The sequence below is a fragment of the Campylobacter concisus genome (assembly GCF_902460415.1).
Taxonomy (GTDB): domain Bacteria; phylum Campylobacterota; class Campylobacteria; order Campylobacterales; family Campylobacteraceae; genus Campylobacter_A; species Campylobacter_A concisus_Y.
On sequence record NZ_CABPTY010000002.1, the window covers coordinates 121,600 to 179,270 of the forward strand.

At 37.8% G+C, this 57,671-nt stretch carries 55 protein-coding genes, 12 tRNA genes and 1 pseudogene (1 of these 68 running past the window's edge); 37 read left to right on the plus strand and 31 right to left on the minus strand.

All coding sequences use genetic code 11. The features are described from left to right. Positions 1-189 precede the first annotated feature (189 nt). Together thrS and infC are read left to right on the plus strand one after the other, a co-directional pair. Entirely contained in the window at positions 190-2,010 is a 1,821-nt protein-coding gene (gene thrS / locus FZ940_RS04770; protein ID WP_148821698.1) for a threonine--tRNA ligase, read from the plus strand. Beyond that, a complete protein-coding gene (gene infC, locus FZ940_RS04775; protein WP_054195973.1) occupies positions 2,007-2,525 on the plus strand; it encodes a translation initiation factor IF-3 in 519 nt (172 codons plus the stop codon). Before thrS ends, infC begins: the two co-directional genes overlap by 4 nt. 1,290 nt (positions 2,526-3,815) lie before the next feature. Here the strand turns inward: infC and gdhA are convergent. Beyond that, positions 3,816-5,174, minus strand: coding sequence for an NADP-specific glutamate dehydrogenase (gene gdhA / locus FZ940_RS04780; protein ID WP_148821699.1), 1,359 nt, complete (start codon positions 5,172-5,174; stop codon positions 3,816-3,818). Between the two features lie 194 nt (positions 5,175-5,368). Continuing rightward, complete coding sequence (locus tag FZ940_RS04785) at positions 5,369-5,956, minus strand: SMI1/KNR4 family protein (protein ID WP_148821701.1); 588 nt, start codon at positions 5,954-5,956, stop codon at positions 5,369-5,371. Positions 5,957-6,284: 328 nt separating this feature from the next. Between FZ940_RS04785 and FZ940_RS09595 the strand changes: the two genes are divergently transcribed. Next, complete coding sequence (locus tag FZ940_RS09595; RefSeq protein WP_262367599.1) at positions 6,285-6,437, plus strand: hypothetical protein; 153 nt, start codon at positions 6,285-6,287, stop codon at positions 6,435-6,437. Between the two features lie 40 nt (positions 6,438-6,477). Here FZ940_RS09595 and FZ940_RS04795 read toward each other — a convergent pair whose 3' ends face one another. The 6 genes from FZ940_RS04795 to glmM all read right to left on the minus strand — a co-directional run bounded on the left by FZ940_RS04795 (position 6,478) and on the right by glmM (position 11,170). After that, positions 6,478-7,917 carry an acetyl-CoA carboxylase subunit A gene (locus tag FZ940_RS04795; RefSeq protein ID WP_054195976.1) on the minus strand — a complete coding sequence of 480 codons (1,440 nt, stop codon included), beginning with the start codon at positions 7,915-7,917 and terminating at the stop codon, positions 6,478-6,480. A 116-nt stretch (positions 7,918-8,033) separates the two neighbouring features. Then, a complete protein-coding gene (locus tag FZ940_RS04800) occupies positions 8,034-8,579 on the minus strand; it encodes an HI_0983 family protein (RefSeq protein ID WP_148821702.1) in 546 nt (181 codons plus the stop codon). Between the two features lie 9 nt (positions 8,580-8,588). Continuing rightward, positions 8,589-9,023, minus strand: coding sequence for a HemJ family protein (locus FZ940_RS04805; protein ID WP_004317437.1), 435 nt, complete (start codon positions 9,021-9,023; stop codon positions 8,589-8,591). 9 nt (positions 9,024-9,032) lie between these two features. Then, entirely contained in the window at positions 9,033-9,395 is a 363-nt protein-coding gene (locus tag FZ940_RS04810; RefSeq protein WP_012000991.1) for an NINE protein, read from the minus strand. After that, complete coding sequence (gene lspA, locus FZ940_RS04815; protein ID WP_148821704.1) at positions 9,385-9,837, minus strand: signal peptidase II; 453 nt, start codon at positions 9,835-9,837, stop codon at positions 9,385-9,387. The genes FZ940_RS04810 and lspA overlap by 11 nt, the downstream gene beginning before the upstream one ends. Beyond that, positions 9,830-11,170, minus strand: a complete 1,341-nt coding sequence (glmM, locus tag FZ940_RS04820) for a phosphoglucosamine mutase (RefSeq protein ID WP_148821706.1) — start codon at positions 11,168-11,170, stop codon at positions 9,830-9,832. Before glmM ends, lspA begins: the two co-directional genes overlap by 8 nt. A gap of 157 nt (positions 11,171-11,327) precedes the next feature. Between glmM and rpsT the strand changes: the two genes are divergently transcribed. The 4 genes and pseudogenes from rpsT to FZ940_RS04840 all read left to right on the plus strand — a co-directional run. Beyond that, a complete protein-coding gene (rpsT, locus tag FZ940_RS04825) occupies positions 11,328-11,597 on the plus strand; it encodes a 30S ribosomal protein S20 (protein WP_004317319.1) in 270 nt (89 codons plus the stop codon). 13 nt (positions 11,598-11,610) lie between these two features. Beyond that, positions 11,611-12,678 (plus strand): peptide chain release factor 1, encoded by a 1,068-nt coding sequence (gene prfA / locus FZ940_RS04830; RefSeq protein ID WP_103560224.1) that lies wholly within the window; start codon positions 11,611-11,613, stop codon positions 12,676-12,678. Positions 12,679-13,004: 326 nt separating this feature from the next. Beyond that, a complete protein-coding gene (locus tag FZ940_RS04835; protein WP_148821708.1) occupies positions 13,005-13,424 on the plus strand; it encodes a TOBE domain-containing protein in 420 nt (139 codons plus the stop codon). Between the two features lie 182 nt (positions 13,425-13,606). After that, positions 13,607-13,821: pseudogene (locus tag FZ940_RS04840) on the plus strand (FAD-binding protein); the annotation flags it as partial. 27 nt (positions 13,822-13,848) lie between these two features. Here the strand turns inward: FZ940_RS04840 and FZ940_RS04845 are convergent. Both FZ940_RS04845 and FZ940_RS04850 read right to left on the minus strand, forming a co-directional pair. Then, entirely contained in the window at positions 13,849-14,076 is a 228-nt protein-coding gene (locus FZ940_RS04845) for a replication/maintenance protein RepL (RefSeq protein ID WP_054195984.1), read from the minus strand. 1 nt (position 14,077) lies between these two features. Beyond that, positions 14,078-14,443, minus strand: a complete 366-nt coding sequence (locus FZ940_RS04850; protein WP_054195985.1) for a diacylglycerol kinase — start codon at positions 14,441-14,443, stop codon at positions 14,078-14,080. A gap of 53 nt (positions 14,444-14,496) precedes the next feature. Here FZ940_RS04850 and FZ940_RS04855 point away from each other — a divergent pair, with 53 nt between their 5' ends. Then, positions 14,497-15,255: an exodeoxyribonuclease III gene (locus FZ940_RS04855; RefSeq protein WP_148821709.1), complete on the plus strand. Its 759-nt coding sequence runs from the start codon at positions 14,497-14,499 to the stop codon at positions 15,253-15,255. 3 nt (positions 15,256-15,258) lie between these two features. Here the strand turns inward: FZ940_RS04855 and FZ940_RS04860 are convergent, their stop codons facing one another. Together FZ940_RS04860 and FZ940_RS04865 are read right to left on the minus strand one after the other, a co-directional pair. Next, positions 15,259-17,679 (minus strand): bifunctional diguanylate cyclase/phosphodiesterase, encoded by a 2,421-nt coding sequence (locus FZ940_RS04860; protein WP_148821711.1) that lies wholly within the window; start codon positions 17,677-17,679, stop codon positions 15,259-15,261. After that, a complete protein-coding gene (locus FZ940_RS04865) occupies positions 17,669-18,541 on the minus strand; it encodes a cytochrome-c peroxidase (RefSeq protein ID WP_148821713.1) in 873 nt (290 codons plus the stop codon). The genes FZ940_RS04860 and FZ940_RS04865 overlap by 11 nt, the downstream gene beginning before the upstream one ends. A 141-nt stretch (positions 18,542-18,682) precedes the next feature. On the opposite strand from FZ940_RS04865, the gene FZ940_RS04870 reads away from it, so the two are divergent. Then, positions 18,683-19,129: a type II secretion system protein gene (locus FZ940_RS04870; RefSeq protein ID WP_148821715.1), complete on the plus strand. Its 447-nt coding sequence runs from the start codon at positions 18,683-18,685 to the stop codon at positions 19,127-19,129. A gap of 253 nt (positions 19,130-19,382) precedes the next feature. After that, positions 19,383-20,714, plus strand: coding sequence for an MATE family efflux transporter (locus tag FZ940_RS04875; RefSeq protein WP_148821717.1), 1,332 nt, complete (start codon positions 19,383-19,385; stop codon positions 20,712-20,714). Here FZ940_RS04875 and FZ940_RS04880 read toward each other — a convergent pair. From FZ940_RS04880 to FZ940_RS04895, 4 genes are read right to left on the minus strand one after another with little or no spacing between them, the layout of a single operon-like run. Beyond that, positions 20,695-21,501, minus strand: coding sequence for a metal ABC transporter permease (locus tag FZ940_RS04880; RefSeq protein WP_054195991.1), 807 nt, complete (start codon positions 21,499-21,501; stop codon positions 20,695-20,697). The genes FZ940_RS04875 and FZ940_RS04880 overlap by 20 nt on opposite strands. Before the next feature lies 1 nt (position 21,502). Continuing rightward, a complete protein-coding gene (locus FZ940_RS04885; protein ID WP_103641368.1) occupies positions 21,503-22,288 on the minus strand; it encodes a metal ABC transporter ATP-binding protein in 786 nt (261 codons plus the stop codon). Continuing rightward, entirely contained in the window at positions 22,285-23,790 is a 1,506-nt protein-coding gene (locus FZ940_RS04890) for a nickel/cobalt transporter (protein ID WP_148821719.1), read from the minus strand. The genes FZ940_RS04885 and FZ940_RS04890 overlap by 4 nt, the downstream gene beginning before the upstream one ends. A gap of 3 nt (positions 23,791-23,793) precedes the next feature. Beyond that, positions 23,794-24,729, minus strand: coding sequence for a metal ABC transporter solute-binding protein, Zn/Mn family (locus FZ940_RS04895; protein WP_148821720.1), 936 nt, complete (start codon positions 24,727-24,729; stop codon positions 23,794-23,796). A gap of 147 nt (positions 24,730-24,876) precedes the next feature. Here FZ940_RS04895 and FZ940_RS04900 point away from each other — a divergent pair, with 147 nt between their 5' ends. Further along, a complete protein-coding gene (locus FZ940_RS04900; RefSeq protein WP_148821722.1) occupies positions 24,877-25,236 on the plus strand; it encodes a Fur family transcriptional regulator in 360 nt (119 codons plus the stop codon). Here the strand turns inward: FZ940_RS04900 and FZ940_RS04905 are convergent. Beyond that, positions 25,227-25,619, minus strand: coding sequence for an acyl-CoA thioesterase (locus tag FZ940_RS04905; RefSeq protein WP_148821724.1), 393 nt, complete (start codon positions 25,617-25,619; stop codon positions 25,227-25,229). The two genes, FZ940_RS04900 and FZ940_RS04905, sit on opposite strands and share 10 nt — an antisense overlap. Before the next feature lie 46 nt (positions 25,620-25,665). Between FZ940_RS04905 and FZ940_RS04910 the strand changes: the two genes are divergently transcribed. Continuing rightward, on the plus strand, positions 25,666-26,391 hold the full coding sequence (locus FZ940_RS04910; protein WP_148821726.1) for a class I SAM-dependent methyltransferase: 726 nt from the start codon (positions 25,666-25,668) through the stop codon (positions 26,389-26,391). On the opposite strand, the gene FZ940_RS04915 is transcribed toward FZ940_RS04910, so the two are convergent. After that, positions 26,388-27,266: a DMT family transporter gene (locus tag FZ940_RS04915; RefSeq protein ID WP_148821728.1), complete on the minus strand. Its 879-nt coding sequence runs from the start codon at positions 27,264-27,266 to the stop codon at positions 26,388-26,390. The genes FZ940_RS04910 and FZ940_RS04915 overlap by 4 nt on opposite strands. Then, a complete protein-coding gene (locus tag FZ940_RS04920; protein WP_148821730.1) occupies positions 27,263-28,012 on the minus strand; it encodes a DUF4197 domain-containing protein in 750 nt (249 codons plus the stop codon). Before FZ940_RS04920 ends, FZ940_RS04915 begins: the two co-directional genes overlap by 4 nt. Before the next feature lie 109 nt (positions 28,013-28,121). Here FZ940_RS04920 and FZ940_RS04925 point away from each other — a divergent pair, with 109 nt between their 5' ends. After that, a complete protein-coding gene (locus FZ940_RS04925; RefSeq protein WP_148821731.1) occupies positions 28,122-28,682 on the plus strand; it encodes a manganese efflux pump MntP in 561 nt (186 codons plus the stop codon). Positions 28,683-28,765: 83 nt separating this feature from the next. Here FZ940_RS04925 and FZ940_RS04930 read toward each other — a convergent pair. After that, positions 28,766-28,840: transfer RNA gene (locus FZ940_RS04930), tRNA-Glu, on the minus strand. A gap of 68 nt (positions 28,841-28,908) precedes the next feature. Between FZ940_RS04930 and FZ940_RS04935 the strand changes: the two genes are divergently transcribed. Genes FZ940_RS04935 through FZ940_RS04955 form a run of 5 tightly spaced genes read left to right on the plus strand, consistent with a single transcriptional unit; the run spans position 28,909 to position 34,875 of the window. After that, a complete protein-coding gene (locus FZ940_RS04935; protein WP_148821733.1) occupies positions 28,909-29,379 on the plus strand; it encodes a hypothetical protein in 471 nt (156 codons plus the stop codon). After that, entirely contained in the window at positions 29,376-30,227 is an 852-nt protein-coding gene (gene nfo / locus FZ940_RS04940) for a deoxyribonuclease IV (RefSeq protein WP_148821735.1), read from the plus strand. Before FZ940_RS04935 ends, nfo begins: the two co-directional genes overlap by 4 nt. Further along, positions 30,224-31,453, plus strand: coding sequence for an OmpP1/FadL family transporter (locus tag FZ940_RS04945; protein WP_148821737.1), 1,230 nt, complete (start codon positions 30,224-30,226; stop codon positions 31,451-31,453). Before nfo ends, FZ940_RS04945 begins: the two co-directional genes overlap by 4 nt. A gap of 12 nt (positions 31,454-31,465) precedes the next feature. Next, the gene (locus tag FZ940_RS04950; RefSeq protein WP_148821739.1) at positions 31,466-33,142 is read left to right on the plus strand and encodes a fatty acid--CoA ligase; all 1,677 of its coding nucleotides are present in this window, start codon (positions 31,466-31,468) and stop codon (positions 33,140-33,142) included. Then, positions 33,142-34,875 (plus strand): ATP-binding protein, encoded by a 1,734-nt coding sequence (locus FZ940_RS04955; RefSeq protein ID WP_148821741.1) that lies wholly within the window; start codon positions 33,142-33,144, stop codon positions 34,873-34,875. The genes FZ940_RS04950 and FZ940_RS04955 overlap by 1 nt, the downstream gene beginning before the upstream one ends. A gap of 773 nt (positions 34,876-35,648) precedes the next feature. Here FZ940_RS04955 and fliI read toward each other — a convergent pair. Further along, positions 35,649-36,941 (minus strand): flagellar protein export ATPase FliI, encoded by a 1,293-nt coding sequence (fliI, locus tag FZ940_RS04960; protein ID WP_410368986.1) that lies wholly within the window; start codon positions 36,939-36,941, stop codon positions 35,649-35,651. A gap of 11 nt (positions 36,942-36,952) precedes the next feature. Then, on the minus strand, positions 36,953-37,525 hold the full coding sequence (gene folE / locus FZ940_RS04965; protein WP_148821745.1) for a GTP cyclohydrolase I FolE: 573 nt from the start codon (positions 37,523-37,525) through the stop codon (positions 36,953-36,955). A gap of 138 nt (positions 37,526-37,663) precedes the next feature. Here folE and tig point away from each other — a divergent pair, with 138 nt between their 5' ends. From tig to FZ940_RS05060, 19 genes are all read left to right on the plus strand, one after another. Further along, positions 37,664-38,995 (plus strand): trigger factor, encoded by a 1,332-nt coding sequence (gene tig / locus FZ940_RS04970; protein ID WP_148821747.1) that lies wholly within the window; start codon positions 37,664-37,666, stop codon positions 38,993-38,995. Beyond that, a complete protein-coding gene (gene clpP / locus FZ940_RS04975) occupies positions 38,995-39,585 on the plus strand; it encodes an ATP-dependent Clp endopeptidase proteolytic subunit ClpP (protein WP_085657936.1) in 591 nt (196 codons plus the stop codon). The genes tig and clpP overlap by 1 nt, the downstream gene beginning before the upstream one ends. 8 nt (positions 39,586-39,593) lie before the next feature. Then, positions 39,594-40,616 carry a GGDEF domain-containing protein gene (locus FZ940_RS04980; protein WP_087577215.1) on the plus strand — a complete coding sequence of 341 codons (1,023 nt, stop codon included), beginning with the start codon at positions 39,594-39,596 and terminating at the stop codon, positions 40,614-40,616. A 14-nt stretch (positions 40,617-40,630) separates the two neighbouring features. After that, positions 40,631-41,149, plus strand: coding sequence for a peptide deformylase (gene def / locus FZ940_RS04985; protein ID WP_103600693.1), 519 nt, complete (start codon positions 40,631-40,633; stop codon positions 41,147-41,149). Next, positions 41,146-42,651 carry a YifB family Mg chelatase-like AAA ATPase gene (locus tag FZ940_RS04990; RefSeq protein WP_148821749.1) on the plus strand — a complete coding sequence of 502 codons (1,506 nt, stop codon included), beginning with the start codon at positions 41,146-41,148 and terminating at the stop codon, positions 42,649-42,651. The genes def and FZ940_RS04990 overlap by 4 nt, the downstream gene beginning before the upstream one ends. 1 nt (position 42,652) lies before the next feature. Next, positions 42,653-44,056, plus strand: coding sequence for an NAD(P)H-hydrate dehydratase (locus tag FZ940_RS04995; RefSeq protein WP_148821751.1), 1,404 nt, complete (start codon positions 42,653-42,655; stop codon positions 44,054-44,056). After that, the gene (purN, locus tag FZ940_RS05000) at positions 44,038-44,625 is read left to right on the plus strand and encodes a phosphoribosylglycinamide formyltransferase (protein WP_148821753.1); all 588 of its coding nucleotides are present in this window, start codon (positions 44,038-44,040) and stop codon (positions 44,623-44,625) included. The genes FZ940_RS04995 and purN overlap by 19 nt, the downstream gene beginning before the upstream one ends. Next, positions 44,618-45,340, plus strand: coding sequence for a TerC family protein (locus FZ940_RS05005; protein ID WP_148821754.1), 723 nt, complete (start codon positions 44,618-44,620; stop codon positions 45,338-45,340). The genes purN and FZ940_RS05005 overlap by 8 nt, the downstream gene beginning before the upstream one ends. Positions 45,341-45,765: 425 nt before the next feature. Continuing rightward, a tRNA-Pro gene (locus tag FZ940_RS05010) sits at positions 45,766-45,843 on the plus strand. Between the two features lie 9 nt (positions 45,844-45,852). Beyond that, positions 45,853-45,929 (plus strand) — tRNA-His (locus FZ940_RS05015). A 6-nt stretch (positions 45,930-45,935) separates the two neighbouring features. Continuing rightward, a tRNA-Arg gene (locus tag FZ940_RS05020) sits at positions 45,936-46,012 on the plus strand. A gap of 15 nt (positions 46,013-46,027) precedes the next feature. Next, a tRNA-Arg gene (locus tag FZ940_RS05025) sits at positions 46,028-46,104 on the plus strand. 15 nt (positions 46,105-46,119) lie between these two features. Continuing rightward, a tRNA-Leu gene (locus FZ940_RS05030) sits at positions 46,120-46,204 on the plus strand. A gap of 138 nt (positions 46,205-46,342) precedes the next feature. Continuing rightward, a tRNA-Lys gene (locus FZ940_RS05035) sits at positions 46,343-46,418 on the plus strand. A 13-nt stretch (positions 46,419-46,431) separates the two neighbouring features. Then, a tRNA-Glu gene (locus tag FZ940_RS05040) sits at positions 46,432-46,507 on the plus strand. An 18-nt stretch (positions 46,508-46,525) separates the two neighbouring features. Continuing rightward, positions 46,526-46,601: transfer RNA gene (locus FZ940_RS05045), tRNA-Val, on the plus strand. An 8-nt stretch (positions 46,602-46,609) separates the two neighbouring features. Next, positions 46,610-46,686, plus strand: a tRNA-Asp gene (locus FZ940_RS05050). A gap of 121 nt (positions 46,687-46,807) precedes the next feature. Further along, positions 46,808-46,883, plus strand: a tRNA-Lys gene (locus tag FZ940_RS05055). A gap of 8 nt (positions 46,884-46,891) precedes the next feature. Continuing rightward, positions 46,892-46,966: transfer RNA gene (locus tag FZ940_RS05060), tRNA-Glu, on the plus strand. Between the two features lie 562 nt (positions 46,967-47,528). Here the strand turns inward: FZ940_RS05060 and FZ940_RS05065 are convergent. The 9 genes in view from FZ940_RS05065 to FZ940_RS05105 are tightly spaced (at most 23 nt apart) and all read right to left on the minus strand, a layout consistent with a single transcriptional unit that may run on beyond the window. Next, the gene (locus FZ940_RS05065) at positions 47,529-49,904 is read right to left on the minus strand and encodes a tetratricopeptide repeat protein (RefSeq protein WP_148821756.1); all 2,376 of its coding nucleotides are present in this window, start codon (positions 49,902-49,904) and stop codon (positions 47,529-47,531) included. 22 nt (positions 49,905-49,926) lie between these two features. Continuing rightward, positions 49,927-51,417: an NADH-quinone oxidoreductase subunit NuoN gene (nuoN, locus tag FZ940_RS05070; RefSeq protein ID WP_148821758.1), complete on the minus strand. Its 1,491-nt coding sequence runs from the start codon at positions 51,415-51,417 to the stop codon at positions 49,927-49,929. Beyond that, the gene (locus tag FZ940_RS05075) at positions 51,414-52,925 is read right to left on the minus strand and encodes an NADH-quinone oxidoreductase subunit M (protein ID WP_148821760.1); all 1,512 of its coding nucleotides are present in this window, start codon (positions 52,923-52,925) and stop codon (positions 51,414-51,416) included. Before FZ940_RS05075 ends, nuoN begins: the two co-directional genes overlap by 4 nt. Next, entirely contained in the window at positions 52,925-54,763 is a 1,839-nt protein-coding gene (gene nuoL / locus FZ940_RS05080; protein WP_148821762.1) for an NADH-quinone oxidoreductase subunit L, read from the minus strand. Before nuoL ends, FZ940_RS05075 begins: the two co-directional genes overlap by 1 nt. Before the next feature lie 3 nt (positions 54,764-54,766). Next, positions 54,767-55,069 carry an NADH-quinone oxidoreductase subunit NuoK gene (gene nuoK, locus FZ940_RS05085; protein ID WP_148821764.1) on the minus strand — a complete coding sequence of 101 codons (303 nt, stop codon included), beginning with the start codon at positions 55,067-55,069 and terminating at the stop codon, positions 54,767-54,769. Continuing rightward, positions 55,066-55,602, minus strand: a complete 537-nt coding sequence (locus FZ940_RS05090) for an NADH-quinone oxidoreductase subunit J (protein WP_148821765.1) — start codon at positions 55,600-55,602, stop codon at positions 55,066-55,068. The genes nuoK and FZ940_RS05090 overlap by 4 nt, the downstream gene beginning before the upstream one ends. 23 nt (positions 55,603-55,625) lie before the next feature. After that, positions 55,626-56,243: an NADH-quinone oxidoreductase subunit NuoI gene (gene nuoI, locus FZ940_RS05095; RefSeq protein ID WP_148821766.1), complete on the minus strand. Its 618-nt coding sequence runs from the start codon at positions 56,241-56,243 to the stop codon at positions 55,626-55,628. Positions 56,244-56,251: 8 nt separating this feature from the next. After that, positions 56,252-57,247 (minus strand): NADH-quinone oxidoreductase subunit NuoH, encoded by a 996-nt coding sequence (nuoH, locus tag FZ940_RS05100; RefSeq protein ID WP_084041825.1) that lies wholly within the window; start codon positions 57,245-57,247, stop codon positions 56,252-56,254. Continuing rightward, on the minus strand, positions 57,240-57,671 hold the 3' end of the coding sequence (locus FZ940_RS05105; RefSeq protein WP_148821768.1) for an NADH-quinone oxidoreductase subunit G. Its footprint extends 1,869 nt past the window's final position; only the last 432 of its 2,301 coding nucleotides appear in the window; its start codon lies beyond the right edge, outside the window; the stop codon is at positions 57,240-57,242. Before FZ940_RS05105 ends, nuoH begins: the two co-directional genes overlap by 8 nt.

The window sequence follows — 57,671 nt, forward strand, 5'->3', positions numbered from 1 at the left end:
TAGGGATTTACATATTTAAATATAAATATATATATTTTATAAATAAATTTATAGATCAAAGCTTGTAGATTTAAAAAGAATTTATAAAAATTTGCTTAGTAAATATTAAGTTTAGCTTAAAGCCCATTTAGATAAAATCCTTAATCGTTCTTTTATCGTAAAAAAGACAATTTGATATAAGGAAAAACAATGAGCGATATCATCGCATACAAACTAAATGGCGAAATAGTCGATACTCAAAGTATCGCAGGGCGAGAAAGTAGTGCTGAGCCTATCTATTTTGACAACTCAAAAGAAGCACTACACGTTATCAGACACTCCTGTGCACACCTCATGGCACAAGCTATCAAATCACTCTATCCAAAGGCGAAATTCTTTGTCGGACCAAATGTAGAAGATGGATTTTATTATGATTTTAGAGTTGATGATGAGGGTACGAAACTAGGCGAGAGCGATCTAGCTGCGATTGAAGAAAAAATGAAAGAGCTTGCTGAGAAGAAATTTGACATCGTCAAAACCTGCTCAACTAAAGCTAATATGAGCGATAAATTTAAAGATGACGACCTAAAGCAAGAGGTCTTAAAAAGAATTCCAGATGGTGAAGTGAGCAGCTACTCGCAAGGTGATTTTGAAGATCTTTGCCGTGGACCACATGTGCCAAATACTAAATTTTTAAAATTTTTCAAGCTTACACGCGTGGCCGGAGCTTATCTTGGAGGCGATGAGAGCCGTGAGATGCTAACTAGAATTTACGGCACAGCTTATGCAGATAAAGAGAGTTTAAAAGAGCACATCCGAATCATCGAAGAGGCCAAAAAGCGTGACCACAGAAAGCTTGGCGTTGAGATGAAGTTATTTACTTTTGATGAAGAAGTGGGTGGCGGCTTGCCGATATGGTTACCAAATGGTGGACGCTTGCGCTCTAAGTTAGAGCAAATTTTATACAAAGCTCACCGCGAACGTGGCTACGAGCCAGTGCGAGGACCTGAGCTTTTAAAGGCTGACGTGTGGAGAAGAAGCGGCCACTACGCAAACTATAAAGAAAATATGTACTTTACGACGATTGACGACGCGGAGTATGGCATAAAGCCGATGAACTGCGTTGGTCACATCAAAGTTTATCAAAGCGACATCCGCTCATACCGCGATTTGCCACTTAAATTTTTCGAATACGGCGTAGTGCATCGCCATGAAAAAAGCGGCGTTTTACATGGACTTTTTAGAGTTCGCGAATTTGCCCAGGACGACTCGCACATCTTTTGTATGCCAAGTCAAATCAAAGAAAATATCCTAGAAATTTTGAAATTTGCTGGCAAAATAATGGAAAATTTTGGTTTCCACTACGAGATGGAAATTTCAACCAAGCCTGCAAAAGCGATCGGCGGAGATGAAATTTGGGAAACGGCGACCAAAGCGCTAAAAGAAGCTCTTGATGAAAATGGCTTTAAATACGGTATCGATGAGGGCGGCGGCGCATTCTACGGTCCAAAAATCGACATTAAGATCACTGATGCGCTTAAGAGAAAGTGGCAGTGCGGCACGATACAAGTTGATTTTAACTTGCCAGAGCGCTTTGATCTAGGATACATCGATGCAAACAACGAAAGACAACGCCCCGTAATGCTTCACAGAGCACTGCTTGGCAGTTTTGAGAGATTCATAGGAATTTTACTTGAGCATACTGCTGGTGAGCTACCATTTTTTATCGCTCCTACGCAAGTCGTCATTGTACCTATTAGCGACGCACATTTAGACTATGCAAAAGAAATTTCACGCGAGCTAAGAAAGATCAACGTCGATAGCGAGATCGCAAGTAAAAATGAGAGTTTAAATAAGAGAATAAGAACGGCAGAAAAACAAAGGGTGCCTATGATAGTCGTGCTAGGAGACAACGAAGTAGCGAACAAGAGCGTTGCGCTACGCGACAGACAGGCTAGGACGCAGAGCGATATGAGCTTGGCGGAATTTATAAATTTAACGAAGGAGAAACTTAGTGAGGTACATTTTTGAGTAAGGAAAATGAAGTATTGCTCAATGAGGACATAAGGGCGAGAGAGGTAAGATGTGTAGGGGATGATGGCACAGCATACGGTGTCATCTCAAGAGAAGAGGCTTTAGAGATCTCAAATAAGCTTGGTCTTGATCTAGTTCTTATAGCGCCAGATGCGAAGCCACCAGTTTGCAAGATAATGGACTATGGTAAATTCCGTTATCAGCAAGAGAAAAAGCAAAAAGAAGCTAAAAAAAAGCAAAAAACCATCGAGATAAAAGAGATAAAACTCTCTGTCAAGATCGCCCAAAACGATATAAACTACAAGGTTAAACACGCAAGCGAGTTTTTGCAAGATGGCAAACACGTTAAATTTCGTGTCTTTTTAAAGGGTCGCGAGATGAGCACGCCAGAAGCTGGCGTAGCTATGCTTGAGAAGGTCTGGGAAATGATAAAAAATGAAGCTGATCGCGATAAAGAACCTATGATAGAAGGTCGTTATGTAAATATGCTTGTAACTCCAAAAAAGGGTTAAATTTTCACAAAGAGCAGGCTAGGGTTTGCTCTTTGTTACATTAAATTTTTAATACAAAAACTCACAAATAACTATTTTCCAAAATCCTATCATTTTTGTATGTGTTAAATTTACGCAAAGGCGTTTGCAGGGTTGATATACCTTATGGTTAAATTTGATAGGCAAAATTTGGATGTGGTTTAAATTTAGTAAATTTTGGTCTTTACTTGCTGGAATTTACCCGCTTTGTTATCGCTCGTATGGATGTTGTGTTGAAAATATTTCTTGTGAGCTTACAAAATTTTAGTGCTTGCGTGAGTATTTTTAAGCTAAATTTTGCCTAATATCTAGCTAAATTTGGCAATGGGATATCGCTTTAATAATACTTTTTTACAAAAAGCTTTGACTACTCTTGGTTTTATGTGGCGACCAAATTTGACGATAAATTTGCTTGTTCGTGGATTAAATGGAGCAAATTTTAATTTTTGCTTACTAGAATTTGCTTCATCCTTTTTCTGCAAACCATTACATGGACCGCTTTGCTGAAATTTGGCTAGGTAAGGGTAATCTGTTAGAGTAAATTTGATAACTTCTTGTGAATTTGTAAGTTTATGGTACTTATGCTTAGCATTTTAAGCTAAATTTCGCCTAGTAGCTGTATAAATTTGCTAAAAAATTCGCTTGTTTGTAGTTTAAATTTATAAAAGAGAATTTAGGCTGGGTGAGCATCAATTTACTAAATTTTATAAGCCATTTCTTGGCAAAAATCAAATGCCCTATAATCTGCTTGGATAAAATTTAGTGTTTGCTCATTCTCTGTCAGGACTTCTTCATTTTGCCTTGCTATATCGATGCAAGCTAACACTATAAAAATTTCTCGCTCGCAACGCGCCTACTAAAAATTTCAGCCACACATAAACATACCGCTCGTGCAATCAAGCAAAAGCATCAATGGCAAAAACTTTCAAATTTATTGCACAAACCTCGCCACTCCACCATTTGCCACCACGCCAGCTTTTTTGACAATTTTCTATTAAATGCTCTAAAAATAGTGATCTGCTCGCCAACTTAGTGTAAATACTTTAAATTTAGGCGAGCTTCAAATCCACATATATCACACCACCGCGAATTTGTCAAAACGAACGCTGCATAAAATACTTCAAATTAGCGTAAATTTTAATAGTTTGTCAGTAAAATTTGCCATACGAAAGGCAAATTCTTTTTTAACTAAAAGCCTAAAACTATTCCATATTGATTTACGTCCAAATTTAACTTGGACGTAAATTTATAGAGCTAAGAGCAAAATCAGCCCTACACATATCCCTGATCTATCATAGCATCGGCCACTTTTCTAAAGCCAGCGATATTTGAGCCAAGCACCAAGTTGCCCTCATTGCCAAACTCTTTACTCGTTTCGTAGCTTAGCTCAAAGATGTGGTTCATGATGCCATGAAGTCTGCGATCGACCTCCTCGAAGCTCCACGAAGTCATGCCGGCGTTTTGCATCATCTCAAGGCCACTTGTGCCCACGCCGCCTGCGTTTGCCGCCTTTGCCGGAGCGAAGTAAAAATCCTTTTGTGCTAGCATGAAATTTATCGCATCAAGCGTGCTTGGCATATTTGCGCCCTCAGCCACGAAGCGGCAGCCGTTAGCGTAGAGTGTCTTTATGTCAGCTAGATGTAGCTCGTTTTGCGTCGCGCACGGAAATGCCCCGTCGCACGGCACGTCCCACACGCCGTTTCTGCCCTCTTTGTACTCGCTCACGCTTACGTATTTTGCGTTCGGTCTAAATTTGATGTATTCGCTAAGGCGCGCGCGTTTTACTTCTTTTATCTCTTTAAGGACGGCTAGATCGATGCCCTCGGCGTCGTAAACGTATCCGTTTGAATCAGAAACCGTGATAGGCAGCGCGCCTACTTGATAGAGCTTTTCTACCGTGTAGATGGCGACGTTTCCGCTACCGCTTATGCTGCATTTTTTGCCCTCTAGCCCAAGGCCCGCTTTTTGCAGCATGTTTTGCGTGAAGTATACCAGCCCGTATCCGGTCGCCTCCGTGCGCGCTAAGCTACCGCCCCAGTTTAGGCCCTTGCCCGTTAGTATGCCGTCAAATCTGCCCGTGAGTTTTTTATATTGCCCAAACATATAGCCGATCTCGCGCGCGCCCACGCCGATATCGCCTGCGGGCACGTCCACGGTGTTGCCGATGTGGCGGTATAGCTCGCTCATAAACGCTTGGCAAAAGCGCATTATCTCGCCCTCGCTCTTGCCTTTTGGGTCAAAGGTACTGCCGCCTTTTGCGCCGCCGATATTTACGCCCGTGAGCGAGTTTTTAAAAATTTGCTCAAATCCTAGAAATTTTAGCACGCCAAGATCCACGCTAGGGTGGAGCCTTAGACCGCCCTTGTATGGGCCCACGGCTGAGTTAAACTGCACGCGGTAGCCGTTATTTACCTGCGGTCTGCCGTCATCGCCCGTGTACGTGACGCGAAAGATCACCGTGCGCTCAGGGATGACGATACGCTCTAGGATCGCGTGTTTTTGGTACTTGCTCTCTTTTTTTATAAGCGGCTCTAGGCTGTTTAAAACCTCAGTCGCAGCTTGGACAAAGACGCCTTGACCTGGGTTGGTCTTCTTTATCCACTCCATCGTTTGTTCGATGTACTCGCTCATTTTTGCTCCTTTTTCCTTTTTTTGTAGTTAAATATTAGCTCGGCTAGAAAAAATTTTTATTTAAATTTATTTTTATATTTTTATTTTAGGCGATGAGCGTTACATATCGAAACTAAATTTATAAAAAGTGGTTTTTGTTTCGATCACTAGGATAAATTTATAAAAGAGATTTTAGGCTAAGAAGCCTAATTTTGCTAAATTTCATATGCTATCTCTTGCCAGAAAAGAAGGGCTCTACCATCTGCTTGGACAAATTTTAGGATTTGCTCGGTTGATGGTAGGGTTTCTTCATTTAGCCTTGCTATATCGATGCTAGCAAGTGCTATGAAAAATTTCTCAAAGTCGCTTGCGATGCATCTACCGCAAAGCTCCTCATCTCCAAAGAGCCATGCATAGACCGCGCCACTCGTGCAATCAAGCAAAAATATCCACGGATCACCCATGGCAAAGACTATCAAATTTAAAGGGCGAGCCTCGCCACTCCACCATTTGCCACCAAACTCATCTACGCTATTTAGTCGTACTATATCGCTTGCATAGTCACCTCTGGAGCCAAATTTGACATTGCAAATTTCAAAATTTCCAAGGTCAAATTTGCTTAAAAGCTTTGTAAATTTAGCTGGGAAATTTACGCCAAGAGCCTTTTGTGCATTTTTAAGTGCTTGTGTGGTAGCTTTAACATCATTTTGAAGCAAGAGTCTCATGCCAGTCATACCCTCTTGCTCTAGCGGTAAGAAAATTTGATCTAACTTTTGAGCTATCTGGTTTAACTTTAAAAACATATCAGTCCTTTAATCTGCTAAATTTTGGCAAATTTTATCAAATTTAACTCGGTGCGCTTTTAATTTTGACCCATTTGCCGCCAAACTTAGACTACGATCTTCATAAATTTAAAAAGCTAGCATAGATAACTAAAAAAACTAGCAATCACTAAATGCGAGATGTTAAGGAGGGCGAATGCTTTACTTTGGCACCGCTAGCAATGGCGGACATCTCTATGCCGTGGATGCAAAAATAGCGAGGTGATATTTAAATTTAAACAAGTGGCGCGGAGTACTTTGCTTGGGTTAATGGTCAAATTTTGCTTGCAAACCGCAAAATAAGCCAGCTTTGATAAGCGCTAAAAATGGCTTGCTACTAAAAGAGATAGAGTTTGAGAAATTTAGACTTAGCACAGATCAGATCATACTAGTAAGCGGTGGCAAGCTCTACGCTATGGCAAATGATAAAGCCAAGACGCATACAGTTTGCGTGGAAATTTAGCTTTGGCGAAATTTGTCGCCAAAGCCATAATGAGATAAATTTATCTCTTCTTTTTATATCTTTTTATCGCCTCTACGATGACTTCTTCTAGGTCGTCGTTTGGCTCTTTGTTCATGTCATCATAGGTGTTTTCAAGGATAGTTTTTAAGTTTTTCTCAACGTAGCTAGTATCGAAAAATCCTCGTCTAAACTCCTTGCTTTTGCTAATCGTTAGCAAAAATGGGATGATCGTTCGCACGCCTTCGATGGTAAATTCTTCAAGTGCTCTTTCAAGCTTATTTACCGCTAGGTCGTAATCGGTTGCCTTTACGATCAGCTTTGCGATCAAAGAGTCATAAAATGGTGGTATGGTGTAGTCTTTATAGACGTGGCTATCGACACGTACAGATGGGCCAAGAGCTGGGTAGTAGCCCTCGATCGTGCCTGGTGCTGGGATGAAATTCTCCCAGACATTTTCAGCCGTGATCCTCGCCTCTATCGCGTAGCCGCGTGGCTTTATATCACTTTGCTCGATTTCTAAAATCTCGCCAGCTGCGATCCTTATCTGTCTAACAACTAGGTCGTGGCCGGTGATCTCTTCGGTGATGCCATGCTCCACTTGGATACGAGTGTTCATCTCCATGAAGTAAAAGTTGTTGTAGTCATCTAGTAAAAACTCGATCGTTCCTACATTTGAGTAGCCCACAGCCTTTGCAGCGGCCACTGCGGTCACGCCCATTATCTTTCTTAAATTTTCGCTAATTGATGGGCAAGGTGCGATCTCAATGATCTTTTGGTGGCGCCTTTGGATAGAGCAGTCACGCTCGCAAAGGTGGATGATATTGCCGTAGTTGTCACCTAAAATTTGAAACTCGATGTGACGAGGATTAACGACAAGCTTCTCCATGAAAACCTCATCGTTGTTAAAGTAGGTCTTTGCTTCTCTGGTGCACGACTCAAAGGCATCTTGCATATCTTCTTCTTGCCAAACTTCTCTGATGCCACGTCCGCCTCCGCCTCCACTTGCTTTTAAGATGACTGGGTAGCCGATGCGTCTAGCGTGCTCTTTTATGGCGTCCATGCTCTCGTCATTTAGCTTTTCTGTGCCTGGAACGATTGGTATGCCGTTTCTCTTCATCAGGTATCTTGCGATATTTTTATCACCCATTTTTCTGATCACTTCAGCCTTTGGACCGATAAAGATAAGTCCAGCGTCCTCGACCGCCTTTGCAAATTCGTAGTTTTCGCTTAAAAAGCCGTATCCTGGGTGTATCGCGTCAGCTCCGCACTCTTTAGCAAGCTTTACGATAGCTTTGGCGTCAAGATAACCTTTGATCGGATCTTCGCCCACTTGATAGGCCTCATCAGCGATCCTTACATGCAAGCACTCGCTATCTGGCGCTGTGTAAATTCCTACGCTTTGGATGTGTAAATCCCTACAAGCTCTGACTATCCTAACTGCGATCTCACCACGATTTGCAATAAGAATTTTATGTATCATAGGCTATCCTTTTTGAGTTTTTCCTATCATATAACTATTCGTTTTATTTTTAGATAAATTTATTAAGTCTGGTTTTAAAATTTGAGTGCAAAGGCTAAATTTACACTCAAGTTTTTCTATCTATTGATGATTTGTGGAAAAGGTGTGGCTAGGGCTTTTTTGCTAAAATCTTGCGACTCGATCGTGAAATTTGCAGCAAATCTTTGAATGCCCTCTTTTTTATAAGCGCGCCTTTGGATGGTGAAAAGGACTAAATTTCCGCCTTGTTTGGTGTAGCGATATATCGAGTGCTCGGCTGTTGGCACGCCATTTAGGTTTGAAAATATCGTGATATCAAGATAAATTTCATTTGCTAGTGAGCCCTTTTTATAAGCCACTTTTAGCCCTTTTGCTTTTAGCTCTTTTAGATCATTTATCTTTTGCTCGACTGCTTGCTCGACTGTAGCGTCAAATTTAAGCGTATTTAGCGAGAGCATGTAGCTAAAACTATCTAGCTTCTCACCAGGGAGCAAGTACTCCTGTGTGAATAAATTTGGCACAGGCTTGGCTGAATATGCCAATGAGTAGAGTCTGTTGTCAAATTTTATCTGCACCGGCTCAAAGTACTGAGTAGCTGCGAGCAAGAGTGCCGGCAAAGCAATAAATGCTAAAAATTTCTTCATCAAATTCCCTTAAAATGGATTTACTATCATGACCCATATGATGATAAGCATCGCGATAGTTGGCACTTCGTTGTAAGCTCTAAAGAAGATGCCACTTTTGTTACAGCGCTTTTCTTTGAGCTGCTTCATGTAACGTCCAAGGTCTAGGTGATAGATAGCCATCAAGATGACAACTAAAATTTTGACATGGATGTGACCAGTTTTTATAAGATCAGGCATCGCGATAAGTATCAATATACCAGTGACAAATGAGCCAATCAGCGCGACCCAACCAATGTAGTGATACATCTTGTACTCCATCACTTCGACCACTTTGACAAAGTCTGGCTTGTCCATATTTTCTACGTGATAAACGTAGAGTCTTGGCTGATAAAACAGCACTGCCATCCACGAGATGAAGAACAAATAGTGGAGGTATTTTAAGTAAAGATAATATTCTGCCATAACGTCTCCTTATCTAAAAAGTATCTCTTTTCTAGCTTCAAATTCAGCCTTGCTGATCGCACCACTCTCAAAAAGCTCGTAAAGCCTTTTTAAGTCATCTTCTTTGTCTTTTAGTTTTAGTCTCTCTTTTAGTTCGACTTTTTGTAAATTTTTCTCGACATAAGCACCAACTAAAAATGCATCGATAAGCCACCAAATGCCCCAGATAGCTAAGAATGGTATGCCTATAATGAAATAAAACGTAGAGTAGCCAACAAAAAATAGTCCCATCATCAAAAAGCCAGTGATAAATTTACCAAGGTAAATTCTATGCGCTCCAAGCCAGCCAGTAAGTAGCCAAAGCGCGTATGCGACGTAGATATTATTTCCCACTCTCTCTCCTTTTTCTAAAACTTTGCCAAAGTATCATCACAACGCAAAGATCGATCATCACATCAGCGAAGTTAAAGACCGCAAAGTTAAACCATTTGTGCCAAAAGACATAATCCACAACGCCGCCATGGATAAATCTATCTGTGATATTTGAGCTGCCAGCTCCTAGCAAAGCTCCAAGCCAAATGGCATGCGAGTAAAGCAGCTTTTTTTCAACGACTAGATAGACAAAAACGCCTAAAATGAGGGCGATCTGGATAAATTTAAGCCACTCATCTAAAAAGGCAAACATCGAAAATGCAACGCCCTTATTATATGTAAGAACTAGCGAGAAAAACTCACCCTCCCACGAAAAGCCATCTATAAATATCATTTTTATCGCTTGATCAACGATAAAAATGAGAAAAAACGCTATGAAAAATTTAACTAAGCTTTTACGCATTTAGGGCTTTTACAAAAAATTTCTCAACTTCATCCATGCGTTTTTCAACTAAAGTTTGATTTTTGCCCTCAAGCAAAAGTCTGATCAAATTTTCAGTGCCAGAGTATCTAAAGAGCGATCTTATGCCCTCTTTTGCAAGGCTAGCCTCAAGCTCTTTTAGCCCCTCTATCTTATCAAGTGGCTTTTTCTCTGTGATCTTTAAATTTAGTAAAATTTGTGGATATGGCTTTAGCTCACCAAAAATTTCGCTAGCTTTTTTACCTTTTTTAAGCATCATCGCAACAACTTGCATTGAGGTAACAAGGCCGTCGCCAGTCTTAGCGTAGTCGTTAAATATCACGTGACCGCTTTGCTCGCCACCAAAATTTATGCCATTTTCTTTCATCATCTCAAGCACGTATTTATCGCCTACGTTTGAGCGAAGTAGTTTGATCTTATGAGCTTTTAGATAGTCATCAAGTGCAGCATTACTCATTACCGTAGCTACGATGGCTCCGCCTTTTAGAGCCTTTTGCTCATTTAAAAATGCAGCCAACGCACCAAGTATCGCATCGCCATGCACAACTTCGCCGTTTTCGTCAACTACTACAAGCCTATCAGCATCGCCGTCAAATGCAAAGCCGATGTCGGCACGAAGCCTTTTTACTTCGCTTGCTAGATCTTCTGGATGAAGCGCGCCACAATTTTGGTTGATGTTGCTACCATTTGGCTCGTCGTTTATGACGATGACATCAGCTCCAAGCTCGCTAAATACAGTTGGCGCGACCTTGTAAGCAGCTCCGTTTGCCACATCTAAAACTACTCGTAAATTCTTTAAATTTAGCTCTTTTGGGAATGAATTTTTGATCTGCACGATATATCTGCCGATAACATCGTCGATCCTCTTGTTTGCACCGATCTCTGTCATCGTCTTTTGGGCGTTTGCGATGAGCTCGTCGTCGTAGAAAATTTTCTCTATCTCAGCCTCTATCGTCTCATCAAGTTTGTTGCCAAAGCTATCAAAAAATTTGATGCCGTTATCGTAGTATGGGTTGTGTGAGGCGCTTATCATTATGCCAGCGTCACAGCGCATATTTTCTGTTAAAAATGCGATCGCAGGTGTTGGCATAGGGCCTATTTGAAGGACGTTGTAGCCAACTGCAGTTAGCCCTGCAACGATGGCAGTCTCTATCATATAGCCGCTTTTTCTTGTATCTTTTCCAACTAAAATCACATTTGTCGCTGAGGTCTTTCTAAAATAAATTCCAGCTGCCATTGCAAGACGCATAGATGTTTGAGCTGAAAGCTTCTCACCAGCTTTTCCACGAACTCCATCCGTTCCAAATAGTTTCATAAATTTATCCTTTTTATTATAAAATTGTGCTATTTTATCAGAATTTACCTAATTTAAAATCTAAAATTTTACTTTCATTAAGGATGACTTAAATTAAGGTTAAATTTATTATATCTTTAATATAATCACCGACTAAAATTATTCAAAAAGGTATATTATGGCAAACCATAAATCTGCTGAAAAAAGAGCTAGACAAACTATAAAAAGAACTGAGAGAAATAGATTTTACCGCACTAGACTTAAAAACATCACAAAAGCAGTGCGTGTAGCTGTAGAAGCTAAAGATCTAAATGCTGCAAATGAAGCTTTAAAAGTTGCTAACAAAAGCATCCACAGCTTCGTAAGTAGGGGTTTTTTGAAGAAACAAACTGCTGCTCGCCGTGTTAGTCGTCTTGCACAATTAGTAAATACTCTAAAAGCTGCTTAATCTATAAAATTTAATGTTTGCTGATAAACTTCATCCATTTTTGGATCGCTATAATGAAATTTCTACGCTTCTTAGCGATTCAAATATAGCAAACGATATCGAAAAGATGACAAAGCTCTCAAAAGAGCAATCATCTATCGAGCCAGTCGCAACTGCTGCAACAAAATATCTAGAAATTTTAAAAGACATCGATGAAAATAAAGCCCTACTTGAGGACTCTGAGCTCGGAGAGCTAGCAAAAGAAGAACTTAAAAATTTAGAGATTTCAAGAGAAAAGCTTGAAGAAGAGATAAAAATTTTACTTCTTCCAAAAGATCCAAACGATGATAAAAATATATTTTTAGAAATTCGTGCAGGTACTGGTGGTGATGAGGCTGCGCTGTTTGTTGGAGATCTTTTTAATGCTTACATTAGATATGCGGAGCTTCGAGGATATAAATTTGAGATCGTTAGCCAAAGTGAGGGTAACACTGGCGGCTTTAAAGAGATCATCGTGCTTATAAAAGGCAAAGGTGCTTACTCAAGGCTAAAATTTGAAGGTGGTACACACAGAGTTCAGCGTGTACCAGAGACTGAGAGCCAGGGCAGGGTGCATACTTCAGCTGTGACTGTGGCTATCATGCCAGAGGTTGAGGATAGTGAGATCGAGATCAATCCAAATGATATAAGAGTCGATGTGATGAGAAGCTCAGGCCATGGCGGTCAGTCAGTAAATACAACTGATAGTGCCGTTAGGATCACGCACATACCAACTGGACTTGTTGTCACAAACCAAGATGGCAAGAGTCAGCACAAAAATAAAGAAGCTGCGATGAAGGTGCTAAAAGCTAGACTTTACGAGATGCAAGAGCAAGAGAGACTTGCAAAAGAAACTAGTGAGCGAAAGAGTCAGGTCGGCACTGGAGACCGCTCAGGCAGGATAAGAACTTATAACTATCCGCAAAACCGCATAAGCGATCACCGTATAAATTTAACACTTTACCGCCTTGATGCGATTATGGCTGCTGGATTATTTGACGAGATCATCGAGCCACTTATTACGCATTATCAAGCAGAAGCTATGCTAGAAGCTGGCATTTAAACTTTCAAATTTCTATTTCAAATTTTATAATTTATTTCTTTACCTAAAAATACTTTTAAATTTACCAAGCTTTAAAGTCAAATTTACAAGAATTTTATAAAAATAGATATTTAGAAGTAGTAGCTAGTAATATTTTTTCTCATTTTTTTCAAAATAATATAAATTAAATTTTTAGATTTTATTTCTCAAATAGCGATTTATAGGGCATTTAAAAGTATAAAATTTTTATTTTTGATATTATAATTTTGTATAAATAGCTTTTAAGTTTTGCTTAATAATTCTACCTTACAATTTCACCATAATTTAATTCAAAACAAGGATACAAAATGTCAATAAGTGCAAGAAATCAACTAAATGTTGAGATCACAGAGGTAAGAACAGGTGCGGTAAATTCGCTAATATCTGGCAAACTAGCAGGTGGCGAGGTGCTAAAAGCAACTGTTACAGTTGATAGTGAAAAAGGTCTTGATCTTAAAGTTGGCAAAAAAGCTATCTTTTTATTCAAAGCTTCAAGCGTTATCGTTTCAAAAGACGACAGCATCAAACTTAGCGCTACAAACCAAATCAAAGGTGTTGTTAGCGAGATAAAAGACGGAGCTGTAAATACTGAAGTTATTATCGATGTAAATGGCAGCAAAATTTCTGCTATCATCACAAGAGAGTCAGTTAGTAGTCTAGCTTTAAAAGCAGGAGATAAAGTAACTTCAATTATCAAAGCAACTCAAATCATAGTTGGTGTTAAATAATTTACGGAGCAATTTTGCTCCGTTCTCCTAACTAAATCCCATTCTTAAACTAAGATCTAAAATACTATAAAATTTATCAACGAAATTATAAATTTAAATAAGTCGTAGTGAATATTTTTTAGAAAATTTATAACTAAAATTTATATTATTTTTTTACTTTTATAGCCTATCTGCCATTTTAAGCAGAGCATGGCACGCCAAAAGTTCACCACACAATGGGCGGGTTAAATATCAACACAAAAGCCCAAGTCATAAGCTCTCAAACGGCTATGCCTATACCAAATTTATATGCATCTGGCGAGAATGTAGGTGTCGTTCATGAGACATTCGTCTAGGCCCAGTCGTGATAACTGACCGCTTGACATTTAGCATGATCACTACTGAGAGTATCAGTTAAAAAGATGTGGCAGGCGTTTGCTCGCCACTATAAATTTTTAAATCTATAAACTCCATTTTTCACTCTCTCAAAAATTTTCTTCTCTTCAAGCAGCTTAAAGGTATTTATTACGGTTGGTTTGCTCACATCTAGCTTTTCACAAATTTCTGAAATTTTTACTACAATAAAGCCATTTTTATCGCAGCTTTTAACTAGCAAATTTATAATTTCTACCTTTTTCTCGCCAATGATTGCCTTATAAATTTCTTCATTCATGCTAGCTCCAAATTTTATATCCTATCGCCACGCACCAAAGCGCGCCACATAAGAAATTTGCGATCATCACAGCCGCACTTCCTGCATCTTTTGCTGCCTTTGCTAGGGCGTGATAGTCTGGGCTTGCAAGATCAGTTACTCGCTCTAAACCTGAGTTTAGGCACTCGCAAACTAGCACAAATGCCATGCTAAAAATCAAAAATAGATTAAAAACAAGGTCAAAATTCCAAAAAAATAGCGATAGTGCTGCTAATAAAAATATGCAAATTTCTATACGAAAGCTCTTTTCATTTTTAAAAATTTCAGCCAAACCCTCTCTTGCATAGCCAAAATTTTTAAAAAATTTATACTCTGGCTGGTTTCTCATAATTTTCCTTTTTGTGATTTTTGGCATAATTATAATTAAAAAAAGGATGAAATTTGAAACTTATTAGCTGGAATGTAAATGGCCTTAGAGCACTTGTAACAAAGGATGGTTTCGCGTGGCTTACGGAGCAAAAGCCTGATTTTTTAGCGCTTCAAGAGATTAAAGTCAAAGAAAGTGACGTGCCAAAGGAAATTTACAACCTTGGCTTTAAAGATATACGCGTAAACTCAGGCGAGAGGGCCGGATACTCTGGCGTGATGAGCCTAGCAAATTTTGACATTTCTACACAAAAGGCAGCCTTTTTTGATGACACGGAGGGGCGTGTTTTGGAACATAGATTTGACGATATTATACTTTTTAATATCTATTTTCCAAACGGACAAAAGGATGACGAGCGCCTAGCCTATAAAATGGACTTTTACGAGAAATTTCTAGCTTACTGCAAAGAACTTGTAAAAAGCGGCAAAGAGGTGATATTTTGTGGCGATGTAAATACTGCTCACCGTGAGATCGACCTTAAAAATCCAAAGGCAAATGCCAAAACTTCTGGCTTTTTGCCTATCGAGCGAGCATGGATCGATGAGGTGCTAAAAAGTGGCTTTATCGATACCTTTAGAGCCGTAAATGGCGACGTAGCGGACGCTTACTCGTGGTGGAACTACCGCTTTAATGCAAGGGCTAAAAATGTCGGCTGGAGAATTGATTATTTCTTTATTTCACAAGGATTAAAAGATAGGCTAAAAGACGCATTTATCTTGCCAGAGATCACAGGTAGCGATCACTGCCCAGTTGGGATAGATATAGAAATTTAGCCACTATTCCATTCTGCGAGGCTTGCCCAGCAAGAAACCTTGTGCGTAAGGTATTCCAAAATTTTTGATTTGGTTTAAAATTTCTTCTGAGCTTGCGAACTCGGCTACTATTTTGTAGCCTTGTTTTTTTGCAAAGCTTACGATGGTTTCTACTAGAACTCTAGCATTTTCGTCAAATGGAAGCTTTTTGATTATCGAGCCATCTATCTTTATGGTGTCTATATCAAGCTCCAAAATTCGGTAGTAGTTTGAGTATCCTGAGCCAAAGTCATCAATTGAAATTTTACATCCATAGCCCTTGACGCGTTTTATAAAAGAATTTACCGCAACATAGTCGCTAAGCTCTTCGCTCTCTAGCATTTCAAAGCAAATTTTATTAGGATCTTTGCACTCGATTAGTTTATTTTCTATAAGCTCTCTCATACTAGCGTCGGCTATGTCTGTATTAGATAAATTTATGGAGAATGTATAGTCTGGATATTTTTTGGCTAAATCAAACGCAAGACTTATCACCTTTTTGGTTATTTGCGGATATAGTTGCGTTTTCATGGCAATATCTAAAAATTCGCCCGGATAATGAATCTTGCCATTTTGATCAATTATACGAACTAAAACTTCATAATATTTTGCTTCAGTTTCATTTTCTTCTAAGTTAAAGATGCCTTGTGCTTCTACGATGACTCTATCGTTTTCTAACGCATCTTCGATTAGCTGGACTGCTAGCTGGTTTTTGTGATATTTCATCTCAATGGCGTCATTTTCTAGATAGTAGTAAATATTGCTACCATTTTCTATTGCGAGCTGATTTGCAAGGACTGATTGCATTAGGCGGTTAGTTTGTGGGGTATCATTTGGTAATGAAACACCAAACACCATCTTTATGCCTGGTAAATTTTCAAATTTTTCATCAATAGCGACATTTATCCTATTTGAGCCAAAATATTCTCTAATATATTCAATATCTCTTACGATATTATTGCCTTCATACCATATATAAAATGCGTCATCTTGAAATCTAAATAGCTTTGCTTTTATCTCAGAAGTATCTATGCAAAGCTTTAGTGTATCAGCAACTGCTTTTAGCATTGCATCGATAATCTTAGTTTGATAAAAGAATCTTAAAATTTTAAAATTTTTAATGCTTAAGCAAATGAGCACTCCATCTTTTTGCGCGTCTAAAATTTCAGTTAAAGCAAAGTAGTTACCAAAGCCTGTTAGCTTATCGATTGAAGATTGTATTTTTATTTGTTCATTTTTTTGAGTTAGTTCATTTAGTATTAGCGTCTCTTTAGTCCTATCAAGTTTTACCGCTATATAGCCCTCAAATTTATTTTTAAAGAAAAATGGTGAAAATTTTACCTTTTCATATAAAAAATTACCGTTTTTTGTTCTGCTTATAAGCTCATCGCTCTCCCAAGGTAGAGATTTTTGCACAGCCTCTTTTATGGATTCATAAAAGCTTTGCGGGTGCATATATGATTTTAGTATTCTAGGGTTTTTGCCTATTACTTCTTTTAGCTTGTAGCCAGTTTTTTCTTCAAAGGTTTTATTTACGTATGAAATTCTATTGTATTTATCGCAATAGATAATAGAGCTATGATCGTTTTCGACTGTCGTTCTTAGGAGTTTTATCTGTCTTAAACGCTCTGAGGCCATTTTAATTTGATAGAGACCAAATGAACAAAATATTATAAATGTAAGCAAGCAAATTCTCTGAGCTATTTTTGCCTTATTCACCTCATCAGAGTGAAATTCTAGGATTTTGTTTCTAAAATTTTCTATTAGATTATCAAGATGTAGCTCTTTTACACTATTTGAGATTGTACGTAATGTTTTTGTAGCTTGAGCTGCATAAAGTATCTTGTCTAATACATTTTGAGCTTTTTGGTTATCTTTATACTCGTTTTTATACATTTTTATTTGCTTTGAAATATCATCTATTGCTTCAGGACTAAGCATCAAAGCACCTTTTATCGCATAAAATATAGGCTCAAGCTTATTTGAAAGTGCGAGATTTTGTATTTCATATTGACTTATTTGGATATAAGAATCTATAGATGAGTTTACATAAGCTGATCTTTGTAAAAAAAATACTTTTTTACTAAATACATCTCTTATGTTTTGTAGGTCTTTTTTTATTTCATTTTGATGAAATAACAACATCTCATCACTAATCATTGAAAGGTTACTCAAATTTGTATCAAAAGAATTTATGTCAGCATTGAGTTTGTCGTAGTTTGAGATATCATAAATATTATTCAAAGAAAAAGTTATCTCATTGTCTATAAATTTTAGATTTAAAATCCCGTCATCAAATTTATGAGCTGCACCAATAGCTATATTTGCTTTATATATAAAAAATGCACTAATGAAAAATATAGCTGTTAAGACGCTAAGTATGGTTTTTATTCGCTTAGTACTCATTTAGTATCCTAGGCTTTTTACCATTTAGTGTCAGAAAAAAAGAGTATAAAGCATCAATTTCATCTTTGCTAAGAACGTATCCTAACTGGTAGTTACCAATAAAGCTTATAGCCTCTTTTAGATCATTTATCTCTCCATGGGATAAATATGGAGCAGTTTTTGTAATATTTCTTAGTGATGGCACTCTTCTTAATCTTTTGCTTGTATCTAAGGCAGAAATTCTTTCTCGGCCAATATCTTGTGTCAAATTTCCTCCCAAATTTCTACCATTATGACAAGCAGCACAGCCTATATTATTAAATATCTCAAATCCTTTCTTTGCGCTATCATCTATGGCATTGTTATCACCTGATATAAAACGATCAAATGGCGAATCAACACTTAAGACAGCCTTTTCAAACTCAGCTATTGCATCTGCAATATTATCAAAATTAATGCCGTCATTATAAATTTTTTTAAATAAAATTTTGTACTCAGAGATGTTATTTACAGAATCCACTATCTTGTCGTTATCCGAGTTTAGTTCTATTCTAGAAGTTATGGACTCTTTTACTTGATCTTTTAAATTGCTAATCCTTGCGTCGCTATAAAATAGATAGTTTGCTGCAGCATTTAATATTGTTGGAGGATTTAAAGTGCCTTTTTCCATGCTATCTTGGTTGCTTCCACTTAAATTCCAATACAGGTTGTGACAAGTTTGACAAGAGTAGTTTTCATTTGGGCTTAGTCTTTTGTCAAAAAAGAGTTTTTTACCAAGCAGAGCCTTTTCTTCATTATATTTTACTACCGTGAGAGGTTTATAAGATTCATATTTACAAAATGAAATCGTGATGATAAATAGACAAAGTATAACGCCCTTCATAACGCCCCTAAATTTTAATTTTCTTTTTTATATCGGCAAATTTTTGATTTTTTATATAGTACATTATTTCATTGTTTTTTTGAAATTTATGATACAATTCGCTCGATTTAGAAAATATTTATATTTCAGGGAGGAGAAGTCATGAAAAAAGGCTTTACGATGATTGAGTTGATCTTCGTGATCGTTATATTGGGCATATTAGCTGCGGTTGCTATACCAAAATTAGCTGCAACAAGGGATGATGCAGAGATAGCAAAAACTGCTACAAATATACAAACACTTATTTCGGACTTGGGTTCTTACTACACTTCACAAGGCGAATTTGCTAGTAATTCGGATATTAAAGAAGCTGTTAAAAAAATGTCAAATGTAAAAATACCAGTAAAAGCAAAAAATGATGAGTGTTTAGAAGTACGTCCTGGAAATAACACTAGTGGTGAAATAGGCATTACTATAAAAACAGGTGGTCTTTGTGAACAAGTTTGGGGATTGCCAGGACTAGTAGATGTTAAAGCTCTAATCGAAAGTAGCGATAATAAGACAGCTAATACGCTTAAATTTGGTGGCATGGGCATAAAATATAAATAAAAATTTAGCAAGGTATCTTTCCTTGCTTTTTTTATGATATTTGGCCTACTAAATTTCTAATATAACAAAGACTAATAGAAATACAAATTTTTTACACAAATAATTTATATACATAAAAATAAGCTTTCTAAGTTTTAATGCGTTGCCAAAAGATATCAAATCTTAACTATGCTAATGAGTAATGGCCTTTTATTAAATTTAATTGATTTTTATTCTTTACAAATTTTAAAGATAAAAAACGTAAAATCAAACCATGGATTTACTAAAAGACCCGTTAAACAAGCTCATCATCTCGCTCTCACTTCCAGCTGGCACCGCAATGATGTTTAATACTCTTTATAACGTCACCGGCACATTTTTTGCAGCAAAAATTTCTACCCTTGCCGTAGCTGGTATGGCTATGAGCTTTTTGCTTTATCTAAGTATCGTAGGCATTGGGCTTGGTTTTGGCTCAGCACTAACTGCGCTAATAGGCAATAGCCTTGGAGCAGGAAAGATAAAAATGGCTAAATTCTATGCGGCAAATGGAATTATCTTTGTGCTGGTATTTGCTATTTTTATGGGGTTTTGTGGCTATTTTTTAGCACCAAACTTGCTCACTTTTTTAGGAGCTGATCATCACTATTTAAAAGAAGCGCTTGATTACGCGGGTGTTATCTTTCTTGCTGCACCATTTTTCTTGATTATCAAATCTCTAAACGGAGTGCTTGTGGCACTTGGAGATACAAAAAGTTACCGCGATTGGCTATTTTATGGCCTTTTTATCAATGCATTTTTTTGCTACTTTTTTGCATTTATTTTGGATCTTGGTGTAAAAGGACTTGCTCTAGCAACAGCGAGTGTTCAGCTTTTAGGCATGATCTATCTTTTTGTAAAAGTTAAAAAGGCTAAGATGATCGAGCCAAGAAATTTAAGCTATTTTGTGCCAAATTTTAGCATTTGGGCAAAGATTACAAAGCAAGCTCTACCAGCTTGTTTAAACTATCTATCGATGTCGCTTGGCTCACTTGTGCTTTTAAAATTTATAAGCTACTATGGCGTAAATGCCGTAGCAGGATATGGCATAGCTTTAAGGATAGAGCAAATTTTGGTATTGCCGACCATTGGTATGGCTGCAGCAGTTTTAAGTATCGTTTCAAGAAACTATGGTGCTAAAAATTTTAAAAGAGCTAAGCAATGTTATAAAATTTCGCTTCTTTTTTTACTTATTTATTGTGTATTTGCTTGTGTTTTTATTAGATTTTTTGGTGAAGATATGATAAGAATTTTTGATGATACGCCGATGGTTTTGGAGATAGCAGGGCTTTATCTTGGTATAAATTCTCTTGCTTACGTAGCTTATGGCACGATAAATGTCTCAGGCAGCACTCTTCAGGCCGTAAAACGCCCAGTGGCCATCTTTTTGCTAAATGGATTTAGGCAATTTGTACTTCAAGGATCACTTTTTTACGCAGTAGTTTTTTATTTTGGTCTTGAGATAAAATTTATATGGCTGGCTCTATTTTTTAGTGTCTATCTCACAGCTATTTGCTTCGTCTTTTGGACGCTTTATCAGTTAAGAAGAGCTACTGGCGTAAGCTTTTAAATTTAAAACAAAAAGCAAAAAAGCAAAGTGAAGCAACTAAGATTATGCTAGCTCCGCCTGTTAGGTTAAAATAAAAGCTAATAAATAGACCGCTAAAGCAAAAAACGACTGAAAAGATAGTGGAGATTAGCATCATCAGCCCCAGTCTTTTGGCAAAAATTTGTGCTAAATATGGCGGTATAGTAAGAAGAGCGATGACTAAAATCAGCCCCACAACACGGATCGTAGCTACTACACAAAGTGCCATCATGCACACTAATAAATAGTGAAAAAATGTTGTATTTACGCCGCGTAGCTTTGCAAACTCTGCATCAAAGCTAATAGCTACAAATTGACGATAAAAAAGGGCAATGAGCGCCAAAAATAAGATATCTAAAATACTCATAAATGTTATATCTTGCCCACTCACTGCTAAGATAGAGCCAAAAAGATAGCTCATGAGATCGGCATTGTATCCCGGAGTTAAATCGATAAAAATGATACCAATAGCCATACCAAATGCCCAAATAGCACCGATAACTGAGTCGATGTTGGTTTTGTCTTTTAGCGTGATAGTGGCGATTATAAGGGCTAAAAAGAGTGAGAATATACTAGCTCCAAGAAGTGGTTCAAGTGAGAAGAAAAAGGCAAGTCCGATGCCGCCATACGCTCCGTGCGCGATACCGCCAGCGATAAAAGTCATTTTATTTATAACAACGAGTGAGCCTATGAGCCCACAAATAATACTAACTAAAATGCCAGCAATAAAGGCATTTTGCATAAAATTTAACTCTAAAATTTCACTCATTTTATCTCTTTAGCTTAAAAACATTACTTTTGATTTTGCACTCACATTCGCCAAGCGCGATCTCGACATCGCAAAAATGGCTATGAGATTTTGCTAAATGCTCTATAAATTCTCTTTTTGCGGTATCTTCATGAGTTTTATGAATATGTAAATTTTTACTCACATAGGCGATTTTTGTAGCATAATTTAGCACGATATTTAGATCGTGACTTACCAAAACTACGCCAACACCACTTGCATTTATATTTTTTAAAATTTCATAAATTTCAGCCTGGCCCTTTGTATCGATACTGGCTGTTGGCTCGTCTAAAACGAGGACCTTTGCATTTGCACAAAGCGCTCTTGCGATATATACACGCTGTCTTTGACCACCGCTTAGCTCACCAATTCTAGCGCTTGCAAATTCTTTCATGCCAACTTTCTCAAGGGCTGCAAGAGCCATTTGTTTCTCAGCTTGCGAGTAAAAACCAAAAATTTTTTTATCGATTAGCCCCATTAAAACTACTTCTAAAACCATCATCGGAAAGCTTTGATTCGAGAGAAAATTTTGAGGCACATAACCTATAAATTTACTGACTTCGCTTGGCTCTTTCCCAAAGAGCTTTATCTCACCACTTTGAGGTTTAAGTAGCCCTAAGATAAGCTTTAAAAGCGTACTTTTACCGCCACCATTTGGACCGATAATAGCTAAAAACTCATCGCTACTATAATCTAAATTGATACCTTCTAAAACCACTTGCTTATCGTAGCTAAAGTTTAAATTTCTAATTTTTATAATTTCTTTCAAAACAGACTCTTTTGCGTAAATGTCGTAGTAAAAATAAAAAGTCCAAGCCAAAGCATAACGCTAAGAGCCATAAATTCGGCATAGATTTTAAACTTTTTTAGCTTAATGTTTGTGCTCTCATTTATCTTGGCTCCAAAAATAGCCGCTAAAAATATCACTGCACTCATGCCAAGTGCCATAAATACGCCACTTATAACGCCCGCAAAGTAGCTGCCTAGCTCATTTGCTAGCACAAAGACAAGTATCGTGCCAGGACAAGGAATAAGTGCCGCAGCAGCCGCAACCAGCCATTCTTCTTTGCTTTTTGGTTTTTTTGTAGTACAGATATTACAGCCACAGTCGCTAGTAAATTTTGTATTTTTACTCAAATTTTGGCTCAAACTTGAGCTAAAAATATAAAATTTATTTAACTCTTTTTTGCTTGAAAGATAAATTTTGACCTTTTTATAAAGCATAAAAATCGCTACAAAAAAGATAATAACGCCAGAAAATGCTGTCGTAACGCTTGCTGTATCTTTTGTCAGATCGCTACTGATCTCACGTAGTATCATAAAACTAGCAAGCACAAAAATAAACGCACCCACAACATGTAAAAATCCGATCTTTAAAGAGAAGAAAAAGGCTTTGGCGTAGCTTCCACCAGTTGCGGCAAAATAAGAGCTTGTGAGCACCTTGCCATGCCCCGCAGATGCAGCGTGCAAAAAGCCATAACCAAATGATATGAGCGCTAAAAATAGCAGAGTTAGCGGACTTTTTTGATCAAAATTTCTTAGAATTTGCTTTAATCTATCAAGCATGCTTAGACTTGTTTTTGAAACAAGATCAAACTTAGCCTCATCGATCTTATCGATCTGGCTTAAATTTTCATCTTCAAAATTTACTGAGTTTGGCTCTTTTAGAAGCTCTTTTAATGCAGGTTTTTTGTTATGAGCTTTGGCTGCAGCCTTACTTGAAAATGTAAAAAATATTAAATTTGCATTTGGATTTGGTATCGTCCAAAACTGATCTGATACTAAAAATGCGTTGTTTTGTGTAAATTTAAAATTAAAATATCCCTCTTTATCGTCCATTTCAACAGACACCACAAAGCCATCTTTGATAAGCAAATTTGTCTTAAAACTAACATCAAATTTTAATCTGCCCTCATCAAAATAAAGTTTATACTTTTTTAAATTTAGCTCAAGCTTTGTAGCATTTTCATCCTTATAAAAGTACTCAATATTCGTTAAATAATGCCTTGGCACAAGATAATCAAGTAAATTTAAGCGGATCTTTTTGATCTCGCTTTCATCTATCTTTTCATCCTGATTTAGGTCAAAATTTTGCCTCATAAGCTCTGAGAAATTTTGCGAAAATGTCCATGAAAAAGCAATTGTAGAGATATTGTTTTCGTTTGAGTCAAATTTTACGCTCACGTGAGCGGTCGGGCTATAAAGCGAGCAAAGAGCACACCCGAAGGCATTTATAGCAAACAAGCAAATGACAATCAGGCGTGCTAACATTTTTTATAGACTCTTAGCAAAAATTTCTGCTGTTTTTTTCATCTCATCTAGCCAATTTTCTGGGAGCTGATCAATGCTTATGACCTTTGAGCCAGTCTCTTTTGCTACTAAATTTGCAGCCTTTGTTGGAAACTGCGGAGCCACGAAAATAACCTTTACACCGTGCTCTTTAGCCTCTTCGATGAGCTCTTTTAACTCAGCCGGCTTTGGCTCTTTGCCCTCTATCTCGATGGCAATTTGCTCTAAGTTATAGCGTTTTGCAAAATATCCCCAAGATGGGTGATATACGATAAATTCGCGAGTTTTAACATCTTTTAGAGTATTTTTAATAAAGCTATCAAGCTCGTCAAGGCTGGCTTTAAATTTAGCTAAATTTTCCTCATAAAGCTTTGCATTTTGTGGAAATTTCTCTATTAATGCTTTAGCAATATTGTCAGCTTGAGTTTTTACTAAAATCGGATCAAGCCAAATGTGCGGATCAAGGCCATCATGATGATGGTGATGATGTTCGCCAGCTTCGTGGTCATGGTCATGATGCTCGTGATGCTCATGTTTATGCTCACCCTCATGCTTGTGCTCGTGATGTTCATGGTGTTCATGATGTTCGTGTTCATCACTCATAGCTATCTTTTCGATGCCTTCTTGTGTTTTTACAATATGTAAATTTTTAAAAGATTTTGAAAAACGCTCTAGCCAAGTATCTTCAAACTCAATGCCAATAGCAAAGTAAAGCTCACTCTTTTCAAGCTCCTTCATCTGTTTTGGCTTTGGCTCATAAGTGTGTGGATCAGCACCTTTGCCAACCATTGTATTTACGCTTAGTGTATCACCAGCGATTTGCTCAACAAAAAATTTTGTAGGCAATATACTAGTCGTAACAACTGGCTTTGCAAAAAGCGACAAAGCGCAAACTGCTAAAAAAACAAAAATCTTTCTCACCATCTCTCCTTTGTTTGAAAAAATATTGCGGAAGTTTAGCAGATTGCAACTTGGTTGCAACTTAAAGAACGAAAGCCTAAATATAGTGCTTTTTAAATGAAATTTAAAACTTTTAGCGTTAATATACAAAAAATAAAAAGGGCAAGGATGAATGCAAGAAATTTCTTAGAAGAGCATAGTATCAAGGCAACTATTTTTCGCATAAAGCTCGTTGAAATTTTGCAAAATGCCAAAACTCCATTAAGCTATGATGAAATTTTAGAAAGCCTTAATGCAAATAAAACTACTTTTTATAGAAGCATAGAAATTTTTGAAAAAAAAGGTCTTGTTATAAAAACTGAAAATAATCATAAAAGCTACTACGAACTGGCAAATGAGGCAAAAGCGTACTTTATCTGCGATGTCTGTCATAAAGTCACAAACATCGATATGCCCCATCTAAACGTCGCTAAAAATATAAAAAGCGCCGTGATAAAAGGCGTTTGTGATGAGTGTGATCACGAGTAAAGTGCGATGATCTCAGCTGGAATGGCTTTTGGACGATTTGTTTTTAGATCAACGTAAACAAACTCGGTCTTGCCGGTTGCTATTAGCTCGCCATCTTTTTTAAACTCAAAATATCTACACGAAGTCGCCTTGCCTTCAGCTTGTGTGTAAGTGTGAATTTCTACCTCATCCATTAATTTTACGCTTTTTATATATTTGGCTTCATTTTTTCTAATGAGCCAGATCTCGCCTCTTTTATACTGCGCCTCGACCGTGTCGCCAACCGCTGCAGAGTGTGCGAATGCAGCCTCTTGCATAAGAGTAAAATAATAGACATTATTCATGTGTCCATGCATATCAATGGCTTGTGGTGGGATTATTGCTTTGTAGATAAAATCTTTCATTTCTAGCCTTTTTTGCTAGAATTATAACCAAAAATAAGGAGCTAAAATGCAAAATTTATGGGATAAAAAGGCGTCAAATTATCAAAGGTTTGATGGCAAAGTAAGTGCTATTCAGCAACAAATTTTTGCTAAAGCTTTGTGCTGGGGAGTTGATTTTAGCGGTAGAGAAATTCTTGATATAGGCTGTGGTACCGGTGTTTGGACGATATTTTTGTCAAAAACTGCAAAAAATATAACAGGTATCGATAGCTCAAAAAATATGATAGAAATTTTAAATGAAGATGCCAAAAGATTTGGCGTGACAAATTTAACCAGCGAGGTTTGTTCGTGGAGAGAATTTAAGCCAGCAAAGCGCTTTGATATCGCTATTTGCACGATGAGTCCAGCGATTGCTAGCGATGAAGATTTTGTTAAATTTCATAGTATCGCAAAACAAAAACTCTATCTTGGCTGGGACAAGCCTAGAAGCTCTGATCTTCTGGAGCCATTTTTTGAAAAATTTGGCCGCACGCTCTCTCAAAAAAACGTTGTAAATAGGCTTGAAGCGTGGCTAAATGAGCAGAGTATTGCTTATAAGAGTGAAATTTTAAATGAGACAAGGATCGCTAGACGAAGCGTGCAGGAAGCTGCTGAGAATATCTGCTGGCACCTTGAGATAAACGGAGCTAAAAGCTACGATGAAAAGGTGGTTTTAGCGATGTTAAAAGAGAGATTTGACGGCGAGTTTATAGACGAGAAAATTGACTCTCAAATGAAGCTTTTTGTCTTTTAGAGCTTAAATTTAGAGCAAATTTGCTTGCCAAATTCGCTAAAAATGACGCCAAAGATAATAAGCGCTGCTCCAAAAATTTGCCAGATGCTAAGTATCTCGCCAGCTATGAAGTAGCCTATTAGCCCAGCAGAGACTGGCTCTAGGCAGAAAAATAATGCCGCCTTGCTAGCGGTCGTGTATTTTTGAGCGATGGTTTGCACAAAGTAGCAAAAGATGGTACCAATAAATGCAGTGATAAAAATTGCTATAAAAAATTCCCTATCGTAATTTGGCACCACACCACCTTCAATAAACGCAAAGACAAATGAGAGTAAAGAGACGGTGAGAAATACCATAAATACAAGCAAATAAAGCTCACACTTTCTTACAAAGTGGCCATTTAAGCTTGTGTAAAGTGCATAAAATATGGCACAAAGTAGGGCAAGTGCCTCGCCGCTCCCAAGTGCTAGTGTAGCGCCACTTAAGAGCCAAAGTCCAAAAATAGCAATAAATGCACCAAAAATAGCAAAAATAGTTATTTTATTTTTAAAAATAAGTGCTGTCATAAAAGGCACGATCACACACTCAAGCCCTGTAATAAAGGCAACACTTGAGCTAAAAGTAAGCTTTAGAGCGTAAGTTTGCGTGGCAAATGACAAAAATAGCACCGCGCCAAGGATAATGCCGTAGATGACGCTTTTTGTGTCAAATTTCTTAGTAAATTTAAGTGCAACAAAACCCATAAATATAGCTGAGAGAAAAAACCGGCAAAAGAGCATGACAAAGACGCCATTTGTCTTTAGCGCGTTTGCCATAGGTAAAAACGTAGCGCCCCAAACGATAGCAACTACGATAAGAGCGATGTCGGCTCTGTTTTGAGCGCTTAAATTTCTCATTTAAAGATCGAGTCTAGCACCTTTTTGTCGCTATCTAGGCTAAAGCCACTTCTTAGCCCCTTTTCCTTTTCACTCATCACGTTAAATAGCCCATCTAGCGTCTTTCTAGTGATATATGCGTTTAGATCCTCGCCGTCATCTGGCACATATTCGCTTGCGCCTAAATTTTTAGCTAGGCTCTTTACTGATTTTATCGTTTCGTTGTTTTTTGCTGAGCCGCCGATGAAAGAATTTAGCCCATTATAGGCGGTCGCAAAGTTATTATCACTCATCATTTTTTCAATTATCGGCGCAAATGCTGCCTTTAGCTTTTGGCTGGAGCTTTGCTGTAAATACTTCGTAACGCTGTCGCTACCACCATTAAAGAGCTTTTTGACATCTGCCTCGCTCATATTTTTTATGCTCTCGCTAAAAATTTCAGCAGCCTTTGGCACGGCCGTAGTTGCGGCGTTATTTATCGACTTGCTAAGATCCTGCGCCCACTTCTCGCCGCCTACTTTTTTGGCTAAATTTGATGCCATTTCAAGGCTTTTTGGGAGTGGGATTTTAGCTGTGGCATTGTTTATAAAGCCCTCTTTTGAAAGCTCGCTAACAGCGGCATTTAGCGCCTCGCTAACTAGGCTTTTATAGTCGCCACTTGATGCGTGAGTGGCGATTTTGACGCCTTTATTTATCATATCGTCCATGCTTGCGGCTTGTAAATTTAAAGCAAGTGCGCCACAAAGAATAACAAGAGATCTTTTCATCTTCTCTCCTTTTTAAAATTTAAAGCAAAATCATACAAAAAATATCTAAACACTTAAAATAAATTTAATCTTTTTGCACTAGAATTCACCCTTTTTTTAAAGGGAGATTATGCAACTTTTACTTCTTAGCTTCGCTCTTAGTATGGATAGTGCAGCACTAAATATGGCAAATGGTGCAAGATATAAAAATTTAGCTCTTAATAAAATTTTATTTATCGCTTTTATGCTTGGCTTTTTTCAGTTTCTTATGCCACTTCTTGGCTATCTTTTAGGTGTTAGTTTTGCAAAATTTATAAGCTCGGTTGATCATTTTATTGCATTTTTTATACTCTATTTTCTTGGTTTTAGAATGTTTGAAGAGGCCTGTAGCAAAGAGGAGTGCGAGTATCTTAAGATAGGCTTTAAGACTATTTTGTATGGAGCATTTGCTACTAGTATAGACGCTCTTGCCGTTGGCGTCACACTTAGCTTTGAAGAGATAAATATCTTTCAAAGCTCGCTCATAATCGGTGTAGTCTGCTTTGCATTAAGTTTGATTGCTTTTTATATAGGTAAATTTATGGGTAAAATTTTAGAGAAAAAGGCGCTCTTTCTGGGAGGAGCGATATTAATTTTTCTAGGTTTTAAAATTTTAATAACGCATTTAATTGGAAGCGGCGCGGTTCAATAAAAATTTAAAATAACAATTAAAAATAATATTTAAGATTAACTATATTTTAAAGCTTATATGGATAAGATTTTGATTTTTAGAAGTGGTGACCCATACGAGACTCGAACTCGTGTTACCGCCGTGAAAGGGCGATGTCCTAACCGCTAGACGAATGGGCCACATGTCGGTTATGAAGTTGGGATTATATTTCTTTTATACTTAATTTTAGTTTAATAAGGAAAAATTTTTGAAAAAAATTTTATTTACTTTGTTATCTGTTTTTATTTTTACAGGTTGCGTAGCTACCAAAACGCCGCAAAATTCACAAGCTTTTCAAGTTACTTTATTTTCTCCGATGATCAAGATAAATGACGTTGGATTTTTCCATAAATATAAAAATGAGCTAAATTTGCAAATTTATAGCTCTGGCGTAAACACCGCAAACGTAAGCATAAGAGATAAAATTTGCATAAATAATGCTTGCTTTAACAAGACTGAGTTTAATGAGAAATTTTTTCTAGCTCCGCATTATGAGAGCCTTTTTGAAGAAATTTTGCAAAAAGAAAAGATTTATGATGGCAAAGGATTGGTGAATACGGAGTGTGGTTTTAGTCAAGATCTAAGTTCATATTTTATAAAATACGAGGTTTGCGATAACTACGTCAAATTTATAGACAGCAAAAACAAAATAAGAGTGATAATAAAAGAGTTAAAATGAGATATATCGGAGCTCACGTAAGTGCTGCTGGAGGCGTGTTTAATGCACCTTTAAATGCTGCAAAAATAGGAGCAAATGCCTTTGCGCTTTTTACAAAAAATCAACGCCAGTGGAATGCAAAAGAGCTAAGTGCTAGTGAAATAGAGCAGTTTAAAGAAAACCTAAAAATTTCTGGCATAAGCACAAAGCATGTTTTGCCACACAGTAGCTACTTGATAAATTTAGGCCATCCAGATGAGGAGGCAAGAGCAAAGTCGCTTGAAGCCTTTATAGATGAGATAGATCGCGCCAGTAAGCTTGGACTAGAGCTTTTAAATTTTCATCCAGGCTCACATCTAAAACAAATAAGCGAAAAAGAGTGCTTAGATAATATCGTAAGCTGCATGAACGTGGCACTTAAGCGCACAAGCGGTGTAAAGCTAGTCATCGAAAATACAGCTGCACAAGGCTCAAATTTAGGCTTTAGTTTTAAGCAGATTGCTTATTTGATAGAGCGAGTAGACGATGAGAGTAGGGTTGGTGTTTGCTTTGATACCTGTCACGCATTTGCTGCTGGATATGATCTAAGAAGCAAAGAGGCCTACGCTAAAACGATGGGGGAATTTGATGCGATCATTGGCTATAAATTTTTATCTGGCATGCATTTAAATGATGCAAAATTCGGGCTTGGCTCTAAAAAAGATAGACACGAGAGTCTTGGCAAGGGTGAGCTTGGATTTAGTGCTTTTAAAAATATAATAAATGATGATAAAATAGGCGAAATTCCTTTAATATTAGAGACGATTGACGAGAGTATTTGGGAAGAAGAGATAAAAATTCTAAGAAATTTCGAAAAGGAAAAACTATGAAAAAAGCGCTATTAAGCATTATTATGGCATCTACTTTGCTAAATGCTGGAGGTTATAAGGTTCCTGAGCAAAGCGCTGATTCTTTAGGCCTTGCTGCTAGTAACGTGGCCTTTAGTTTTGGAGCTGATGCGGCATATTTTAATCCTGCAAATATGATGTTTTTAGATGGACGTCATCACATAGAAAGTACCCTTGGCTGGTTTCATATAAATAAGCTCGAGTTTAAAAGTGATAGTGGCAAAAGCTATAGGTCAGAAAAATTTGACTCGCTAGCTGGTACATTTAGTTTTGTAACGCCAGAAATTTATGAAAACTGGAAATTCGGTTTAGCTCTTGCCGTTCCTGCTGCTGTTGGTGTATCATGGGAGGATCCAGCTACTGCATTTACCGCTAAAAGGTTTAAGCTGCAAGTTGTTGAGTTAAATCCAACTGTGGCTTACCGCATAAACGATAAGCTCGCCGTTGCTCTTGGTGCTAGAGGTGTTTATGCCAAGGGTAAGATAGCAAGTGACTTTGGACGAATAGGCTACAGAGAGATAAAAGGTGATGGTATGGGCTATGGCTATAATGTTGCACTTACTTATAGGCCTATTGAGGATTTAAGCTTTGCCGTTACTTACCGCTCAAATGTAAATTTAGAACTTAAAGGCCATACAGATGCTGATTTTAACGGAGCGCTATCTCCTATAAGCTACCATGGCAAAACAAAAGTCGAGATCCCACTTCCTGCTCAGCTTGTACTTGCAACTGGATATAAATTTAGCGACTTTACCATTTTGCTAGCTTTTGAGAGGACGTATTGGTCTAAATTTAAAGGCTATGACTTTGAATACATGGATAAAGGTCCAGCTCACTCGCATCCAGCTTTTGCAAGATTCATGGATGATCCAGTTATCAAAAATGCAAAAGATACAAATACGTATAGACTAGGTCTTGCCTATGATGTAAATGAAAAATTTAGACTAATGGCTGGCTTTGCCTATGATGAAGACATTACAAGTAGTAAACATACTGGATTAGAGCTTCCAAATACTACGTCTAAGGTATATTCTTTTGGAGTAAATTATAAATTTACACCAAATCTTGAAATGGCACTTGGATATGTTTATCAACACCGTGATAAGAAGCGTGCGACAGGCATTTCATCAGATACTGGAAAAATGTCAGGGGAATTTGATACTGGTACGATCCAAATCCTTGGTACGACTTTTAAATATACATTTTAGTTAGGGTCAATAATGCGATACTCTTATAATAATTTTTATGAAATTTTAACCAAAGTAGCAAAGGAAAATCCAAATCAAGTAGCTCTTTTTGAAGAAAAAGAGAAGCTAAAATATCGCGAATTAAAGCAAAATGTCGATAAAGTGGCAGCTTATTTGCAACTTGCTGGAGTAAAATTTGGCGATAAAGTAGCTATGGCGGTTACAAACTCAAAAGAATTTATCATCTCATACCTTGCGACAACCGCAATAGGCGGTATCGCAGTGCCTATGAATACTTTTTTAAAAGCAAACGAGTTTGAATATATCATAAATGATTGCGGTGCAAAGGTACTTTTTGCGTCTAGCTCGCTTGCAAAAGAGTTAATCGCATTAAATGAGCTTGAAATTTTAAGAAAGATAATCTGGATCGGAGCAATACCAAAGAAACTTCAAAGTGCTTCAAAAGATGAATATATAGACACTGACGAAGAGTATGGCGAGAGCGCGTATCTTACTTCAACACCTCAAATTTCAAAAGAGGACATGAGTAAGAGCTATGAAAATAATGGCCTTGTTAAAAATGTAAATTTTACAGAAACTCTAAATCACAAATACGCTCTTAGTATCACAAAGTATCCGGCAATAGATGATTTAATGCATATAATTTACACTTCAGGCACTACCGGCAAGCCAAAAGGTGCGATGATAAGCTATAAAAATATCTTTTCAAATTTAATTGGAGCTCATGATCGTTTTATAGTGAAAAAAAGCGATCGTTTCATAGTCTTTTTACCGATGTTTCATAGTTTTACGCTAACTGCAATGGTGTTGCTTCCGATATTTGCGAGTGCTTCGATGGTTCTTGTAAAATCAGTATTTCCATTTTCAAATGTACTAAAACAAACTTTGCTAAAGCGTGTAACTGTATTTTTAGGAATCCCAGCCATCTATACAGCTATCGGTAAGGCAAAAATTCCTTGGTATTTTAGATGGTTTAACCGCATTAGATTATTTGTAAGTGGTGCAGCTCCGCTTGCAAAGCAGACGATTGATGACTTTAGAGTGAAATTTCCACGCGCAACACTTGTCGAGGGATATGGTCTTAGCGAATGCTCGCCAGTCGTAGCTGCAAATTTATATGATAAACAAAAGCTTTTAAGTGTAGGGCCTGTGCTTGATGGCTATGAGGTAAAGATCGTAAATGATGAGATGATGGAGCTTCCAGTTAGCCAGATCGGCGAGATTATCATTAAGGGCGACTGCGTCATGCAAGGCTACTATGGTATGCCAAGCATAACTGATGAGACTATCATAAACGGCTGGTTAAAGACCGGAGATCTTGGCAAAGTCGATGAAGAGGGCTTTATCTATATTGTTGATCGTAAAAAAGACCTTATAATATCAAAGGGCATTAATATCTATCCACGCGAGATCGAAGAGGTTATTTACAAACTTGAAGCAGTCGAAGCAACAGCGGTAATTGGCGTAAAAGACGTACATGCCGATGAAGAGGTTGTGGCGTTTATTCAGGTAAAAGAGGGTATGGATCTTGATGAAAAAACAGTAAGAGAGCATTTGAAGAAAAATTTAGCGAATTTCAAGATACCAAAGAGTATCTATTTTGCCGAAGAGTTGCCTAGAAATGCCACTGGTAAGGTGCTAAAACGTGTATTAAAAGAGCAAATAGAGCAGATGAAGGATAAATTTTAGTGAAATACTTGCTTGATTTTTTAAACCAGGACCTCAAAAAAAGCAAAATTTACGAGCTCATAAAGTGTGGTGACGAAGAGGGAGAAATCCTAAAATATCTAAGCAGAGCTTACGTGCAAGGAACAGCTAGTATGAGCGTTTATGAGCTACTTGGAGCTGTTTTTGGTACGCAAAACGAAAAGCAGCTTTTGTACTTAAAATTTATAAAAAATTTGCTTGATAGTGGCTGGATAGTGCAAAACTACAGCCTCTTTAAAATGCCAGAGAGCTCACAAAAAAACTCAAGTCAAGGGCTGCTTTCGCTGCTTCATTCAGAAATTTCTCTCTCAGCTACATTTTTAAAAATTCTTGAAGATGGCAACGCCGACATAAGCCTACCAGAGCACACAGCTTATGAAGATCATTTGGAGTATTTAAAAGATCAATTTTTAAAAATAGAACTTTACTCAAAGGCTGCCATTTTTGGCGATGGCTCAAATGATGCTAAAAAGCGCATAAATGAGCAAATTTCTGAGCTTACAAAGCGCATAAATGAGCGCATAAAACTAAGTAAAATTAGCCTAAAAATAGAGCAAATTTTTAAAGAAAATTCGCTTGACGAAAAAGAGCAGATTATATTTTTAGCCCTTTTAAAAGAGGAGTACGCAGGGGACTTTGAAAATGGACGCGATCTAAACACGTTAGTCGGACTAATAAGCAAAGATGAGCTTGAACGCATCAAAAATCGCACACTTTTAGAGGACGGCTCAAGGCTCATAGAGAGCGCTCTCATTGACTACGACGAGGTTTTAAACGCTTACGGCAATGTAAGCAAGAGCTTTTTTATAAATGAAGAGATCTTGCAAAGCATAATGCACCCAAAAAATGACAAAAATAGCAAAAAAATCAAGATCGAAAGCCTGGTAAAAGAGCAAGAAATTTTTGAGCTCATCGAGCCAGTAACTAGCCTAGAAGACGTCGTGCTAAACGAAAAGACAAAGCAGCTTTTAAGCACGATCCTAAAGCAAGTCGATAAAAAAGTCCTCGCCAGACTTAGTAGCTGGGGTATAAAAACTAGGAAAAACATAGATGCTAAGATCATCTTTTATGGCGAGCCTGGCACTGGCAAGACGATGAGTGCCGTTGGGCTTGCGAAGAGCCTAAAGAAGCAAATTCTAAGCTTTGATTGCTCAAAAATTTTAAGCAAATATGTCGGCGAGAGCGAGCAAAATGTAAGAAAAATTTTTGATACTTACAAAGAAATTTGCAAAAAAAGTGGCAGCGAGCCGGTGCTTTTACTAAATGAGGCCGATCAGTTCTTAAGCACAAGAGTAGAGAGCTCGAGCGGGGCTGAGAAGATGCATAATCAAATGCAAAATATCTTTTTAGAGCAGATCGAGCGCTTTGAGGGCGTGCTGATCGCTACGACAAATTTCTTGCAAAGCCTTGATGTGGCGTTTTCTAGAAGGTTTGATTATAAGATCGAGTTTAAAAAGCCTGATTTTAACGGCAGGCTTGCCATTTGGCGTAAAATTTTGCCTGAAAATGCGAGCTTTGAAGATGGCTTTAGCGTAGAAAGGCTGGCTGAGTTTAACCTAAGTGGCGCGCAGATCGTCCTTGCGCTAAAAAACACCGCTTTAAAAGTGGCGATAAAAGATGATGGGATTTTTACCTTTGAGGACTTCAAAACCACAATAGAGCGCGAGCTAAACTCAAGCTTTGGCGAGGATAAAAAGATGGGATTTGGCTCTTAAGCCTTCTCTCTTGATTTTATTGTTTGTATAAATTTAAACAAATATAAATAAACAAGAGCCTCTGACATTGGCGAGAAACCTGCTTTTGTCTAATTAGAATTTGCACGATTGTTGTCGCCAAAAATTATAGAAAGCGTTAGCTAAACTCAAGCTTTGATGAGAAAAAATAGGTTTTGACTCTTAAGCTCTTCCAAATTTTACTATCTCATGTAGCATATGCTTTTTGTTGCGAGGCGAAGTTTAAAGTGCCAGGATTACTGATCTAAACGTGGAATTTTGCTTTCATAGTTAAATTTACGTCATGATTGCCACGAAAATTTACAGCAAGCCAGATATCAGCGCATAATCACTTAGTATAAATTTATCTTGCTCGCCTGTTTCAAATTTACTACCGTAGATTTTGTAAATGAGTAAGTTTTTGTAAAACCCAAATTTTGAAATTTGCCCACTTTGTGATCGCTGTTTGGAATGCGTATGGTGCTTAGAAAGAGTTTTACTAAAACTTTGTCATTTTGTGCAATACAAAAATAGCCGTCTCACGAAGTCTAAAATAAAAAGTCCCATAAATTTCAAATTCTCTTTCATGATATTTGTAGCAGCGCTTTTTGAAATTAAAAAAGAGATGAGAAAATAGAAATTTACAGGTCTTTGAGCGCAATTCTTACACCAAAAACAAAGAATTAGTGCATGATCACTTTGATAATTAATATAAAAATTTTTGATTATATTTTTAGTAGCTAAATTTTGTAAAAAGGATTATAAATTTTAGAAATTTACTGATTGATCTTCTCAAGCAGCTCTTCGACCTCTTCAAGCGCAAAGGCCTCTTCTGAACTTTGCTTTAAAAAATTTTCCATAAATTCTTTTTTCGAGATCGCAAGGTCAAGCTCCTTGTCGCTACCCTTTTGATAAGCACCGATGCGAAGTAAGACCTCATTTTCTTTTAAAAGCGAGTAAAGGCGCTTAAATTTCATCGCATTTAGCTTATGCTCTTTACTGATCACATCTCCCATGACACGCGAGGCTGAGTTTTGGATATTGATAGGTGGATAAATTCCAAAATCCGTTAGCTCACGACTTAGCACGATGTGCCCGTCTAGGATAGAGCGGCTTTGGTCGGCTATCGGGTCGCTCATATCATCGCCCTCGACTAGCACGGTGAAAAATGCCGTGATACTGCCCTTACCCTCCTCTTTGCCGGCGCGCTCCATTAGCTGTGGCAGGAGTGTGAGCGAGCTTGGTGGATAGCCTTTTGAGGTCGGTGGCTCGCCAAGTGCAAGGCCGATCTCGCGCTGTGCCATCGCAAAACGCGTAACGCTATCCATAATGAAAAGCACGTCATTTCCCTGCTGTTTGAAGTACTCAGCCACGCTCATCGCACAAAATGCACCGTACTTTCGCATGAGCGAGCTATCATCGCTGGTCGCTACGATTATGACCGTGCCCTCTAAGTCACCACCTAGGTTTTTTTCGATAAATTCAGGCACCTCACGGCCACGCTCGCCTATTAGTGCGACTACTTTTATGGGAGCTAGCGTATTTTTTACGATCATACCCATGAGGGTTGATTTGCCCACGCCTGAACCTGCAAAAATTCCCAGCTTTTGCCCCTTGCCACAAGTAAGCAGTCCATCTATAGTCTTTATACCAACACTAAATGGCTCATTTATAAGCCCTCTTTTCATCGCATCTATCGGTGCTCTCATGATCGGCATATATTCAGTCGTCTCGATCGCTCCTTTACCATCAATGGGCTTCATAAATGGATCGACCACGCGGCCTAGCAAATTTGGCCCCACTGGTATATTCATACCTTGATCACTTTCGTAGACAAAGTCGCCTATCCTAAATCCCTCAACAAAGCCAAACGGGCTGATATAAGCTCCATCTGTCTTTATCTGCGTAACCATGCCAAGACTATTTTTGCTCTTATCTTTTGCAACTATACGCACGATGTCGCCGATGCTTGGACGAAGCCCAGTGATCTCGATAGTTGTAGCTGTGATTTTAGTTATGATGCCAAAGGTGTTTGAGAGTTTCACACCCTCTTTAAGCTTTAAATTTATATGCTCTAAGCTCAAAAATGCGTTTCCCTAGGAGAGTTTATAAGCGAGAAAAATTCTCGTCTTGTGTCTGCGTTTTTGATAAAGCAGCCTCTAAGTGCCGAGGTCGTAGTGGTTGAGTTTATCTTTTGCACACCCCTCATCTCAACGCACATATGCCTAGCCTCAACAACTACTCCAACACCTTTTGGAGCGATAACGTCCTCGAGTGCCTTTGCGATCTGCTCGGTCATCTGCTCTTGGATTTGAAGGCGTCTTGCGTATATATTTACCATGCGAGGAATTTTACTAAGGCCAACGACCTTGCCATTTGGGATGTACGCTACATGTACTCGGCCAATAATAGGCAACAAATGGTGCTCGCAAAGACTGTAAAACTCAATATTTCGCATGAGAACCATTTCATTATTTGAGCTAGTAAATAGCGCGTCACCAAGGACTTCTTTGGGATCTTGCTCGTATCCGCTGGTGAGAAATTTAAAAGCTTTGTAAACACGCTCTGGAGTTTTTAAAAGCCCCTCTCTATTTGGGTCTTCGCCAACAATTGTTAATATATTTTTGATCGAATTTTCAAAACTCTCTTGCATAAATTTTTCTCCGTAATTTTATTGCTAGATTCTACGTTAAAACGCCTTTTATATCTATAAAAATTTACAAATTTACAATGAAATAAGGAAAATTCTGCTATATTTTGAGCTAAAAATTTGTATTCATAAAGGAATTAGATGGAAATCAAAACAAAAGCTCTAGATAGCGTAAATACCTTAGCAAGCACGACTATAAGTGCAGATGCTATAAAATCTAGCGTAGAAAAACTAGCAAAAAAAGCAGCAAAAACTATGAAAGTAGATGGCTTTAGACAAGGCCATGTGCCAGTTGCTATTGTGCTAAAACGCTATGAGAAAGAGCTAACAAACGATGCTGAACAAGATGTCTTAAGAGATGTTGTTGATGAGGCTATAAAACAAGCAGGCAAGAAAAATGATGATCTTATCGGCGAGCCTATCGTTTCAAAATTTGACAGAAAAGATGGTAAGATCGACGTTGAGCTAACAGTTTCATTTAAGCCAAACGTCGATGTGAGCGGCTATGAGAGCTTGCTACCTGAGTTTTCAAACCCACGCGTTTTGAAAAAAGATATAGATGAGAAGAAAACTGAGCTTTTAAAAATGATAGCTCCACTTGAAAAAATTGATGGCAAAAGAGGTCTAAAAGTTGGCGATTTTGCTAAATTTGACTTTGAAGGCTTTGTTGATGGCGTTGCATTTGATGGTGGCAAGGCTGAAAACTACGTACTTGAGATCGGCTCAAATCAATTTATCCCAGGCTTTGAAGATGGTATGGTAGGCATAAAAGCTGGTGGTGAAAAAGATATCGAGGTTAAATTCCCAGAAAACTATGGTGCTGCACATTTAGCTGGCAAAGACGCTATCTTTAAAATAAAACTTCATGAAATTCAAGAGAGAAAAATTCCTGAAAAACTAGATGAAGAGATACTAAAAACTTTACTTCCAAATGAAGAAAAACCAACTGAAGAGTTACTTGATGAGCGCATAAAAGAGCAAATCCGTCAAGAGAAAATTTATAAACTTATAAATGATGAGCTTAAGCCAAAATTTGCTGAGGCTGCAGTTGAGAAATTTAAATTTGATGTGCCAAAAAATATTGTCGAGCAAGAGATCGATATGCAGTTTAGAAACGCATGGAGCTCATTTACCCCAGACGATATGAAGAAATTTAGAGAAGACAAAGATGCTCTAGCTAAAAAACGTGACGAGTATAGAAAAGATGCTGAAAATAGCGTTCGCCTAACTTTCATCATCGATGAGCTAGCTCGCGTAAGAGGCGTGAAAGTGAGCGATCAAGAGGTCGTTCAAGCGATCTATTTTGAGGCATATAGAAGCGGCCAAGATCCAAAAGCGCACCTTGAGATGTACCGCAACCAAGGCATGCTTCCAGCTATAAAGATGTCAATGATCGAAGAGAAGCTATTTAGCGAGCTTTTCAACAAAGAAAAAGACGAGAAAAAAGCAAGCAAAAAAGAGAAGGCTGAGTAATGAGCTATTACGTTCCTGTCGTAGTTGAAAGAACTAGTAGAGGTGAGCGAAGCTATGATATATACTCCCGTCTTTTAAAAGACAGGATCGTTATGCTAAGTGGCGAGATAGAGGACGGCATGGCTGCTTCTATCGTCGCTCAGCTGCTATTTTTAGAGGCCGAAGATCCAGATAAAGATATCTACCTTTATATAAACTCACCAGGCGGCGTGATAACAAGTGGCTTTAGCATATATGACACGATGAACTACATAAAGCCAGATGTTTGCACGATCTGCATAGGTCAGGCTGCAAGTATGGGTGCATTTTTACTAAGCTGCGGCACGCCTGGAAAGAGATATGCACTGCCAAATTCTCGTATCATGATACACCAACCACTTGGCGGCGCTAGAGGTCAAGCGACTGATATCGAGATACAAGCTCGTGAAATTTTGCGTATGAAAGAGATTTTAAATGGAATTTTGGCAAAAAATACAGGTCAAAAGCTAAGTAAGATCGTAAAAGATACTGAACGTGACTTCTTTATGAGTTCGGCCGAAGCCAAAGAGTACGGACTTGTTGATAAAATTTTGGAGAAAAGTTTTAAATAAGGCCCAAAGTGATAAAGATAGATAATGCACCAGACCCTAAGAAAAAAGCGGTTGAGGTAAAACATATTCTAGAAAAAGAAAAGGTAGATATCTACAGATTTTCAGAAAATGTTTTGCATGAATTAAGTGACGATAATGTTCCATCTACGCCAAATAATTACTCTATTTATTTTGAGAAAATGCTTGATGGACAGCCTGATGAATTTAGAAAAGAGATCGGCGATATGATAGTCATAAATTCCGAGATCTCAGTACCATCGGGCAGCAATATCTCTATTGAAAAAGAGATAAAGCAAGGATTTATCCAGATAAAAAGCATGCTTCAAGCCGTGGTGCTAATCTATAAAAATTTAGGCATCATGAGAGGCCTAGTACAAAAGCGCATGGATGCACTCAAAAATAATACAAATATCCTAGCTCTTCAAAATGTTTTAAGCGCATTTAATCATGACCTAATAAAATTAAACAGCCTTATGGATAAGCATCTTGATGTCATTAAAGTAAGCTATGACGAAGTAGCTAAGATGCTTAAATCTATTGAAGAGCAGTCGATTTATGATACGACATATGACGTTTATAATAAAAAATTTCTAGTAGCCACAGTACAAAGTGAAGTAGAAGCCGTTAAAAGATATGGTTATAACGCATCGTTTTTACTAGTAAGAGCAAAAGATAGATTTACAAATCGTGTTAAAAATTTAAAAGAGCGAAACAATATGTATAAAGCTATATCACAGCTTCTTTTAAGAACTTCTAGAAGGAGCGATATAGTAGCTCATTACGGTGATGGCTGTTTTGCTATGGTTATGAAATATACTGACGAAAATGGTACAAAACAAGCTGGTAGCAGAATTTTAAATATGCTTTCATCTATACCTTGGAAGATAGATGGTGAAGAGTGCAAGCTTGATATCCAAGTGGTTTCAAGCATGATAACAAAAACAAGAAGTGCTGAAGAACTAATCTCTTACTCGTTAGATCAACTAATACTAACACAAGATGATGAGCAGCCTATATTTTTGGGTGAATAAGTAGGAGTTTGAGCTTGATCTTAGAGGTTTTATCTTATCCAAATAAAAAGCTTTATGAAGTCTCAAAAGAGGTTAAAATTTTTGATGAGGAACTTCACAAACTACTTGATGATATGTATGATACGATGATTGCAAAAGAGGGCATCGGCCTTGCTGCTATTCAGATAGGTGTCGCAAAAAGAATTTTTATTATAAATCTAGCCAATGACGAGGGCGTGCAAGATAAAGAAAATTTAATCGAAATCATAAACCCAAAATTTGAACTACGTGAGGGTGAGTGTGTCTATCAAGAGGGCTGCCTTAGTGTACCCGGATATTATGAAGATGTAAAAAGAAATGAGGTTGTGGCTATCAAATATCAAGACCGCTTTGGCAAAGAGCAAAGCTTAAAGGCTGATGGGCTTTTAGCTATCGCTATCCAGCATGAAAATGATCATTTAGATGGACATCTTTTTATAGAAAAAATCGGCTTTAATAAACGTAAAAAATTTGATAAGGAATACAAAAAGCAAAAAAAAGAAAAAGCTTCATGAAGTCTTTAAGATGTGCTACTTACGGCGATGGACTAAAGATAATTGACGTTGAGTCTATCTTCTCTCGCGGGCTTCCTGGTTTTAGCATCGTTGGGCTTGCAAGCACAAGTATAAAAGAGAGCACAGAACGCGTAAAAGCAGCACTTCTAGCACTTGATTTTTCCTTTCCAGCACAAAAGATAACCATAAATTTATCCCCTTCAGATCTGCCAAAAAGTGGCTCACATTTTGACCTAGCTATCGCTCTTCTTATAGCTCTTCAAAAAGCAAAAAGCTTAGAGAAAATTTTTGTCTTTGGCGAGCTTGGGCTTGATGGAAGCGTAAAAAGCACAGCAAATTTATTCTCGATCCTTCTTTTTTTAAGCACGCAGGTAAAAAACGTAAAAGTCTTAGTGCCAAAAGAGATAGCACAAAAAGCTTCTATGATCCCAAATTTAGAGATTTATGCGGTTAGTACTCTAGAGGAAGCGATTAGATTTTTTAGTGACGCAGAATTTGCAAAAAGTATACGTTTTAACGCTACGCATGAGCTATTTTTAAACGTGATAGAAATTTCTGGCAAAAGATATGTTCCAAATTTAAACTTCGAGCTTGATTTTAAGGACGTTTTGGGTCAAGAAAGAGCCAAAAGAGCCTGCGTTATCGCAGCCGTTGGCATGCACAATATTTTATTTGAAGGCAGCCCGGGTAGCGGCAAAAGCATGTGTGCAAAACGCCTCGTTTACATTATGGCGCCACAAAGCCTAGAAGAGGTACTAAAGTCTGCCGCTTACCGCTCTTTAAACCTTCAAGATAGTGAATTTACAAGCACTAGAGCTTTTCGCTCACCACATCATACCTCGACAAAAAGTTCAATATTTGGTGGTGGCTCAAATGTCGCAAAGATCGGCGAAATCGCACTTGCAAATGGTGGAGTGCTATTTTTTGACGAATTTCCACACTTTTCTAAACAAGTGATCGAGAGCCTCAGAGAGCCACTAGAGGACAACCAAATCCACATCGCAAGAGTGAATTCAAAAGTGACTTATGAGACTAAATTTATCTTCGTAGCAGCTCAAAATCCATGCCCTTGCGGAAATTTATTCTCTCGCAACCTAAATTGCAAATGCAGCGAAAATGAGATAAAAAACTACAAATCAAGAATTTCAGCTCCAGTGCTTGACCGCATTGATTTAAAAGTTGCTATGGACGAGAGCTCGCCAAGCGACAAGGCTAGTTTGAGCTCACAGCAGATGAGTGATATGGTCTTAAAAGCCTTTATATTTCAAAAAAAACGCAATCAAGATGAGCTAAACGGCAAGCTAAATGACGCACAAGTAGAAAAATTTTGTCTACTGGATAATGAAGCAAGAGAAATTTTACAAAAGGCAGCCTCGAGGTACAATCTTTCTCAAAGAGGCATAAAAAGAACACTTAGAGTGGCTAGAAGTATCGCTGACCTTGATGAGAGCGAGCAAATTTTAAAGCCCCACATCTTAGAGGCACTTAGTTTTAGGGCATAGAATGAAAAATTTATATTTAGACACGAGAGTTTTAGACGAGAGGGCAGGCGAGAAATTTGGACTTAGCGAAGAAATTTTAATGGAAAACGCTGCCGCTGGCATAGCAAATTTCATCCGTAAGAAATTTAAAAAAGGCGAGAGGGTGCTTGGCATTTGCGGTGGTGGAAATAATGGCGCAGACGTGCTTTGTGCTTTAAGGATGTTAGAGGGCGAGTTTGAATGCGAATTTATCTTAGCTAGTCAGAATTTAAAGCCACTAGCCATTAAGCAGCTTGAGAGAGCTAAATCTGCTGGCATGCGTGAGTGTAAAGATGTAGAAAATGGCTTAAATGGTGCAAAATGCGTCATAGACGGACTTTTTGGCTCTGGCTTAAATAGAAATTTAGACAAAAAGCACATAGAGCTCATCTCAAAAATAAACGCCAGCCTCGCTTACATCATCGCTTGTGATGTACCAAGCGGGCTAAGTAGCGATGGCAAGTTGCTTGGCTCTTGCGTAAAAGCGGACATCACGATCACGATGGGAGCTAGAAAGCTTGGGCTTTATAGCGACGCTGCAAAAGACTTTGTTGGCAAGGTAAAGCTCGCTACTCTTGGCATAAGCGCTCAAAACTATGAGTGCGAAAGCGACTATCACTTGCTTGAAAAACGCGACCTTGTGCTTCCAAATAGAAAAAATCAGTGCGTAAATAAGGGCGACTTTGGCCACGCATTTATCATATCTGGCGAGCGCATAGGAGCTAGCATGCTTTGCGCAAAGGCAGCATTTGCCTTTGGGGCTGGACTAGTTAGCGTCATAGGCGAGCAGGACTTAAATTTACCAACGCAGATCATGCAAGCAAGTAAGATAAGCGATAAAATGAACGCTGGAGCCCTTGGCATGGGGCTTGGCAAAAAGGGCATAGAAGAGCTTGATACGCAAATTTTAAAGAGCAAAAAGCTAGTGCTTGACGCTGATATCTTTTACAGCGCAAAAGTGCTTGATCTACTAAATGAAAACTGTGTTTTAACGCCCCATCCAAAGGAATTTTGCTCACTTTTAAAGCTTTGTAATATAGCAGATATCGACGTAAAAACATTACAAGAAAATAGATTTACTTATGCTAAATCTTGGAGCGAGAAATTTAAGGCTGTGCTAGTACTTAAAGGCGCAAATACGATAATCGCTAAAGACGGACAAATTTATATCATGCCTTATGGTAAAAATATACTTGCAAAAGGTGGCAGTGGTGACGTGCTAAGCGGACTTGTGCTTGCTCTTTTAGCTCAAGGCTACGAGCCACTGGATGCTGCTATCTCGGCTACACTAGCTCATGCACTAAGCCTTAAAAATTTCAAAAAAAATAGCTATGCGCTTAGCCCAACAGACATTATAAAAGGAGTAAAATGCTTACGAAAAAGATAGCCGTACTTTTTAGTGGTAGTGGCTCAAATTTAGAGGCGATACTTAAAAAAGTTCATAATCAAATTTTTAATGGTATAAAAATCGAAGTTTGTCTTTGTATCTGCAACAAGCCAGGCGCATATGGCATAGAGCGCGCTAAGAAATTTGGGCTTGAGACGACGATAATAGAGAGTGCCAAATTTGCAAATAGAGAAGAATTTGACGCAGCAGTTGTGGAGCAAATTTTAAAAAGCGGCGCTGAACTAACGGTGCTTGCTGGGTTTATGAGGATATTAACTCCTGTTTTTACATCACAGATAAAAGCTATAAATTTACACCCTTCCATATTGCCACTTTTTAAAGGCGCTCATGCGATAAAAGAGAGCTTTGCGAGCGATATGATGCTCGGCGGAGTTAGCGTGCACTACGTGAGCGAGGAGCTTGACGGAGGTAAACTCATCGCACAAAGAGCGTTTGAAAGAGAAGATGGTATGAGCTTGGAGGACTGGGAGAGTAAAATTCATGCGATAGAGCATAAAATTTTGCCTGAGAGCATAATAAAAATTATAACAAAGGAAACAAATGTTTGAATGGATGACTTCGCCAGAAGCGTGGATATCACTACTTACGTTAACTGGCTTAGAGATAGTTTTAGGCATAGATAATATTATATTTATCGCTATTTTGGTGGGCAAACTACCGCCAGAGCAGCGCGGCAGTGGTAGGATTGTTGGCCTAGGGCTAGCTATGGTGACTAGAATTTTACTTTTACTTTCATTGTTTTGGATTATGAAGCTTACGAAGCCGCTCTTTACTATCGCAGAATTTAGCATAAGTGGCAGGGATTTGGTGCTTATACTGGGAGGTCTATTTTTACTTGTAAAATCAACCCTTGAAATACATTCTAGTGTTTCTGGCGAAAGCGAAGAGCATCAAAAAAGTAAAAAATCACATGCAAATTTTTTGGTCATTGTAAGTGAGATAGCTGTTTTGGATATTGTTTTTTCTCTTGATAGTGTTATCACGGCTGTTGGTATGGCTGAGCATATAGAGATAATGATCATAGCTGTTATTTTAGCAGTTGGTGTAATGATGGTAGCGTCAAAAGGTATTTCTAATTTTGTGGACAATAATCCAACAATAAAAATTTTAGCACTTGCATTTTTGGTGCTTGTGGGTATGACACTAGTTGCTGAAGGATTAGGTTTTCATATTCCAAAGGGATATATCTATTTTGCTATGGCGTTTTCATTGGCAGTGGAAAGTATAAATATCTATGCTAAAAAGAAAATGTTAGCTAAATAATATTTTTACGCCGATGAAAAGCTAATGATAGGATAGATAAAATGTCAATCAAAAAATTCTAGCCCGAAAAGATAAATCTGTTTAAATTTGAAGGTAAAATTTTGATAAGCATGAAAGGTGTAATAGAAAATAGATCAATGTTTATTTAGTTGTATATTAGTTAAAATATTCATGTCAAGCTACTTAAAAATCAGTAAAATAAAGGTCAGGTTTTATAGTTAGGTAGTAAAATAGAGAAGCATAAAAAGTTGGCTTGTATAAAAAATTATGTATTTTGTGAAGTATTAATTAATATTTTGATCGAATTATTTTTTATATATAATTTCTATTAATTTAAGTGTTTTTTAATTGACTTTATAAAAAAAACAAGTTAAAATACGACTTTTTAATGAGGTAGTGGCATAAACTTACAAACACGACTCAGGCGGGGTGTAGCGCAGTCTGGTTAGCGCATCTGGTTTGGGACCAGAGGGCCGAAGGTTCGAATCCTTTCACCCCGACCATGTTAAATGGTGAGTGTAGCTCAGTCGGTTAGAGCATCAGATTGTGGTCCTGAGGGTCGTGGGTTCGATTCCCATCACTCACCCCATTTTGGGCGCTCGTAGCTCAATTGGATAGAGCGACAGACTTCGGATCTGTAGGTTATGGGTTCGACTCCTATCGGGCGCGCCACTTAAAATACTTTATGCGCTCATAGCTCAGCTGGATAGAGCAACGGCCTTCTAAGCCGTAGGCCTCAGGTTCGAATCCTGATGGGCGTACCACTTTATTATTGTTGTGCGGATGTGGTGAAATTGGCAGACACGCCAGACTTAGGATCTGGTGCCCCACGGCGTGAAGGTTCAAGTCCTTTCATCCGCACCATTCTTTTTTATAATTTGAGATAAACTTATATTATTAAAAATTAAAGTTAGCCTTTATTGTAAAGCACTGGATACTTTTTCTTGTTTCTTGACATGTAATAATGTTTTTTGTATAATCTCAATTCTTTTTTAAGCAAATGTCTTGCTAGCTCAGTCGGTAGAGCATCTCACTTTTAATGAGGGGGCCGTTGGTTCGAATCCAACGCAGGACACCATTTTTGGGTTTATGACCCTTTCGTCTAGTGGCTCAGGACTCTACTTTCTCTGTGTAGAAACAGAGGTTCAAATCCTCTAAGGGTCGCCAGATATTTTTTAAATTTTAGGTCGCTTAGCTCAGTTGGTAGAGCGCCACCCTTACAAGGTGGATGTCATAAGTTCGAGTCTTATAGCGACCACCATTTTAGGTGCAGCGGTAGTTCAGTTGGTTAGAATGCCGCCCTGTCACGGCGGAGGTCGCGGGTTCGAGCCCCGTCCGCTGCGCCATCTATTAAACCTTAGGTTAAGGTCATGTCTCATAAAGCACCCATTATTGAGTGTCAAATTAAATTTTAAGATTATAAGTTCTAAGATAACACTTTAAGATTTATTATTACTATTTAATCTTGCCTCGTTAGCTCAGTTGGTAGAGCATATCACTCTTAATGATGGGGTCGTAGGTTCGAGACCTACACGGGGCACCATCCATTTTGGCCCATTCGTCTAGCGGTTAGGACACCAGCCTCTCACGTTGGTAACACGAGTTCGAGTCTCGTATGGGTCACCATTTCTCTAATCCTTGTTATTTTTCAATTTATTACACGGAAATTTTTATAGAAAATTTCTTAAAAATGTATACTTATTTGCTTAGTAAATTGCTATTAAAAAAAGTAAAAATTAATTTTTATATTGTTGTTTAATTAGTGTGTAGTAAGTGATAAATTTTAGAAGATAATTTGCAATAAGCTAAAAATTTCTATAAATACAATAAAACACATCATATAAATATAATTACAAGCGTTACAAGTTGTTTTTTGCTTTGATCTATTGGACAAAACTCATTAAGCATTTTTAATTTTTAAGCTTATAAAACGCAAAGCAGCCTACATTTATTAATAAAGAAAGGTACTTAAAATTTAAAGATCATACCAGCCAGGATTCATGCGTAAAAATATATTAGGGCTTACGATAAAATATAGTTCTTTTTATAATATAAAGAGTATTTGGTGGCAATGTAAAAAAATATTAAATGCATAATTAAAGAAAGCTTAACTTAAATAGTAAAAATAAAGGCTATTAAAATTTTTAAACCTAAATATAAAACTAGCAAGCAAACCATTTCTTTGCTTTTAGCTTTTGCCTATCATACCAAGCTTGGCTTTGCAAGCATCTTTATACGGGCTTACAAAATTTGAGTCAGAACACTCATTTAAATAAGGCCTAGCTAACTTAAACTGCTTTTGCCTTATATAAATTTCGCTTATCAAATTTAAAGCATGTAAGCGGTCTTCTGGCTCAAGCTTCATGTTCAGTATAAATTTCGCCTCATCAAGTGCCTCACCTAGGTTATCTGTCTTTAGTAATGCTTCTGAGTAGTTAAAATTTATCTTTGGCGAAAATGTATTTATTTTGGCTTTTGTTTGTAGCTCAAGAGCTTTTTTAGTATACGTTGTAGCGATAGCGTAGTCATTACTTTTCATCGCATAGTCACTTATAGCTGTATATGCTTCGATGATCTTAAAGTCTTGGCCTCTTAGCTGCTCGATAGCGCTAATGGTTGAGATCGCCTCCGTAAAGCGTTTTAACGCAAGCAATGAGTAAAACCTGTCAAAAAGAGATGGTGTTGGATCTGAGTATTCGACTGATGAGCCAAGTGAAAGCGCGTCATTTGCGGCAATAATCGCATGCTCGTAGTCTTTGTTTCTATATAAAATTTTACTCAAATTTACCAGCCACTCGACCCTATCTTCTAAATTTTCATCTTTTGCATGAGCTTTTGCGAGCTCAAGTGCATCGTTATAGCGGGCCGTTCTGTAATAGCAGTTAAAAAGCTTAAATTGTGGTAATGAGATTTTATTTATATCGTAGTTTTCAAGTAAATTTATAACAGCCGTGCAATCATCTTTTATAAAATACTCTTTTGTAAGCTCTAGCGCAGCTTCATTTATCAGCTCCATTGCCTTGCTTAAATTTCCATCTTTTGCCATGGTTTTGTAAGATAGTGCATCGGAGAATTTACGCTCTTTAATATCCAGCTCAAGCTCGCTTATTAGAGCCGTTTGGCTAATATTTGTCCCAGCATATTTTTCAATTAGCTCTTTATATCTAGCATGAAGTGCAGTAGCATTTTTATCTTTTTCTTCAAAAAATAACCCATCTTTTGCTTTAGTCACCTCATCGATATAATCACCATATTTAAACTCTGTCTCATATCTATTTAAGTATTCGTATGCTTTTTTCTCATCTTTTGTTTTGGCTAGATTTAGTGCTAAATTTTTTAAAGCAACTTCATAAAAATCTTTCGTTCTATCGCTATTATTTATCAAGATTTCATAAATTTTAGCAGCCACATCAGGCATATCTTTACTTGCAAATGTAGTTGCAAGATTCATCGACTTTGTTGGGTTGTTCATAAAAAATTTTTCATTCGCATTTGCGATTTTTAGTATAAATTTCTTTGCTTCATCAAATTTTTCTTTATCAATATTTGCATCAGCTAGGCTTAGTGCCGCTCTACTTGCAAGGTCGATGTCGTTCGTGGAGTAAAGCACTTTTTCATAGTCTTTTAGCGCCTCTTTTTGTCTGCCTATTTTGTAGAGATAATCAGCATAATCAAGCGCTGCAAGTTTCGTAAATTTTGAGTTTGTATGCTCTTCATTTAAGATATCAAGCATATATTTTGCATCACTTGCAATGCTATCTTTTAGGTAGGCTCTAGCGATTAGATATAGCACTTCTGGATAGTTTTCATCAGATGGGAATTTTCTAATCCAAGCCCTACCTTCGCTTACGATATCTTTTGGCTCGATCTCTTCAAACTCATTTTTTGTCTCAAAAATTTTATCAAGAGCCCTTAGGCGAAATAGTAAAAATTCACTTGAAAAAAGGCTATTTGGATGCCTTTTTATCGCTGTTTGAGTATCTTTTACTACATTTTCATAAGCGCCCTTTTCATAAGCTCTTTTTATGCTTATGTATATATCAATGTCATTACTATCAAGCCCAGCAATAGGAGCTTTATTAAGATCAAGCGCTCCGATACTAGGATTTAGCATATCTTTAAAATCAGGTTTAAAATTTAGCCCAGACTTTCTCTTGCTATTTTCACTAAGCGAAGTATCTATGATTATGCTAAAGTGTTTTGAAATGGTTGTTTTTGGGCTATCTTGTACGTTTTGACTGCTATAAAGCTCAGTTTTTATATTTAGTAGTTTTGACGGAGCTTTTGGCATTATGACGATAAAAAGCTTGCCATCTTGCTTTTTATATTTTATATCCATTAATGGCAGTGTCGTATCTTCAATTTTTGGCAAAATTTCATCATCAAGCATGCAGACATAGCGTTTGGTATCGTAAGCTAAAATTTGCTCCACGCATTCAAATTCTTGCTCATCGCTTAGCTGAAGAACGCTATAAGGTTTATCGCCATTTGCGCCGCTGTTTAGGCTAAGATTAAAAGCGGTTAGATAAAGCGGAAAAAATAAAATAATTAAGAGCTTTTTCATGCCGCAATTATAGTTAAATTTTCTAAAATCCTGAAGCAAAGACAAAATGCTCAATAAATTCCAAAATCGCTCCAGAAAATAAAAATGAAAAGGCTGTTCCAGCTACCGCAATGCCAACAATTACTTTTAGTGCCATAGAGATATTTGCAGTGTAGAGATTTTTATCTTTTACGATCGGATTCTTTAGGAACATAAAGACTATTAGCTTTAAATAGTAATAAATCGCAATGGCAGAATTTATCATGATTATAACGCCAAGCACGACGTAATCAGACTTTATGAGCGATGAGATAAGCACCATCTTACCCCAAAATACGCTAAAAGGCGGAATGCCAGCAAGGGCGATCATGAAAATTCCCATTATCACAGCGTAGCTTGGTAAAATTTTTATAAGCCCTGAAAATTTCTCAAATGGATGCTTAAAGCGCTTGTCCCAGCAGACGACATCGTCGCACCTTGCCACCCAGAGCATAGAAAATGCACCCAAATTTGCAAACAAAAACATGATCCAGTAGAAAAACAAGGCGACATTTGCCTCGTGAGAATTTGCCACAAGCGCGCAAAGCACGACACCAGCGTGAGCTATGGAGCTAAAGGCGAGCATTCTTTTTACGTCTTTTTGTACTAGAGCCATGATATTTGCAAGGCTCATCGTAAGTACGGCGATGATGTAAAGCAGATCTTTTATCCACGAAATTTGCGAGGCTTCAAGCATGGCAAAGACACGAAGTGCGACGATAAATGCCGCTACCTTTGGCACGATCGACATATAGCCTGCTAGCGGGGCATTTGAGCCCTCATAAACGTCTGGTATCCATGTGTGAAATGGTATGAGCGAGAGTTTAAAGCCAATGGCTGAGGCAATGAAAACACAGCCAAGCAAGATGATTAAATTTTGATTTAGGCTAAGCTCTTTTATCACTACGCCAATTCGCGTGATATCGATAGAATTTGTTGCCAAGTAAAATATCGCTATCGCCATCGCAAAAAAGCCAGCTGAGAGCGAGCCCATAGCGAAGTATTTAATAGCAGCTTCTACGCTTTTTGTCTTGTTGTGAAGGGCTATTAGGGTGTAGAGGCAAAGCGAGCTGATCTCAAGGCCTAAAAAGATGATGAGTAGGTTATTTGAGCTCACCATAAACAAAAATCCAGCAATCATAAATAAAAATAGCGCGTAATACTCATAAATTTTGTACTCAAAATACTCTTTTGTGCTAAGTGCGAGCGGGATAAAAAGGGCTGAGGCGATTAGGATGATGACTTGAGAGATGACCGAAACGCCATCAACTAAAAGCATATCCCAAAAGCTAAGGCTAAGACCGTTAAAATCAAGTATAAGACCCAAATTTACAAATATGGCTATGATGCAAAAAATACAGTAGAAATTTCTTGAGAGATCTTTTTTTATAGTTCCAACAATTAATATAAAAAATGCAAAAACCAGCATGCTAAGCATCGGAGCAATTGACGATAGTGATATCTCTTTTAAGTCTAAAAGGGCTATTTCATTCATAGTTTGCTCCTCTCATTTAGGGATAAAATTTTATCCTTTGTGCCGCTATCTATTGACCTGCTTTGCATTTTGTTTATGATATTTTGCACGCTTGGCTCAAGTGGCTTTAGGATCAAATTTGGTGCGATACCAAGGGCGATGATAAGTAAGCAAAGTGGTAAAAGAGCGGCTAACTCTTTAAAATTTAGATCTCTTAGGCTCAAATTTTTCTCTTTGCATTCGCCAAAAAAGACCCTTTTATAAAGTACCAGCATATAAACAGCGCCCACGATGATACTAAAGCCACCAAGTAGCGCAAAGAGCTTATTTAGCTTAAAGATGCCAAGCAGACTCAAAAACTCGCCCACAAAGCCAATGGTTAGCGGCAGACCGATACTTGCAAGCGTTGCTATAAAAAATATAAGCGCATACTTTGGCGTCACCTTAGCAAGGCCGCCAAATTCGCAAATTTCTTTTGTGTGAGCCCTCTCATATATGACACCAACTAACAAAAATAGCGCGCCACTAACGATGCCGTGGCTTATCATTAAAAATATTGAGCCACCAAGGCCTATTAAATTTAGTGAAAAAATGCCAAGCATGATGACGCCCATGTGTGAAATGGAGCTATAAGCGATCACTTGTTTCATGTCGCTTTGTACGTAGGCAACGAGAGCTGCGTAGATGATCATAATGATAGCTATGACGCAGACAAAGCCACTTAAAAGTAGGCTCGCATCTGGAAAAAGTGGAAGTGAAAATCTCACAAAGCCGTAAGTGCCCATCTTTAAAAGCACGCTAGCAAGTAGCACAGAGCCGATAGTTGGAGCCTGTCCATGCGCGTAAGGTAGCCACGTATGAAATGGAAATAGTGGAGTTTTCACACCAAAGGCAAAGAAAAACGCTAAAAATAGCCAAATTTGAGCACTTTGCCCAATACCAAGCTTGTACCAGTCAAGCAGGCTAAAGCTAAAGACGCCACTTTTTTGATAGCACAGATAGCCGATAAAGATGATCGCTACTAGCATAAAGACAGAGCCTAAAAATGTATAGATGAAAAATTTAATCGCAGCATAAATTCTATTTTTACTGCCAAATGCGCCGATGATGTAAAGAAGCGGTATGAGGCTAAGCTCCCAAAAGCTGTAAAACAAGATCATATCAAGCGCGCTAAAGACGCCCATCATCGTGCTCTCTAAAAATAGCACGCTAATAATTAGGTGCTTTAAATTTCCATCATCGCTAAGTGCCACGATAGAGATGAAACTCATAAATGCACTAAGTACGATAAGTGCTAGCGAAATGGTATCGATGCCGACAAAATAGCTGATATTTAGGCTTGGTATGAGTGAGACTTGATGCATTAAAACAAAGTCATAACCATGAAAATCGACATTTACGCAGATAAAAATGGCTAGCAAAAGCTCTATGAGAGCGATGCTTGCTCCATAAAATTTGATGCTTTTATTTTCTATTAAAAAGCCAAGTATAGCGCTTATTGCGGGGAAAAATATGATTACACTTAGCATTATTTGGCTCCGTTTAATAAAAATATAAAGCTTAAAAGCAAGGCAAATCCTGCAACCATAAACCTAAGCATGATGCTTAAGTCGCCGCTTTGCATTTTGTTTGCTAAATATGCAAATTTAGTTACTATAAGCGCGATAAGATCGACACTTCTATCAATTATCATCTCATCAAATTTCTTACAAATTTGTGAAACTAGCGTATAGCCATTTATGAAAAATTTCTCGTAAAATTTTGGAATAAAGTAGGCATTTTGTAAAATTTTATAAATTCTACTCTCACAAACACTCTCTTTAAAAATTTCTTTTTTATAGGCAAATACTGCAAAGCCAGCGCTTGCTAGCACTAGACTAAGTGTTAAAACGAGCAAGAAAATTTCGCTACCGTGAGATAAATTTAGTGAAAAATCTTTTAAGCTTTTTTCTAAAAACTCACTAAAGTTGCTCCAAAAAAAGCCACTTATGACTGAGAGAATTCCAAGTACGCCCATGCCAGCTAGCATATAGTTTTTAGCTTCATGCACGTGTTTCTCGCTCTTTGGCCTTGCAAAAAATACTAGCATGACAAGTCTAAAGCTATAAAATGCCGTAAGCACCGCGCCAAAGAGCAAGACGGCCCACAAAATTTGATCTTCACTAAAGGCGACCTCTAAAATTTTATCTTTTGAAAAAAAGCCAGCAAATGGGTAAAATCCAGCCAGCGCGCAGCTTGCGATGATAGAAAGAAGTGCGGTTGGCTTCATAAATTTATAAAGTCCGCCCATTTTTTTGATATTTAGCTCATCATTCATCGCGTGCATAACGTTGCCAGCGCATAAAAAGAGAAGTGACTTAAAAAATGCATGCGTGACAAGGTGAAAAAGTGCAATCTTATAAGCCCCAAGTCCAGCAGCTACGAACATATAGCCAAGCTGTGAAAGCGTCGAGTAGGCGACTATTTTTTTAAGGTCGTTATGCACAAGTGCAATGCTTGCTGCAAAAACCGCTACAAATGCGCCAAGGCAGGCGATAAAGTGCGAAACTTCAGGTACGTTTGTAAAGATAAAATTTGCGCGTATGACTAGATAGACGCCAGCTGTTACCATGGTCGCAGCGTGGATGAGTGCAGAAACTGGCGTTGGTCCCTCCATGGCGTTTGCAAGCCAGGTGTGAAATGGAAACTGTGCACTTTTACCCATGGCGCCTATAAAAAGAAGTGTGGCGATGATACCTAAATTTAGCCCAGAAAAGTCGCTTCTAGCGTTAAAAACCTCGCTAAATTTAAGTGAGCCAAAGCTATAAAATATATAAAAAATGCCAACAAGCATGGCTAGATCAGCGACTCTATTCATTATAAAGGCTTCGTTTGCAGCGACGTTTGCGCTAGGCTTTTTATACCAAAAGCCAATGAGTAGCCACGAGCAAAGTCCAACGCCCTCCCAGCCAATAAATAGCCCTATAAAGTTATCGCTTGATACAAGGACATTCATGCAAAATACAAAAAGCCCCAAGTAGCTAAAAAAGCGGTTAAAGCTTGCGTCATCTTTCATGTAGCCAATGGAGTAGATATGCACTACGCTAGCTACCACACCCACAGTGCTAAGCATAACAAGGCTAATGGCGTCAAGATAGAAGCCAAAATTTAAATCCAGACCGCCAAAATTTATAAACTCTTTTAGTGATAAATTTAGCGGTTCATCTATGCCAAGACTGGCTGCTAGCATGAGTGAGGCGGTTGTGCTAATTATCATTAAAAGTGAGCAAAAGATACCAAGTAAAAAATTTTTACTGCTATGTGAAAAAAGTCCAGAAACGATAAAGCTAAGAAGTGGGAAAAATAGTGAAATGCAAAATAAAGTCATCTCTTAGCCTTTCATATTTGTCATCGAATCTAGACTAATGCTACCAGTCTTTTTATACCAAAGCACGAGCAGGCCAAGCCCCACGGCGACTTCGCTAGCAGCGATGGCAACTATAAAAAATGCAACTATTTGTCCAGTTAGATCAAAGTGGTATTTTGAGATAGCCGCGAGTGCGATATTTGCCGAGTTTAGTAAAATTTCACTTGAGAAAAATAGCATAATCAAATTTCTTCTTCGCATTATGCCAATTAGCCCTATGACAAAGACCAGACTTACAAGGATGAGGTAGTGAGTAAGTCCTATCATAGCATCTCCTCTAGCGTATTTTTAGTATTTAGATCTTTATGTATTAAGATAATGCCAGCAACCATTGCCACAAGAAGCATTACAGCACACATCTCAAAAGCGATCAAATACTTGCTAAAAAGTAAAATTCCAATAGCCTCGATATTGCCAAGCTCGCTAGCAATGGGACTTAATCCATCAAATTTTGCACCATAAATAGGAGCTAAAAATATAAATATCAAAAGAAGCGCTATAAAGCTACTTAAAAGATAGATGGTGATCTTTGCTTTTTTGTTACTTTTTGGCTCACACTCTTTGCTACTATCAAAAAACATCATCGCAAATGCATATAAAACGACCACAGCACCTGTGTAGACTATTATCTGCACTACGCCTAGAAATTCCGCTCCAAGTAAGAAAAATATAGCCGAGATAAAGACCATGCCAGCAGCTAGCGCAGAGACTGCATTTAGTGCGTTTTTACAAAATACGCTAAAAGAAAAACTAACTAAAACCAAGGCGCTAAAAAGATAAAATGCAAAGCTCTCATACATCTTTTGCCCTTTTAAAATTTATACTACTCATCACTTTTTGTCTCATTTTCATTTTCGTTTATAAATGCATTTGGCGTCTTTTTGATTAAGCTATCAGCATTTTTAGGAAGCGCTCCGTATCCTTCAAACTCGCTTTGATCTTTTAAAAATTTATCCTTTGTCAAAAACTCATCTTTTGTTCCAAATATGATCCTGCTCTCGCTAGCAACTTCGTACTCTTGTCCGCAGACTATCGCAAGCTCAGGGCAAACATCAGCGCAAAATCCACAATATACGCATCTGCTTAAATTTATTGAGTAGCTTGCGACCTTTTTACGGCCATCTTCGCCAAGTGAAGTCTTCATCGAAATACAGTTGCTAACGCAAATTTTCTCACATAACCCACACCCAATGCAACGTTCATTTTCACTTTCAACAAATTTTAAAAGCTTGTGAATGCCCCTATATCTAGCGTTTAGCTCCATCTTTTGCATAGGGTATTTTAAAGTATGTGACTTGCTAAAGAGCATCTGCTTTATCGTGACTTTTAGTCCGATCAAAAGATCAGGCTTAAATGTGGCAGCAATGAAGTGCTTAAATTTATCAAACGTGCTCTTTGGCTTTAACTTTTCATCTATTAAAATATATTTTTTCTCACTCATTTTTCGCCTTAGATTAGTAGCATAAAGCCAGTGATTACGATATTTAAAATTCCAAGCGGAAGTAAAATTTTCCAGCAAAATGCACTTAACTGATCAACTCTTAAATGTGCCCATGAAGCCCTCACCCAAAGAAAAAAGAAAAAGACAATGCTTGATTTTAAGATGATCATTAAAGCGCCTGGGATAAATAAAAATTCGTTAAATCCACCTAAAAATAAAATCGTAATGATGATGCTAGCAGCGATCATATTTGTGTATTCGCCGATGAAAAACATCGCCCATCTCATGCCGCTATACTCGGTGCCATAGCCTGCTACTATCTCTGTTTCGTTTTCTGTTAAGCAAAATGGCGTTCTATTGCACTCTACGAAGCTTGCTATTAAAAAGAGTAAAAAGGCAAGTGGCTGCTTAAATATAAGCCAGCCAAAAATTCCTTTTTGATAGTTGTTTATATCCACAAGTGAGAGTGAGCTAGTTACCATTACGACGCTTAAAAGAGCCATGCCAGCGACTATTTCGAAACTAAGAAGTGAGACTACTGCGCGAGCTGCGCTAATTAGTGCAAATTTATTATAGCTTGCAAGACCTGCTGCAAGTGGAGAGAAGACGCAAACTGAAGCAACACCAGCGATGTATAAAATACCAACATTAATATCTGAGAGAATCGGACGTAATGTATGTCCAAAAATTTCAAACTCAGGCAAAAACGGCACAGGTGCAAGCGCTGCAAACGCGGCAATAGCTGATATTAGTGGAGCTATTAAAAAGATAAATTTATTCGTATTTGCTGGCACGATATCCTCTTTTGTAAAGAGTTTTATCATGTCAGCTACTATCTGTAAAATTCCAGCTGGCCCTACCATATCAGGCCCAACGCGGCGCTGCATGTAGGCTAATACTTTTCTTTCAGCATAGGTTGCAAGCCCTGCAAGGCTTGCCATGACGGCTAAAATGACCACAGCTTTAATGATAGTGCTTAGCACAAAAAATAGTGTTTCACTCATCTTTTGCCTTTATGATTTTAACTGCGGCGTAGCTTTTGCCATTAAATATAACGCCCACATCAAGTTTGTCGTCATAATCGCCTAAATACACAGCGACTCCGCCAAGCTCGCTATCAAGCTCCACGCAAATGGCAAGCTTGTGCCCATCTTTTTCTAAAATAATCGCTTCATTTTGTGAAATTTCAAATTTAGCCATAAATTCGCTACTTGCATAAAGCTTCGCTCTTTTAGCTGTTTGAGTGGCATAGTTTGCAAAAAATGATGGCAAATTTATAGGATTTGCAAGACTTATAAGCGCCTCGTCATCTTTTAAATTTATGCTCTTGGTATCTTTTAAAAGCAGCTCTATATCATCATTTGGTGTGAAATTTGAAATTTCTAGTTTATAGCCTCTGTGGCTTGTGCCGTTGTTTGCGTAAAAATT

Excerpts from the sequence above, each read along its gene's own strand:
- FZ940_RS04945 (WP_148821737.1), top strand. The coding sequence starts at position 30,224 with ATGAAAAAAGCGCTATTAAGCATTATTATGGCATCTACTTTGCTAAAT.
- FZ940_RS04870 (WP_148821715.1), top strand. The coding sequence starts at position 18,683 with ATGAAAAAAGGCTTTACGATGATTGAGTTGATCTTCGTGATCGTTATA.
- prfA (WP_103560224.1), top strand. The coding sequence starts at position 11,611 with ATGTTTGCTGATAAACTTCATCCATTTTTGGATCGCTATAATGAAATT.
- FZ940_RS04890 (WP_148821719.1), bottom strand. The coding sequence starts at position 23,790 with ATGTTAGCACGCCTGATTGTCATTTGCTTGTTTGCTATAAATGCCTTC.
- FZ940_RS04915 (WP_148821728.1), bottom strand. The coding sequence starts at position 27,266 with ATGAGAAATTTAAGCGCTCAAAACAGAGCCGACATCGCTCTTATCGTA.
- FZ940_RS04845 (WP_054195984.1), bottom strand. The coding sequence starts at position 14,076 with ATGAATGAAGAAATTTATAAGGCAATCATTGGCGAGAAAAAGGTAGAA.
- FZ940_RS05075 (WP_148821760.1), bottom strand. The coding sequence starts at position 52,925 with ATGCTAAGTGTAATCATATTTTTCCCCGCAATAAGCGCTATACTTGGC.
- clpP (WP_085657936.1), top strand. The coding sequence starts at position 38,995 with ATGAGCTATTACGTTCCTGTCGTAGTTGAAAGAACTAGTAGAGGTGAG.
- nuoH (WP_084041825.1), bottom strand. The coding sequence starts at position 57,247 with ATGAGTGAAACACTATTTTTTGTGCTAAGCACTATCATTAAAGCTGTG.
- glmM (WP_148821706.1), bottom strand. The coding sequence starts at position 11,170 with ATGAAACTATTTGGAACGGATGGAGTTCGTGGAAAAGCTGGTGAGAAG.
- folE (WP_148821745.1), bottom strand. The coding sequence starts at position 37,525 with ATGCAAGAGAGTTTTGAAAATTCGATCAAAAATATATTAACAATTGTT.
- FZ940_RS04920 (WP_148821730.1), bottom strand. The coding sequence starts at position 28,012 with ATGAAAAGATCTCTTGTTATTCTTTGTGGCGCACTTGCTTTAAATTTA.
- FZ940_RS04835 (WP_148821708.1), top strand. The coding sequence starts at position 13,005 with ATGTCAATAAGTGCAAGAAATCAACTAAATGTTGAGATCACAGAGGTA.
- tig (WP_148821747.1), top strand. The coding sequence starts at position 37,664 with ATGGAAATCAAAACAAAAGCTCTAGATAGCGTAAATACCTTAGCAAGC.
- FZ940_RS04950 (WP_148821739.1), top strand. The coding sequence starts at position 31,466 with ATGCGATACTCTTATAATAATTTTTATGAAATTTTAACCAAAGTAGCA.
- FZ940_RS04865 (WP_148821713.1), bottom strand. The coding sequence starts at position 18,541 with ATGAAGGGCGTTATACTTTGTCTATTTATCATCACGATTTCATTTTGT.
- FZ940_RS04910 (WP_148821726.1), top strand. The coding sequence starts at position 25,666 with ATGCAAAATTTATGGGATAAAAAGGCGTCAAATTATCAAAGGTTTGAT.
- FZ940_RS04880 (WP_054195991.1), bottom strand. The coding sequence starts at position 21,501 with ATGAGTGAAATTTTAGAGTTAAATTTTATGCAAAATGCCTTTATTGCT.
- FZ940_RS04905 (WP_148821724.1), bottom strand. The coding sequence starts at position 25,619 with ATGAAAGATTTTATCTACAAAGCAATAATCCCACCACAAGCCATTGAT.
- purN (WP_148821753.1), top strand. The coding sequence starts at position 44,038 with ATGCTTACGAAAAAGATAGCCGTACTTTTTAGTGGTAGTGGCTCAAAT.
- FZ940_RS04860 (WP_148821711.1), bottom strand. The coding sequence starts at position 17,679 with ATGAGTACTAAGCGAATAAAAACCATACTTAGCGTCTTAACAGCTATA.
- FZ940_RS05005 (WP_148821754.1), top strand. The coding sequence starts at position 44,618 with ATGTTTGAATGGATGACTTCGCCAGAAGCGTGGATATCACTACTTACG.
- rpsT (WP_004317319.1), top strand. The coding sequence starts at position 11,328 with ATGGCAAACCATAAATCTGCTGAAAAAAGAGCTAGACAAACTATAAAA.
- FZ940_RS04990 (WP_148821749.1), top strand. The coding sequence starts at position 41,146 with ATGAAGTCTTTAAGATGTGCTACTTACGGCGATGGACTAAAGATAATT.
- nuoK (WP_148821764.1), bottom strand. The coding sequence starts at position 55,069 with ATGATAGGACTTACTCACTACCTCATCCTTGTAAGTCTGGTCTTTGTC.
- FZ940_RS05065 (WP_148821756.1), bottom strand. The coding sequence starts at position 49,904 with ATGAAAAAGCTCTTAATTATTTTATTTTTTCCGCTTTATCTAACCGCT.
- FZ940_RS04875 (WP_148821717.1), top strand. The coding sequence starts at position 19,383 with ATGGATTTACTAAAAGACCCGTTAAACAAGCTCATCATCTCGCTCTCA.
- FZ940_RS04795 (WP_054195976.1), bottom strand. The coding sequence starts at position 7,917 with ATGATACATAAAATTCTTATTGCAAATCGTGGTGAGATCGCAGTTAGG.
- gdhA (WP_148821699.1), bottom strand. The coding sequence starts at position 5,174 with ATGAGCGAGTACATCGAACAAACGATGGAGTGGATAAAGAAGACCAAC.
- FZ940_RS04785 (WP_148821701.1), bottom strand. The coding sequence starts at position 5,956 with ATGTTTTTAAAGTTAAACCAGATAGCTCAAAAGTTAGATCAAATTTTC.
- FZ940_RS04800 (WP_148821702.1), bottom strand. The coding sequence starts at position 8,579 with ATGAAGAAATTTTTAGCATTTATTGCTTTGCCGGCACTCTTGCTCGCA.
- thrS (WP_148821698.1), top strand. The coding sequence starts at position 190 with ATGAGCGATATCATCGCATACAAACTAAATGGCGAAATAGTCGATACT.
- FZ940_RS04925 (WP_148821731.1), top strand. The coding sequence starts at position 28,122 with ATGCAACTTTTACTTCTTAGCTTCGCTCTTAGTATGGATAGTGCAGCA.
- FZ940_RS05090 (WP_148821765.1), bottom strand. The coding sequence starts at position 55,602 with ATGTATGAGAGCTTTGCATTTTATCTTTTTAGCGCCTTGGTTTTAGTT.
- FZ940_RS04805 (WP_004317437.1), bottom strand. The coding sequence starts at position 9,023 with ATGGCAGAATATTATCTTTACTTAAAATACCTCCACTATTTGTTCTTC.
- FZ940_RS04850 (WP_054195985.1), bottom strand. The coding sequence starts at position 14,443 with ATGAGAAACCAGCCAGAGTATAAATTTTTTAAAAATTTTGGCTATGCA.
- nuoN (WP_148821758.1), bottom strand. The coding sequence starts at position 51,417 with ATGAATGAAATAGCCCTTTTAGACTTAAAAGAGATATCACTATCGTCA.
- FZ940_RS04900 (WP_148821722.1), top strand. The coding sequence starts at position 24,877 with ATGAATGCAAGAAATTTCTTAGAAGAGCATAGTATCAAGGCAACTATT.
- nfo (WP_148821735.1), top strand. The coding sequence starts at position 29,376 with ATGAGATATATCGGAGCTCACGTAAGTGCTGCTGGAGGCGTGTTTAAT.
- lspA (WP_148821704.1), bottom strand. The coding sequence starts at position 9,837 with ATGCGTAAAAGCTTAGTTAAATTTTTCATAGCGTTTTTTCTCATTTTT.
- nuoI (WP_148821766.1), bottom strand. The coding sequence starts at position 56,243 with ATGAGTGAGAAAAAATATATTTTAATAGATGAAAAGTTAAAGCCAAAG.
- nuoL (WP_148821762.1), bottom strand. The coding sequence starts at position 54,763 with ATGACTTTATTTTGCATTTCACTATTTTTCCCACTTCTTAGCTTTATC.
- FZ940_RS04995 (WP_148821751.1), top strand. The coding sequence starts at position 42,653 with ATGAAAAATTTATATTTAGACACGAGAGTTTTAGACGAGAGGGCAGGC.